This is a genomic window from Virgibacillus sp. MSJ-26 (assembly GCF_018918075.1).
Classification (GTDB): domain Bacteria; phylum Bacillota; class Bacilli; order Bacillales; family Amphibacillaceae; genus MSJ-26.
Genome location: NZ_JAHLPW010000013.1, coordinates 1 through 57,671 on the forward strand (window position 1 = coordinate 1; position 57,671 = coordinate 57,671).

General features: G+C 36.4%; 54 protein-coding genes. 4 read left to right on the plus strand and 50 right to left on the minus strand.

Features of this window, described 5'->3' with window-relative positions:
- Positions 1-271 precede the first annotated feature (271 nt).
- The 24 genes from codY to smc form a co-directional block, all read right to left on the minus strand.
- Positions 272-1,051, minus strand: coding sequence for a GTP-sensing pleiotropic transcriptional regulator CodY (gene codY, locus KQI49_RS12585; protein ID WP_216489466.1), 780 nt, complete (start codon positions 1,049-1,051; stop codon positions 272-274).
- A gap of 39 nt (positions 1,052-1,090) precedes the next feature.
- Positions 1,091-2,488, minus strand: coding sequence for an ATP-dependent protease ATPase subunit HslU (gene hslU, locus KQI49_RS12590; protein WP_216489467.1), 1,398 nt, complete (start codon positions 2,486-2,488; stop codon positions 1,091-1,093).
- Between the two features lie 18 nt (positions 2,489-2,506).
- Entirely contained in the window at positions 2,507-3,052 is a 546-nt protein-coding gene (gene hslV / locus KQI49_RS12595; protein ID WP_305852331.1) for an ATP-dependent protease subunit HslV, read from the minus strand.
- Between the two features lie 22 nt (positions 3,053-3,074).
- Positions 3,075-3,971 carry a tyrosine recombinase XerC gene (xerC, locus tag KQI49_RS12600; RefSeq protein ID WP_216489469.1) on the minus strand — a complete coding sequence of 299 codons (897 nt, stop codon included), beginning with the start codon at positions 3,969-3,971 and terminating at the stop codon, positions 3,075-3,077.
- Positions 3,972-4,390: 419 nt separating this feature from the next.
- The gene (locus KQI49_RS12605; RefSeq protein ID WP_216489470.1) at positions 4,391-4,702 is read right to left on the minus strand and encodes a hypothetical protein; all 312 of its coding nucleotides are present in this window, start codon (positions 4,700-4,702) and stop codon (positions 4,391-4,393) included.
- A 224-nt stretch (positions 4,703-4,926) separates the two neighbouring features.
- Entirely contained in the window at positions 4,927-7,005 is a 2,079-nt protein-coding gene (gene topA / locus KQI49_RS12610) for a type I DNA topoisomerase (RefSeq protein WP_216489471.1), read from the minus strand.
- A 105-nt stretch (positions 7,006-7,110) separates the two neighbouring features.
- Entirely contained in the window at positions 7,111-8,004 is an 894-nt protein-coding gene (dprA, locus tag KQI49_RS12615) for a DNA-processing protein DprA (RefSeq protein WP_216489472.1), read from the minus strand.
- Positions 8,005-8,080: 76 nt separating this feature from the next.
- On the minus strand, positions 8,081-8,983 hold the full coding sequence (gene sucD, locus KQI49_RS12620) for a succinate--CoA ligase subunit alpha (protein WP_216489473.1): 903 nt from the start codon (positions 8,981-8,983) through the stop codon (positions 8,081-8,083).
- Between the two features lie 51 nt (positions 8,984-9,034).
- The gene (sucC, locus tag KQI49_RS12625) at positions 9,035-10,195 is read right to left on the minus strand and encodes an ADP-forming succinate--CoA ligase subunit beta (RefSeq protein WP_216489476.1); all 1,161 of its coding nucleotides are present in this window, start codon (positions 10,193-10,195) and stop codon (positions 9,035-9,037) included.
- A gap of 96 nt (positions 10,196-10,291) precedes the next feature.
- Positions 10,292-10,567 (minus strand): EscU/YscU/HrcU family type III secretion system export apparatus switch protein, encoded by a 276-nt coding sequence (locus KQI49_RS12630; protein ID WP_216489477.1) that lies wholly within the window; start codon positions 10,565-10,567, stop codon positions 10,292-10,294.
- A complete protein-coding gene (locus tag KQI49_RS12635; RefSeq protein ID WP_216489479.1) occupies positions 10,564-12,384 on the minus strand; it encodes a hypothetical protein in 1,821 nt (606 codons plus the stop codon). Before KQI49_RS12635 ends, KQI49_RS12630 begins: the two co-directional genes overlap by 4 nt.
- A 2-nt stretch (positions 12,385-12,386) precedes the next feature.
- Positions 12,387-13,169 carry a ribonuclease HII gene (locus tag KQI49_RS12640; protein WP_216489481.1) on the minus strand — a complete coding sequence of 261 codons (783 nt, stop codon included), beginning with the start codon at positions 13,167-13,169 and terminating at the stop codon, positions 12,387-12,389.
- A gap of 770 nt (positions 13,170-13,939) precedes the next feature.
- Positions 13,940-14,788: a ribosome biogenesis GTPase YlqF gene (gene ylqF, locus KQI49_RS12645; protein WP_216489482.1), complete on the minus strand. Its 849-nt coding sequence runs from the start codon at positions 14,786-14,788 to the stop codon at positions 13,940-13,942.
- A 41-nt stretch (positions 14,789-14,829) separates the two neighbouring features.
- On the minus strand, positions 14,830-15,402 hold the full coding sequence (lepB, locus tag KQI49_RS12650; protein WP_216489484.1) for a signal peptidase I: 573 nt from the start codon (positions 15,400-15,402) through the stop codon (positions 14,830-14,832).
- Positions 15,403-15,503: 101 nt separating this feature from the next.
- Positions 15,504-15,848 (minus strand): 50S ribosomal protein L19, encoded by a 345-nt coding sequence (gene rplS, locus KQI49_RS12655; protein ID WP_216489486.1) that lies wholly within the window; start codon positions 15,846-15,848, stop codon positions 15,504-15,506.
- 156 nt (positions 15,849-16,004) lie between these two features.
- Positions 16,005-16,742: a tRNA (guanosine(37)-N1)-methyltransferase TrmD gene (trmD, locus tag KQI49_RS12660; protein WP_216489487.1), complete on the minus strand. Its 738-nt coding sequence runs from the start codon at positions 16,740-16,742 to the stop codon at positions 16,005-16,007.
- The gene (rimM, locus tag KQI49_RS12665; RefSeq protein ID WP_216489489.1) at positions 16,742-17,254 is read right to left on the minus strand and encodes a ribosome maturation factor RimM; all 513 of its coding nucleotides are present in this window, start codon (positions 17,252-17,254) and stop codon (positions 16,742-16,744) included. The genes trmD and rimM overlap by 1 nt, the downstream gene beginning before the upstream one ends.
- A gap of 15 nt (positions 17,255-17,269) precedes the next feature.
- A complete protein-coding gene (locus tag KQI49_RS12670) occupies positions 17,270-17,656 on the minus strand; it encodes a YlqD family protein (RefSeq protein WP_216489492.1) in 387 nt (128 codons plus the stop codon).
- A gap of 71 nt (positions 17,657-17,727) precedes the next feature.
- Positions 17,728-17,955 (minus strand): KH domain-containing protein, encoded by a 228-nt coding sequence (locus tag KQI49_RS12675; RefSeq protein WP_216489493.1) that lies wholly within the window; start codon positions 17,953-17,955, stop codon positions 17,728-17,730.
- 14 nt (positions 17,956-17,969) lie between these two features.
- On the minus strand, positions 17,970-18,242 hold the full coding sequence (gene rpsP, locus KQI49_RS12680; RefSeq protein ID WP_216489495.1) for a 30S ribosomal protein S16: 273 nt from the start codon (positions 18,240-18,242) through the stop codon (positions 17,970-17,972).
- A gap of 78 nt (positions 18,243-18,320) precedes the next feature.
- Entirely contained in the window at positions 18,321-19,664 is a 1,344-nt protein-coding gene (gene ffh, locus KQI49_RS12685) for a signal recognition particle protein (protein ID WP_216489497.1), read from the minus strand.
- Positions 19,665-19,677: 13 nt separating this feature from the next.
- Complete coding sequence (locus KQI49_RS12690) at positions 19,678-20,004, minus strand: putative DNA-binding protein (RefSeq protein ID WP_216489499.1); 327 nt, start codon at positions 20,002-20,004, stop codon at positions 19,678-19,680.
- Positions 20,005-20,087: 83 nt separating this feature from the next.
- Entirely contained in the window at positions 20,088-21,086 is a 999-nt protein-coding gene (gene ftsY, locus KQI49_RS12695) for a signal recognition particle-docking protein FtsY (RefSeq protein ID WP_216489500.1), read from the minus strand.
- A gap of 12 nt (positions 21,087-21,098) precedes the next feature.
- The gene (gene smc / locus KQI49_RS12700; protein WP_216489501.1) at positions 21,099-24,665 is read right to left on the minus strand and encodes a chromosome segregation protein SMC; all 3,567 of its coding nucleotides are present in this window, start codon (positions 24,663-24,665) and stop codon (positions 21,099-21,101) included.
- Positions 24,666-24,843: 178 nt separating this feature from the next.
- On the opposite strand from smc, the gene KQI49_RS12705 reads away from it, so the two are divergent.
- Positions 24,844-25,068 carry a DUF1128 domain-containing protein gene (locus tag KQI49_RS12705; protein WP_216489502.1) on the plus strand — a complete coding sequence of 75 codons (225 nt, stop codon included), beginning with the start codon at positions 24,844-24,846 and terminating at the stop codon, positions 25,066-25,068.
- Between the two features lie 71 nt (positions 25,069-25,139).
- Here KQI49_RS12705 and rnc read toward each other — a convergent pair whose 3' ends face one another.
- The 7 genes from rnc to recG all read right to left on the minus strand — a co-directional run bounded on the left by rnc (position 25,140) and on the right by recG (position 31,848).
- Positions 25,140-25,823 carry a ribonuclease III gene (rnc, locus tag KQI49_RS12710; RefSeq protein ID WP_216489504.1) on the minus strand — a complete coding sequence of 228 codons (684 nt, stop codon included), beginning with the start codon at positions 25,821-25,823 and terminating at the stop codon, positions 25,140-25,142.
- 339 nt (positions 25,824-26,162) lie between these two features.
- Positions 26,163-26,399, minus strand: a complete 237-nt coding sequence (locus KQI49_RS12715) for an acyl carrier protein (protein ID WP_216489505.1) — start codon at positions 26,397-26,399, stop codon at positions 26,163-26,165.
- Between the two features lie 30 nt (positions 26,400-26,429).
- Positions 26,430-27,170 carry a 3-oxoacyl-[acyl-carrier-protein] reductase gene (gene fabG / locus KQI49_RS12720; protein ID WP_216489507.1) on the minus strand — a complete coding sequence of 247 codons (741 nt, stop codon included), beginning with the start codon at positions 27,168-27,170 and terminating at the stop codon, positions 26,430-26,432.
- Positions 27,170-28,108: an ACP S-malonyltransferase gene (gene fabD / locus KQI49_RS12725; RefSeq protein WP_216489509.1), complete on the minus strand. Its 939-nt coding sequence runs from the start codon at positions 28,106-28,108 to the stop codon at positions 27,170-27,172. The genes fabG and fabD overlap by 1 nt, the downstream gene beginning before the upstream one ends.
- An 11-nt stretch (positions 28,109-28,119) precedes the next feature.
- Positions 28,120-29,115: a phosphate acyltransferase PlsX gene (gene plsX / locus KQI49_RS12730; protein WP_216489510.1), complete on the minus strand. Its 996-nt coding sequence runs from the start codon at positions 29,113-29,115 to the stop codon at positions 28,120-28,122.
- A gap of 39 nt (positions 29,116-29,154) precedes the next feature.
- Positions 29,155-29,736, minus strand: coding sequence for a transcription factor FapR (gene fapR / locus KQI49_RS12735; protein WP_371817570.1), 582 nt, complete (start codon positions 29,734-29,736; stop codon positions 29,155-29,157).
- Positions 29,737-29,817: 81 nt separating this feature from the next.
- Entirely contained in the window at positions 29,818-31,848 is a 2,031-nt protein-coding gene (recG, locus tag KQI49_RS12740; RefSeq protein WP_216489512.1) for an ATP-dependent DNA helicase RecG, read from the minus strand.
- 278 nt (positions 31,849-32,126) lie between these two features.
- On the opposite strand from recG, the gene KQI49_RS12745 reads away from it, so the two are divergent.
- Entirely contained in the window at positions 32,127-33,383 is a 1,257-nt protein-coding gene (locus tag KQI49_RS12745) for an NCS2 family permease (RefSeq protein WP_216489616.1), read from the plus strand.
- Positions 33,384-33,699: 316 nt separating this feature from the next.
- Here the strand turns inward: KQI49_RS12745 and KQI49_RS12750 are convergent, their stop codons facing one another.
- The gene (locus tag KQI49_RS12750) at positions 33,700-35,358 is read right to left on the minus strand and encodes a DAK2 domain-containing protein (RefSeq protein WP_216489513.1); all 1,659 of its coding nucleotides are present in this window, start codon (positions 35,356-35,358) and stop codon (positions 33,700-33,702) included.
- A 27-nt stretch (positions 35,359-35,385) separates the two neighbouring features.
- Entirely contained in the window at positions 35,386-35,748 is a 363-nt protein-coding gene (locus KQI49_RS12755; RefSeq protein ID WP_216489515.1) for an Asp23/Gls24 family envelope stress response protein, read from the minus strand.
- Between the two features lie 286 nt (positions 35,749-36,034).
- On the opposite strand from KQI49_RS12755, the gene rpmB reads away from it, so the two are divergent.
- On the plus strand, positions 36,035-36,223 hold the full coding sequence (rpmB, locus tag KQI49_RS12760) for a 50S ribosomal protein L28 (RefSeq protein ID WP_216489517.1): 189 nt from the start codon (positions 36,035-36,037) through the stop codon (positions 36,221-36,223).
- A gap of 933 nt (positions 36,224-37,156) precedes the next feature.
- Here rpmB and spoVM read toward each other — a convergent pair.
- From spoVM to KQI49_RS12835, 15 genes are all read right to left on the minus strand, one after another.
- Positions 37,157-37,240, minus strand: coding sequence for a stage V sporulation protein SpoVM (spoVM, locus tag KQI49_RS12765; RefSeq protein WP_216489617.1), 84 nt, complete (start codon positions 37,238-37,240; stop codon positions 37,157-37,159).
- Between the two features lie 34 nt (positions 37,241-37,274).
- The gene (locus KQI49_RS12770; protein WP_216489519.1) at positions 37,275-37,940 is read right to left on the minus strand and encodes a thiamine diphosphokinase; all 666 of its coding nucleotides are present in this window, start codon (positions 37,938-37,940) and stop codon (positions 37,275-37,277) included.
- Between the two features lie 5 nt (positions 37,941-37,945).
- Positions 37,946-38,608: a ribulose-phosphate 3-epimerase gene (gene rpe / locus KQI49_RS12775; protein WP_216489520.1), complete on the minus strand. Its 663-nt coding sequence runs from the start codon at positions 38,606-38,608 to the stop codon at positions 37,946-37,948.
- Between the two features lie 2 nt (positions 38,609-38,610).
- Positions 38,611-39,492, minus strand: coding sequence for a ribosome small subunit-dependent GTPase A (gene rsgA / locus KQI49_RS12780; protein ID WP_216489521.1), 882 nt, complete (start codon positions 39,490-39,492; stop codon positions 38,611-38,613).
- Complete coding sequence (pknB, locus tag KQI49_RS12785) at positions 39,493-41,493, minus strand: Stk1 family PASTA domain-containing Ser/Thr kinase (protein WP_216489522.1); 2,001 nt, start codon at positions 41,491-41,493, stop codon at positions 39,493-39,495. It abuts the gene before it with no gap.
- Positions 41,487-42,248 (minus strand): Stp1/IreP family PP2C-type Ser/Thr phosphatase, encoded by a 762-nt coding sequence (locus KQI49_RS12790; protein WP_216489523.1) that lies wholly within the window; start codon positions 42,246-42,248, stop codon positions 41,487-41,489. Before KQI49_RS12790 ends, pknB begins: the two co-directional genes overlap by 7 nt.
- Before the next feature lie 75 nt (positions 42,249-42,323).
- The gene (gene rsmB, locus KQI49_RS12795; RefSeq protein ID WP_216489618.1) at positions 42,324-43,673 is read right to left on the minus strand and encodes a 16S rRNA (cytosine(967)-C(5))-methyltransferase RsmB; all 1,350 of its coding nucleotides are present in this window, start codon (positions 43,671-43,673) and stop codon (positions 42,324-42,326) included.
- Between the two features lies 1 nt (position 43,674).
- Positions 43,675-44,622, minus strand: a complete 948-nt coding sequence (gene fmt / locus KQI49_RS12800) for a methionyl-tRNA formyltransferase (RefSeq protein ID WP_371817571.1) — start codon at positions 44,620-44,622, stop codon at positions 43,675-43,677.
- A 12-nt stretch (positions 44,623-44,634) separates the two neighbouring features.
- A complete protein-coding gene (gene priA, locus KQI49_RS12805) occupies positions 44,635-47,043 on the minus strand; it encodes a primosomal protein N' (RefSeq protein ID WP_216489526.1) in 2,409 nt (802 codons plus the stop codon).
- A 1-nt stretch (position 47,044) separates the two neighbouring features.
- Entirely contained in the window at positions 47,045-48,250 is a 1,206-nt protein-coding gene (gene coaBC, locus KQI49_RS12810; protein WP_216489528.1) for a bifunctional phosphopantothenoylcysteine decarboxylase/phosphopantothenate--cysteine ligase CoaBC, read from the minus strand.
- 597 nt (positions 48,251-48,847) lie between these two features.
- Entirely contained in the window at positions 48,848-49,042 is a 195-nt protein-coding gene (rpoZ, locus tag KQI49_RS12815; protein WP_216489530.1) for a DNA-directed RNA polymerase subunit omega, read from the minus strand.
- A gap of 2 nt (positions 49,043-49,044) precedes the next feature.
- Positions 49,045-49,662 carry a guanylate kinase gene (gene gmk, locus KQI49_RS12820; RefSeq protein ID WP_216489532.1) on the minus strand — a complete coding sequence of 206 codons (618 nt, stop codon included), beginning with the start codon at positions 49,660-49,662 and terminating at the stop codon, positions 49,045-49,047.
- A gap of 45 nt (positions 49,663-49,707) precedes the next feature.
- Positions 49,708-49,968 carry an extracellular matrix/biofilm regulator RemA gene (gene remA, locus KQI49_RS12825; RefSeq protein ID WP_216489533.1) on the minus strand — a complete coding sequence of 87 codons (261 nt, stop codon included), beginning with the start codon at positions 49,966-49,968 and terminating at the stop codon, positions 49,708-49,710.
- Between the two features lie 46 nt (positions 49,969-50,014).
- Positions 50,015-50,896, minus strand: coding sequence for a YicC/YloC family endoribonuclease (locus KQI49_RS12830; RefSeq protein ID WP_216489534.1), 882 nt, complete (start codon positions 50,894-50,896; stop codon positions 50,015-50,017).
- A gap of 102 nt (positions 50,897-50,998) precedes the next feature.
- On the minus strand, positions 50,999-53,659 hold the full coding sequence (locus tag KQI49_RS12835; protein WP_253286824.1) for a calcium-translocating P-type ATPase, SERCA-type: 2,661 nt from the start codon (positions 53,657-53,659) through the stop codon (positions 50,999-51,001).
- Positions 53,660-53,796: 137 nt separating this feature from the next.
- Between KQI49_RS12835 and KQI49_RS12840 the strand changes: the two genes are divergently transcribed.
- Positions 53,797-55,500, plus strand: a complete 1,704-nt coding sequence (locus KQI49_RS12840; protein WP_216489537.1) for an Rqc2 family fibronectin-binding protein — start codon at positions 53,797-53,799, stop codon at positions 55,498-55,500.
- 112 nt (positions 55,501-55,612) lie between these two features.
- Here KQI49_RS12840 and KQI49_RS12845 read toward each other — a convergent pair whose 3' ends face one another.
- Together KQI49_RS12845 and KQI49_RS12850 are read right to left on the minus strand one after the other, a co-directional pair.
- A complete protein-coding gene (locus KQI49_RS12845; protein ID WP_216489539.1) occupies positions 55,613-56,038 on the minus strand; it encodes an Ohr family peroxiredoxin in 426 nt (141 codons plus the stop codon).
- Positions 56,039-56,117: 79 nt separating this feature from the next.
- Positions 56,118-56,984: a LysR family transcriptional regulator gene (locus tag KQI49_RS12850; RefSeq protein WP_216489541.1), complete on the minus strand. Its 867-nt coding sequence runs from the start codon at positions 56,982-56,984 to the stop codon at positions 56,118-56,120.
- Between the last annotated feature and the right edge of the window lie 687 nt (positions 56,985-57,671).

Sequence of the window (57,671 nt, forward strand, 5' to 3'; positions counted from 1 at the left end):
TTACGAATCAAAGAACTAGAAATCAAATGGGAAAATGGTCGTATACCAAACTGGGCGATGGTTATGAACCAACTTTTAATCCATGATGATCTAAAAGATAGGGTGTTAAAATATCTTGAGTAAATTAGAACTTACACACTTTATTTGACAAGCCCGTTTCCTTTCGATATATGTATTGAGAAGATTGCAACAAAAAACCCTATAACTAAGAAGTTTCTATAATTTCTTAGCTATAGGGCACTTTTTAAATTGGATAATACATTTAAAGCGATTATCTAGAGCGTAACTTATCAAGTTCAACTAAGAACTTATCATTTAATACTTTAATGTACGTTCCTTTCATCCCTAATGAACGTGATTCAATCACACCTGCACTCTCCAACTTTCTTAGCGCGTTTACAATAACAGAGCGAGTAATACCAACTCTATCAGCTATCTTACTAGCTACAAGTAATCCTTCGTGACCATCTAATTCTTCAAAAATATGGTCAATGGCTTCAAGTTCACTATAAGACAAGGAGCTGATAGCCATCTGCACAACAGCCTTACTTCTTGCTTCAAGTTCAATTTCTTCAGTTTTCTCATGAAGGATTTCCATACCTACAACAGTTGCACCATATTCTGCAAGTAGTAAATCGTCGTCGTTAAAACTTTCGTCAATACGACCTAAGATAAGTGTTCCTAAACGCTCTCCACCACCGATAATCGGTACAATGGTCGTTAATCCATCTTTAAAAAGCTCACGGTTTTCTTCAGGAAAAACGGTGTAAGTGCTATTGATATCCAGATTAGCTGTTGTCTCATGTATATGGAATAACCCTTGAGTGTACTCTTCTGGAAATTGTCTCTCTTCTAACATGCCTTTCATACGGTCGTTGTCAATTTCCTGGTTGATAGCATAACCAAGAAGCTTACCTCTACGACTTAAAATGAAAATATTTCCTCTAATAACATCTCTTAATGAAGCTGACATATCATTAAAATTCACTGATTTCCCTGTAGCTTTTTGTAACATAGCGTTAATTTTTCTAGCACGATCTAAAAGTTCCATTTTCAAATTCCTCCATTTTTTTGAGTTTTAGTTTATTGTTTACAATATGAATTGGCTTAAGTCTTTGTCTTTAACGATATTACTTAACTTTTCATTGACGTAGTCAGGGGTAATATCAATTTTCTCCATATTAATTTCAGTTGCTTCAAATGATAAATCTTCAAGCAACTTCTCTAATATTGTGTGAAGTCGTCTTGCCCCAATATTATCCGTGTCCTGGTTAACTTGGTAGGCCACTTCAGCTATCCTTGTTACAGCTTCGTCAGTAAAAACAACATCTATACCTTCTGTTTTCAGTAAAGCTTGATATTGTTTTAATAAGGCATTAGATGGTTCTTTCAATATCCGTTCAAAATCTTCAACCGATAATTTCTCAAGTTCAACCCTAATTGGAAATCGACCTTGCAGTTCAGGTATCAAGTCTGATGGCTTAGCCATATGAAATGCACCGGCTGCAATAAAAAGCATATGATCCGTTTTAACGGGGCCATGTTTCGTTACAATTGTTGAACCTTCTACAATCGGGAGAACATCTCTTTGAACGCCCTCTCGAGATACATTAGGAGAGTTATCCTGCTTCCCTGTTACTTTATCGATTTCATCAATAAAAATAATCCCGGATTGTTCAGCACGTTTTATAGCATCTTGAGTAGCTTCTTCAATATCGATCATTTTTTGAGCGTGTTGTTGCGTTAAAACTTTTCTCGCTTCAGAAACGGCAAGTTTTCGTTTTTTCTTCTTTTTCGGCATCAACTGACTAAAAGCGTCTTGCATATTCATGCCCATTTGCTCCATTCCTGAACCTTGTAACATGTCAAACATAGATGGTGTGCCTTCCTCTATTTCAACAGTGACCATTTGATCTTCCAGTTCACCAAGAGCAAGCTGATGGGCTATGCGTTCTCGTTTTGACCTTATTTCATCATGATTTTTATCTTCATTGTCGTCTGGTTCTTCATCATTTCCTTGAGTAGGAAAAAGCATTTCGAAAGGATTTTTCATATTGTTTTGTTTTTTTGCCTGAGGAACGAGTAACTTCACAAGCTCCTTATTAGCTTCTTGTTCCGCTTTTTCTTTTACTTGATCCATCTTTTCTTCTTTAACCATTCGAACTGACATTTCTACTAAATCACGAACCATTGATTCAACATCACGGCCAACATAACCCACTTCTGTGAATTTTGTTGCTTCCACTTTAACAAACGGAGCTGATACGAGTTTTGCCAATCGGCGTGCAACTTCGGTTTTACCGACTCCAGTAGGACCAATCATTAAAATATTTTTAGGTACAATTTCATCTTTTATTTTATCGTCCAAATTCATTCGTCTGTATCGATTGCGCAAGGCGACTGCAACAGACTTTTTTGCTTGCTGTTGTCCGATAATATACTTATCTAACTGGTCAACAATTTGTTTCGGAGTATAATTCATACTCATGTCTTTAACAGGCCTCCCCTATTCAAGTACTTCTGTTGTAACTTGGTCATTTGTAAACACACAAATTTCTCCAGCAATCTCTAAAGCTGCTTGAGCAATTTCTTTAGCTGATAAATGATCAGTGTGTTTCAACAATGCTCTTCCAGCACTTAAGGCAAAGTTTCCGCCCGATCCAATAGCTAAAATGCCATCATCTGGTTCGATTACTTCACCTGTACCTGAAACAAGGAACATATTTTGTTTGTTCATAACGACAAGCATCGCTTCTAATTTACGCAACACCTTATCACTTCGCCATTCTTTAGCAAGTTCTACCGCTGCTCTAGTTAAGTTACCATCATATGTTTCAAGTTTTCCTTCAAATTTCTCGAAAAGAGTAAAGGCGTCTGCGACAGATCCTGCAAACCCCGCTAGTACTTTTCCATTAAACAATGTGCGCACTTTTTTAGCTTTATGTTTCATGACAACCGAGTTACCAAGTGTCACTTGCCCATCTCCACTCATCGCACATTGTCCATTATGCATGACTGCGAATATGGTTGTCGCATGCATCTCTTGACTCAATACTCTCACCTCTTTGATCATATTATCCTTTTGCTCTTGGGTGGCTATCCATATAAACACTTCTCAGACGATCTTTTGTTACATGGGTATATATTTGAGTAGACGACAAGTTATCATGCCCTAATAATTCTTGAACTGCTCGTAAATCAGCACCCTCATTTAACATATGAGTAGCAAAGGTATGCCTTAATTTATGCGGATGAATATTAACGGTTAGAGCCGCCTTTTCTAAAATTTTATTTAAAATCAAGCGAATTCCTCGATCAGATAGAGGGGTTCCTCTTGCATTTAGAAAAACAAAATCGGTGGGACTGTTAGTTTTGTTCAGTAATTTATCTCTGCCATCCTTTATGTATCTCTCTAATGCAATTTTAGCGAATTTTCCAAAAGGAACATAACGTTCTTTTCGTCCTTTTCCCGTAACAAACAAGGTGCCTATTGAAAAGTCGATATCTGTTAGACGTAATCCTTGGCATTCACTAACTCTAATACCTGTTGCGTAAAGCAGTTCTATAATCGCTTGATTTCTTTGACCCAAAGGATCGCTTAAGTCATTTACCTCTAATAATTTTCCCAATTCTTCCTTATAAAAAAAGGTTGGGATTGGTTGGCTAGTTTTCGGCAATGTTACATTAATAAACGGATTCTTCGAAACATAATTTTCTCGCTCTAAATATTTGTAAAAGCTTCTAAGGCTAGATATCGTTCTAGAAATTGACCTTCTACTTAATTTTTGATCATGAAGAAAGGTTAAGAACAAACGAACAACCTGATAATCAACCTGGTTTAACTCTAATTTGCCTTCTCTTTGTAAGAAAGAAAAAAATGTTTTCAGATCTTTCCGATAATGTATTACGGTGTTTGGTGAAGCATTTTTTTCAATTTGCATGTATTCAATAAAAGCTTGCATGTAATTCATTACAATCTCCACCCTATGAACAGCTAATAAATCATATCATATGTTATGAATTGAAGCAATGGACTTAACTAAATTGTAACAAAATTCAGAAACAGGCTCAAGTTTAAAGAAGATATGTTATATAATTTTATTTAAATAGTCACATAACTGACATATATTAAAATATTTCTTTGAGTTTTGCAATTGGGTGGCTAGATAAGCTCTTTTAGACTACAATAATTTTACATTGCATCTATATAGCAAAACCAATTTTATCTGCTTTATATTTCAACAAAATTTCATTAAACTTGAGCCTGTCAAGGACTTTAACTTACCAATGGATAATTATAACTTTCACATAAAAAATAGTCAACAATTACAATTCGAAGACTTTTAAAAAAATTGTGATGGTATCTTTTAAACCCATTATTTCCAATCTTCTATTCTTTTAACCCCATTCTTTCAATTTTCTGTTTTGTTTCGAGCGTACCTAACTGATAGAGCCGATTATAAATGGATGTGAGATAGTTATCATATGCATCTCTTTCATCGTCCGCTCCCCACTCGTTAAAAGGTTTAGCTAAGAACTCTACTGCTTTTTTCTCACGCTTATTTTTTTCTCTAAAAAGATTATTTAGTTCAGCAATGTCACTGTCTGTTGCTTTTATTTCAAATTCAGTTGTGTCAGGTATAGATACTTCAGTTATCTCTTCTTTTTCAATAGAAACAAAATAGCTTTTTCTCTCTTCCATCTTAATACCTCCTTATCAGAACTCTATTCCCTTATACTTTCTGTTAAAACATGACAAATATCTTATTTAAAACAGAAAAACTGCCCTTTAATGGCAGCTTTTCTATATTATTTTTACCCCCTCGTCCCTCGAGGTCTTAAGCGGTAAAACTACGTGGCAACAACCGCCACTGCGTTTTCCCGTTTAAGCTTTTCAGGGCTGAACAGGCGCTTGAACTTTTGATTTTAATTTTGGGTGCTTTCTTTATAGTCGCATTCTGTACATTTTACTTGTGTCTCTTTTTTGGTTTTCTTTTCTACTAACAATGAATTACATTTAGGGCATGGTCGTTCAATTGGTTTATCCCAAGAGACGAAATCACAGTCAGGATATCTATCACAACCATAGAATGTTCTTCTCTTTTTAGATTTTCTTTCAACGACATTTCCCTCTTTACATTTAGGACATGTCACACCAATCTTTTTTAAAATCGGTTTGGTATTACGGCATTCCGGGAAGTTAGAACAGGCTAAGAACTTACCATATCGACCCATTTTATAAACCATTTCATGTCCGCATTTTTCGCAATCAATTCCGGCTGGTTCGTCTTTTATTTCAATTTCAGCCATTTCCTTTTCCGCTTTTTCTAAACGAACTTCAAATTCTTTATAAAAGTCATCGATGATTTTAATCCATTCTACTTTACCATCTTCAATTGAATCGAGGTCATTTTCCATTTTTGCTGTAAAATCCACATCAATGACTTCTGGAAAAAATTCTACCATGACATCATTGACGATAGTACCTAATTCGGTTGGTAAAAAACGTTTATTATCCATGCTAACATAATTTCTACGTTGAATAGTGTCAATCGTTGGTGCATAAGTTGATGGACGTCCTATTCCTTGTTCTTCCATTGTTCTAACAAGTCTAGCTTCCGTATATCTCGGAGGTGGTTGTGTGAAATGTTGATTAGGTGTGATTTTTTCAGCATCAACCTTCATGCCTTCTTTTAAGTCAGGTAAAATCTTATCTTTTTCTTTTTTATTATCGTCAGTACTTTCAATGTAGACTTTCATAAATCCTTTAAATTTGATTTTTGAGCCAGTAGCACGGAATTCAACTTTATTATTAAGTAAATGTACTGTCATTGTATCCATAACAGCTGGCGCCATTTGACTTGCCATAAAGCGTTCCCAAATCAATTTGTATAAGCGATACTGGTCTTGTGATAAAACAGATTTCAATGATTGCGGATCCCTTATAGCAGAAGTAGGACGTATAGCTTCGTGTGCATCTTGAGCACCTTCATTTTTCTTCTGTTTTCGCTTCAAACCTAAGTAAGACTTACCAAATTTCTCTTCAATATAACCTTTAGCTTCTTCTTTAGCCGTATCAGAAATACGGGTAGAGTCCGTACGCATATAAGTAATTAATCCCGTAATGCCCCCGGCTTTTTTACCTAGATCAATTCCTTCATATAGTTGTTGGGCAACCATCATAGTTTTACGTGCTCTGAAATTAAGTTTACGAGCTGCCTCTTGTTGTAAAGAGGAAGTAATAAATGGCTGAGCAGGAAATCTCTTACGTTCCCTTTTGTTTACCTTATTCACTGAAAACTGTTTATCTACTAATTTACCTAAAACTACATCCACTTCTTCTCTATTATTGAGTTTTTGTTTTTTACCGTCTATACCATAGAATGATCCCTCAAAAGTGGCTTTATCTTTTTGAAAGTCAGCATCAATTGACCAATATTCTTCAGGCTTGAAATTTTTAATTTCATTTTCGCGATCTATAATCATTTTTAATGCAACAGACTGGACACGTCCAGCACTTAAACCTTTTTTAACCTTTTTCCAAAGTAAAGGACTAATATTATAACCGACTAAACGATCTAAAATCCTTCTTGCTTGTTGAGCATCGACTAAATCCACGTCAATAGATCTCGGATGTTTAAATGATTCTTTAATCGCATCTTTAGTAATCTCGTTAAACACAACACGGCAGTCAGAAGTGTCATCTATTTTCAATGCATGTGCCAAGTGCCATGCTATTGCTTCCCCTTCTCTGTCGGGGTCAGCTGCTAAATAAATCTTTTTTGCTTTTTTAGCAGATTTTCTTAATTCTTTTAAGATATCGCCTTTTCCGCGAATTGTTATATATTTCGGTTCAAAATTATTTTCAGCATCGACACCCATCTGGCTTTTGGGTAGATCACGCACATGACCCATAGATGCTTTTACAGTATATTTTTTTCCTAAATAGCGTTCAATCGTTTTCGCTTTTGCTGGCGATTCAACGATAACTAGATAATCGGACATATTTATTTCCTCCTATTAATCGAGGTGCAACTTCACACTATAAACTTCACTAATCGTAAATATATATTATGCTTTTGTCAAATAATCAGAAGTATTTCATCGGTCTTAAATAATCCAATTGTCTTTATATAATTCCCAATCTTCTTTAATATCATTTGCTTGAGTAACTAATTTTGCACCATCCTGAATCATTTTATGACATCCTTTCGTTTGTGGAACTAAAGGTGACCCCGGTGCAGCGTAAACTTCTCGCCCCTGGTCTAGCGCTTGGTCTACAGTTATAAGTGTACCACTTTTTTCTTTTGCTTCAATGACCAATGTCCCGAAGCTAAGTCCACTAATAATTCGATTTCGTTCTGGAAAGTGAAATGGTTTTGGAGAGGTACAAGGAGGATATTCTGATAAAACTAATCCCTGGGCTGATATTTTCTGGAATAATGCTATATTTTGTTTAGGATAAATGTGATGGAAACCGCCCCCTAAGACGGCAATCGTTTTTCCGTGGTACTCAAGAGAATTCTGATGGGCTAAACTATCAATTCCTTTTGCCATGCCACTAACAACAATCCATTTCTCTTTCACGAGAGGAGTAACTATTAAGTTAACTTTTGCCTTAGCTTCAGAAGTTGGATGTCTTGTTCCAATCACGCTAAGAGCAGGCAGTCTATTTAATAAGTTAAGGTCTCCAATTGCATATAGAACAAGTGGTGGGTCTTTAATAGTTTTTAACATAGGTGGATAACTTTCGTCAACTAAAGTGACAATTTGATAAGTTTTCATGTCTTCTTTTATTTGGTGATGAAATTCTGAATTATGAAGGTCGTGATAAAGTAATATAGCTTTTTGTGTGGGCATAGCTAGAAGCTGGGATATTTCCATTGAAGTTAATCTGTAGATTTTAGTTAGTGTAGAGTCTAAGGAGATAATTTTACGGATACGATTTCTAGTCATGTAGCGACAACGATGAAGATGAACTAACCGTTTTCGAATACGATTCATTTTTTACTCCTTTTAAAGGTTTTTAGTAAAATAATCCAGGAACCTAAAGTTTAAGCTCCTGGATTCAATTTTGAGTTTAATGTGTTTTACACTTTTCCTTTAAGCCATTTGCTTCCAATGCATGAATCATAGTTTCACCCATAACAGCTGGTGTTTCAGCAACAGAGATACCACATTCTTTCATTTTCTTATTCTTGGCATCTGCAGTTCCTTCACCACCGGAAATAATGGCACCCGCGTGTCCCATACGTTTTCCTGGAGGAGCAGTAGCACCACCAATGAAGCCAACAACAGGTTTAGTCATATTTGCTTTAACCCATTCAGCCGCTTCTTCTTCTGCTGTTCCACCGATTTCACCAATCATGATTACAGCATAAGTTTCCGGGTCTTCATTGAATGCACTTAGTACATCAATAAAATCCGTTCCATTAACAGGGTCGCCGCCGATTCCTACTGCTGTTGTTTGACCATAACCGGCTTCTGTTAATTGATGTACAGCTTCATATGTTAATGTACCTGAACGGGAGACAACGCCAATATGTCCTTTTTTGTGAATATACCCTGGCATAATACCAATCTTACACTCATCAGCCGTTATAACTCCAGGGCAGTTTGGGCCAACTAAGCGTGTCTTTTTACCTTCCATATAACGCTTAACTTTAACCATATCTAAAACTGGGATATGTTCGGTAATACAAATGGCAAGATCTAGCTCTGCATCTGTCGCTTCCATTATGGCGTCTGCCGCAAATGGAGCTGGAACATAAATAACTGATGCGTTAGCACCTGTTGCTTCAACAGCTTCATCTACCGTATTGAAAACTGGTACACCTTCTACTTCAGTTCCACCTTTTCCAGGTGTAACTCCTGCTACAATTTTCGTACCATATTCAAGCATTTGTTTTGTATGAAATCTGGCTGTCCCACCAGTGATTCCTTGGACAATTACTTTTGTATCTTTATTTACATATACACTCATTTTCGTCCGTCCTTTCTAAGCAATCTGTTACAAATCTTGTTTTGTCAGAAACTATTCAACTAACGATACAATCTTTTGAGCTCCATCTGCCATTGAGTCTGCAGACGTAATATTCAACCCAGAATCCTTTAGGATTTGTTTACCTTTATCTACGTTGGTTCCTTCTAGACGTACCACTAGTGGAATTTCAAGACCTACTTGTTTCGTTGCTTCAACAACACCTTCAGCAATGACATCACACTTCATAATACCTCCAAAGATATTTACGAAAATACCTTTAACATTAGCATCTGACAAGATAATTTTAAACGCTTCTGTTACCTTTTCAGCTGTGGCTCCACCACCAACATCTAAAAAGTTCGCAGGGTCACCGCCATAGTGTTTGATAATATCCATTGTTGACATAGCAAGACCTGCACCATTTACCATACAACCGATATTTCCATCTAAAGAAATATAGCTTAGATCATGCTTAGAAGCTTCAATTTCCTTTTCATCTTCTTCGTCAAGATCACGTAATTCAAATACATCCTTTTGACGATATAAAGCATTATCATCAAAGTTCAGTTTAGCGTCAAGTGCTAATACCTCACCGTCACCTGTCGTAACTAGTGGATTGATTTCTGCAATAGAGCAGTCTTTTTCTGTATATGCCCGGTATAGCCCCATCATAAATTTAACTGCTTTAGAGACTAGTTCGCTTGGAATATTTATATTAAATGCTAGTCTACGAGCTTGATAGGGTGCTAACCCAACTACCGGATCAATTTCTTCTTTAAAGATTTTTTCAGGAGTTTCTGCAGCAACCTCTTCGATTTCAGTCCCACCTTCTTCAGAACCCATCATAACAACGCGTGATGTGGCTCGGTCTAGGACAATACCTAAATAATATTCTTTTTGGATGTCACAACCTTCTTCAACTAGTAGGCGCTTAACTTCCTTACCTTCTGGTCCAGTTTGTGGAGTGACTAAAGTCTTACCTAAAATTTCATCCGCATATGTACGAACTTCGTCTAAGTTCTTAGCAACCTTCACTCCCCCTGCTTTTCCACGGCCTCCAGCATGAATTTGTGCTTTAACAACAGTGACATCTGTTCCTAATTTTTTTGCATTTTCTACAGCTTCATCGACTGTATATGCAACGTGCCCGTTAGGAACATTAACACCATAGTTACGTAAAATTTCTTTTCCTTGATACTCATGAATGTTCATCATGCATCCTCCCATCAAAATTCACTGCATGTCTATTGTAGTAAAAAACAAAACTTTTCACAACAATTAGCGAATGTTGTCGTAAAAAACGATAGATTAATTCATCTTTTTTGCTTTTTGATCAGCTCTATAAATAAAAGCAAACACTTCTGCAACGGCTTGATAGAGTTCTTCAGGTATTGTTTCGTTAATGTCAAGTTCAGCCAACAACTCCACTAATGAACTGTCTTCGAGCATAGGAATATTATTCTGCTTTGCTTTATTCATTATATTTTCAGCAGTTAGCCCTTCTCCTGTAGCTACAACTCTTGGCGCCAATTCCTTGTCTTGATCATAACGTAGGGCTGCGGCTTTCTTTCTGTTTTGTTTCATATTCGATAATCCATCCCTTGTGTATAAGTTTCATAAGTCGAATTCTTTAGTGTGTTTTTTTGATCAGTTTTTGCACTAAGCGGTTTAAATAAAACGGTTGAAAGACGATACTTTAATGATTCTAGGCTCTCTTTTAAAAGCCCGATAAAGGGAGTGGACATTGATTTCAATTCCTTTAAATCATTATAGACAGTCACTGTAACTGAACGATTCTGAACGTTCATATCGATGATTGTTTCTTTTAAATGATTAAGATCTAGAAAAAAATGAATACGGCAGTAGTCTGAATCTATATGCCCGTTTTTCTTTTTCCCTTCAAATTTTAAGTTGACTTCATTGGCAAGTCCTAATTTGTCACCTGGAAATTGGAGATAAGCGTAAATAATATTGTTAATTTCATTAACAGATTGCAGCTGTAATCCATTTATAATATTTAAAATTTTGGTTGAATGCTCGAGTATTGGAGCTTCACTTTGATTTTGATGGGTTAATTGTAGCAATAATCCTTTGAGCGTATGATCCAATTGACTATTCATATTCTCGGCTACTTGATTTTCATATGATAAACCTACCATATTAGCAAAATTTCTCATATACTGATAAACACGTTGTTCTTCTGATTGATTATTATAGTCATTGGATAATCCAATCTGGGCAAGGAAATGAGATATTCTTCTGTATATTTGATTATCTTGAAGAAGTTCCATAATTTTCATCAATTTAACAAAGGATTGAGGTTCATTTTTTAATGATTTAGCAAGTTGTTCTTGTTGTGATTCTGGAAGTAGAGGTAAAACCTCATGCGAAATAAATCGCTTCATTTGTTGATATTCAGAGGTAGAAAGAGGCGATTGTGATTGTACCGACTGAGCTATTCTACTGGTAAATAAGTGCTCCCATTGATTTCCGAGATCAAACAATGATTCTTGGTTTTTCTTTATTTGAGTAAAAGCAGAAATAACATCTTGTATATTCTTATTATTGAATAAAAAATAATCATGTTTCTCTATGATGCCTGTTGTAAATGAACTCGAGGCTGATGATTGACTAAGATTTGACTTCCAATTTGTTCCCCATTCACCATAATTGACTTCAGGTTCAATCATTCCACTTAATTTTAATGCGTTAAAAAATGTTGTTTTATTAGTCGTCATGTCGAAAAGCACCTCGTTTTCTACCACTTGTGTAGTGTTAGAAGGTAATCCAATAAGCTGTTTTATATAATTAGAAACATATTGTTCAAAAGGGGATAAGCTTACTTGTTGAGTTAGATTTTGTTGTAGTTGTTGCAATTGATTAGCAAGCTGGTTTTTCCCTTGAGACATCAATGCATCTAAAACAGATTTAGTTATCGGTAAATTTGCGACTAGCATGCGTTTAAGCGTTTGTTGTGCGTGTTCTTTATCATGCGATTGATCAAGCACCGTCAACGCTTTTTTAAGTTGTTCTCCATTAAAAGGAATATTATCACTGAGTAATGATTGTATAAAGGTAACATTATCTTTAGTCGTTTTTAAATTTAATTGTTTTAAAAGAGTTGAACTGTTTTTAGCTGATTGCTCTGTTAATTTCTCACCAAGCATTCTCAAATATATGATGTCATTTGCAACGTTAACTTGAAAATGATACTTATCCCCTAACGTAAGTGGTGTTTCGAGTTGTGCCACTAACTTTTTCAAACCGATTTGAATCATGGCTTTATGATTTGGATAAAGTTTTAATATTTGGCCTCGTATAATTTGACCATCCCTTAATCCACCGGTTGAATCAGATGATCTTATGATTGGTAAGCGCTGATTTATATGCTCAATTGACACATTTACCACCCCAATTGATAATTAATAACTTCTTTAACAGGAGCGAATGATTTTCTATGGTATGGTGTGATGCCACGTTCTTTTATTTGTTCAACATGATGTTTCGTTCCATATCCCATATTGGATTTAAAATCATAGCTTGGAAATTCCTTATGTATTTCTTTCATTAATAGATCACGTGTGACTTTAGCTATAATACTTGCTGCGGCAATGGATACACTTTTTTGGTCACCTTTAATAATAGGTGTTGTTGGGTGATTTAAACCGGTTAGCTTAACGGCATCAATCAGTGAATGATCAGGTTGAGGATCTAATGCTTTTAATGATTGAATCATAGCAAGTTTAGTTGCTTCAAATATATTCATTCTATCGATTGTCTGATTATCAATTATTGATACGTTATATGTGATTGCCTGTTCTTTAATAGTGTGATAAAAGTTTAAGCGCTGTTTTTCATTGAGTTGTTTGGAATCAGTTAAGCCATACAAGGTAAAATCTGAAGGTAAAATAACGGATGCAGCGACAACCGGTCCTGCTAAGGGGCCTCTTCCCGCTTCATCTACACCTGCGATAAGCCGAAATCCCCTTTTAGCAAGCGCATGCTCGTAAGCCTGCATATTAACAAATTGTTTTTTTAGTTGCTCTTCCTTTTGCTTCTTTTTTTCATAGCTATTAATAATAGCTTGTACTCCCTTTCGCTCATCCGACCTCAGTTGGTCGATTCTTTCTTCGGTTAACTCATCATTCCTGAACAATTCCCTCAATTCAGCTATTGACTTCTTCATCCAAACTCACCTGACTCTCTCTCTTTATATCGACTTTAATTCCAAATTGTTAATAAATAAATCAAACACTAAACTTCCTACACACTAACATTGCGGCATATAAGATATAAACTGTGCGGTAACTCTTTCTGGCACTCTCAAACCAAAATTGGTAAGTGTTAGTCTCACGCTACGGAAATACACTTCGCTTTCCAGGGGCGGATGGCTGGTGAGCCTCAGAATGCAAACGCATTTCGGGGTCTCACCGAAGTCTCTGGGACTGCACGTGAATGCTCGCCCCACCGAAGACCATAGCTCACCTAGGAGCCTCCGTGTATGTCCTCCGCTGGTTTCAGTGCACTATCAATGTGTAAAAAAATTTCATAATAGCATCAAATAACTTTAATAGTCTGGGTGAGCGCAGGGCGGTGACTCCTCGAAAATTTAAAACCATTTTCTTCGTGCGATGCAAAGCTACCGAAGTTTTTCTTGTCCTGCGGGAACAGCAAATGGTTTTCGACGGGGCGAACGATAGTACAGTCCCACGAATCTGAAGACCCCGCAGAGAGGGTAAAGCTAATGAAGGCCGACTAAAACCGTCCTTTGCGGACAACGCCGGCATACCCCTTGCCGGGGCAAGGAGGCTAAAGTCGTGCCCGCGGAAAGCATCCGCCCGGAGCGATCCCAGACGTTCGGGATTACGCTTGCTTTGAAAAAAGTAGCCCATTAGTTATTGCACATCATATGGATATTTCGACGTAGTGTATGGTCTTCGTCTATAGGTATGTGTCTTAGTCGTTAACTGATTCGAGTGTTACTCTGCCGAGTTTGCCTGTTCGTAAGTCACGGCTGACTATATCTGCTACTTTGTCAAAGTTCACATGCCCCCCGCTCTCAAGCGCTCCTCGTTTTTTTCCGATAGCTGTAAATATATCCCACATATCTACCATGTCTTCGTTGATACCGTAGCGATTATGGAGCATATCGGGATAATGCTTTTGAAGATAGTTGATTACATAGGCTACCACATCTTGCATGGAAACAAGGTCATCTTTAATAGTACCAATGGCTGCTAGGCGATAACCTACTGCCTGATCCTCAAATTTAGGCCATAAAATCCCGGGCGTATCTAGCAAATCAAAATCACCTTTAACTTTTATCCATGATTGATGTTTTGTCACTCCTGGCCTATCACCTGTTTTAGCAATTTTCTTGTTTGCTAAACGATTGATTAATGTGGATTTTCCTACGTTAGGAATTCCGATAATTACTGCTCTAGCTGGCCGTGGTTTAATACCTTTTTTAGCAAGCTGATTCATTTTCTTCTGTCCAAGTTGTTTACCACTTTGAACAACTTGAGAGATGTCCGCCTTATTATTTACATTGACGGATAAAGTTAGGTGCCCCTCTTCCTCAAAAGAATTTACCCACTTTTCCGTTTGTTTTGGGTCAGCTAAATCCTTTTTCATCAATAACATTAATTTAGGCTTATCTTTCAACATGTCTTGTAACATAGGATTTTGTGAAGATAAGGGGGAACGTGCATCAACCAGCTCAATAATAAAGTCAACTAGTTTTAATTTTTCCTCAAGTTCACGCCGGGCCTTTGCCATATGCCCTGGAAACCATTGTATCGTCATGATCTACATCCTCCGTTTAGAATTGTAATTATACCCGTCAACTATTCAAGAGACTTCATAGTTTGCCAGCGACTAATAGGCCAAAAAACGATATTAGTTTTACCGACAATTTGCGATTTTGAGATTAAACCAATAATTCGGCTATCGGTTGAGTTATTTCGATTGTCTCCTAAAACTAAATATTCATTCTCAGGAATTTTCGAGTAACCACCAGGCAGCTCTTCTAAAGTGAAATTTTCATAAAAAGTCGGTTCATCAATCATCCCATTTTCATTCTTATATTCAAGAAATGGTTCTGCTACTTCTTCGCCATCAATGTACAATGTATGATCCCTGACTTCCACATGCTCTCCTGGTAACCCAATAATTCGTTTAATGAAATCCTTTTGTTCGGAAGCATGAAAAACGATAATATCAAACCGTTCTGGCTCATTAAAATGGTAATCGATTTTATTCACTAACATTTTATCTTGGTCATGTAACGTTGGATACATCGAAAAACCATCAACAATTATTGGTGCAAATAAAAACATTCTTATAAAAGCTGTAATAGCTAATGCCACTAAAAATACTTTAAACCATTCTATCCATTCATTCTCGCGGTCATTTAACATTTCTAATCCCTGCCATTTTTCATCTATTTCTTGCCTAGTTATGATCTAACATAAAAAGAGCTTGCCAACATTGACAAGCTCCCTTCTGAACTGATTTCAATTTATCGACGTTCTCTAATACGTGCTGCTTTTCCACGTAGATTACGTAAATAATATAATTTTGCACGACGAACAGAACCGCGTCTTGCCACTTCGATTTCCGCAATTCGTGGTGAATGAACTGGGAATGTACGTTCCACACCTACTCCGTAAGAAATTTTTCTTACTGTAAATGTTTCACTGATTCCACCGCCTTGGCGTTTGATGACAACACCTTCGAATACCTGAATACGTTCACGACTTCCTTCAACTACTTTTACGTGAACTTTAACAGTATCACCAGCGCGGAAATCAGGATGATCTGTACGAAGTTGATCTTTAGTTACTTCTTCGATTATATTTTGCATCCTGCTTCACTCCTTCCAAACCAATGTTCTTAACCGTCTAAGGGCAGCGGAACATCGTTTATACGACTTAAGTATCTACTTAAGCACATGGTTAAATATATCATATCTATCCTGAGAATTCAACTGTCTTTATAAACAATTCCATGTATAATTTTACTATTTTTCATCATTCATTATTTCATTTAAAAAAGCTCTCTCACTTTCGGATAAATTGTAACCTTTCAGTAAATCTGGTCTTCGCTTGTACGTACGGCGAAGTGATTCTTTTATGCGCCATTCTTTAATTTTTTCATGATGCCCCGACAAAAGAACATCGGGCACTGTCATGCCACGATAGTCTGCTGGTCTTGTATAATGAGGGTGTTCTAATAACCCTGTTGAGAATGAGTCTTCTGTTGCTGATTCATCGTTACCTAGGACATTAGGTAAAAGTCTTACTAGGCTGTCAATAACAACCATCGCTCCGAGTTCGCCACCTGTAAGCACATAATCTCCGATAGATATTTCATCTGTGACTAGTTGCTCTCTTATTCGCTCGTCATACCCTTCATAATGGCCGCAAATAAATATAAGTTGTTTTTCCTGTGCTAATTCTTCAGCTTTTTTTTGAGTATATGGTTCACCTTGGGGGCACATAAGAATGATTCGTGGCTTACCATGAGAAACCTCTGTAAGTGTATCCACTGCATCAAAAACAGGCTGTGGTGTAAGAACCATCCCGGCTCCTCCACCATAAGGATAATCATCTACTTTATGATGTTTGTTTGTGGAATACTTACGAAAGTCTACTAAGTTATAAGTAAACTTTTCATTTTCTTGCGCTTTTTTTAAAATTGATGCATTTAAGACACTAGTAAACATTTCTGGAAACAAAGTTAAAATATCTATATGCATTAATCTAGCAATCCTTCCATTGGATCGATGACAATTTTTTTATCGTTCACATCAATTGACTTGACGACAGATTTAATATTAGGAATCAAATATTCTTTACCTTCCTTATTAATCACAACAAATACATCATTAGCTCCAGGAGATAAAATCTCTTTCACATCTCCTACGGGTTCTTCGATTGTTGTATATACTGCACAACCAATAATTTCATGGTAGTAATATTCGTCCTTTGGGAGCTCCGTCTGCTGCTCTTCAGATATTTGGAGATGGGCACCTTTTAAACCTTCTACATCGTTTAAATCGCTATATCCTTCAAATTTTAATAATATAAAACCTTTATGGAGACGCTGACTCCTGATAACTACTTTCTGGACTGGTTTGTTCTTTTGTACTAAGTATAAATCCTTTCCCACTTCGAAACGATCTTTGAAGTCACTAATTCGATAGACTTTTACTTCGCCACGAATACCATGTGTATTGACTATTTCACCTACGTTAAACATTTTATCCATTCATTTCACCTACTACTATTCTATACGTATAACAATATTGTCTTTTATAACTATAGCGTGTTCACTCATAACTTCATCCCAATGCTCACCTTCATTGACTTCAACAAGAGCTTCAACTTCTCGTTCAATAATTTCACTACCTATTTCAAGTATCTCCAATTGCTCTAATTTAAAGTCAATTGATTTGATGCGATGCTGTCTTTGGTTAATTTCACGTTGAAATCGACTTTTAATCTCCTGCTTCGATGTTCCAATTTTATTTTCTAGTTTTCTCTGTTCAAACAATAATTGTTGACACTCTTGTTCAAGCCGCATTTTTTGATGAATGAAATTATTTTTTAGTTTCTCTTTACTTTTTTCGGTGATGATTTGCTTCACTTGGATTTTCTTAATGATATTCACACGTTTTCCCCGCTCTCACATAAGGTAAGCCTTCTGAAATGTGGAAAAAGGGAAAGGTATCCCCTCTCCCTTTACATAATATCTAAATAAATCCTTTTATTTGCATCCGTTTTAGCTGCGTAGACAACTGTTCGAATGGCTTTAGCTACGCGACCATTCTTGCCAATAATCTTTCCAACATCATCTTCATTCACGGCAAGATGATAGACAATTTTCGTGTCTTCTTCTTTTTCTGTTACGACAATATCATCCGGATTATCGACAAGCGGGGTCACAATAGTTTTAATTAGGGCTTTCATGATATCACACTACTTTACTTTTGATTTTTCTGGTCGTGGAATTTTTTCATGATGCCTTGTTTTGAAAATAGATTACGTACTGTATCACTTGGTTGCGCGCCGTTCGTCATCCAGCTAAGTGCTTTTTCTTCATCAATTTTAATTTCAACCGGATTGGAAATTGGATTATATGTTCCAATTTGTTCGATTTGACGACCGTCTCTAGGAGAACGTGAGTCGGCAACTACAATACGATAAAATGGGTTTCTTTTAGATCCCATACGTTTCATACGAATTTTAACAGCCATGCTTGCACCTCCAACATAATTTGTATTAACAAGTTTAGATTCTATCAGAAACTTGGATGTCTGTAAAGGGTTTTTACATTACATGAACGGAAGATTGAATCCTTTACCCTTTTTGCCCTTTTGCATATTGGTCATTTGCTTCATCATTTTCTTCATTTCATTAAACTGTTTCAACAACCGATTTACTTGTGAGACATTGGTACCAGAACCTTTTGCAATTCTTTTTTTACGGCTGGCATTCATTACATTGGGGTTCTGTCTTTCGTGTTTGGTCATTGATTTAATGATTGCCTCTATCTGACCTATTTGATGCTCGTCTATTTGAGCATTTTTTAAGCCTTTCATTTTATTGGCACCAGGAATCATTGCCATTAATTCATCTAATGGGCCCATGTTTTTTACTTGATCCATTTGATCTAGGAAATCGTCAAATGTAAAGGACATGGTACGCATTTTCTCTTCCAATTCTTTCGCTTGTTTTTCATTGACATCTGTTTGGGCTTTTTCAATTAATGTCAACACATCTCCCATGCCAAGGATACGAGATGCCATTCGGTCTGGATGAAACGGCTCAAATTCATCTAATTTTTCACCCATCCCAGCAAATTTAATAGGTTTATCAGTCACTGCCTTAATGGATAATGCTGCTCCACCTCGTGTATCACCATCAAGTTTAGTTAAGACAACACCTGAGATATCCAGTTGTTCATTGAAACTCTCCGCTACATTGACTGCATCTTGACCTGTCATTGAATCGACAACGAGAAAAATTTCATCCGGGCTCGCCATCTTTTTAATATTGTCCAGCTCATCCATCAGGTCATTATCGATGTGTAGGCGGCCAGCCGTATCGATAATGACATAATCATTATGATCTTCTTTCGCCTTTTCAATTGCTTTTTCAGCAATTTCTACAGGATTTGTTTCTGTTCCCATAGAAAAAACAGGCATATTAAGTTGCTTACCAAGCGTTTCTAATTGGTTGATAGCTGCTGGTCGATAAACATCACAAGCTACTAGCATAGGGTTACGATTATGGTTTTTTCGTAAATGATTTGCTAATTTAACTGTCGTGGTAGTTTTACCAGCACCTTGTAATCCCACCATCATAATTACTGTTGGTGGACGATCACTTACAGCTATTTTACTCTGCTCTTTACCCATCAAATTAGTTAATTCATCTTTTACAACTTTAATAACCTGCTGTCCTGGAGTTAAGCTGTCCATTACTTCTTGACCCACAGCCCGCTCTTTTATTCGATTAATTAAGTCTTTAACCACTCGAAAGTTTACATCTGCCTCGAGCAAAGCCAAGCGTACTTCACGAGCCATCTCCTTAACATCTTGCTCGGAAACTTTACCCTTACCGGTAATTTTCTTTATTGTACTTTGCAAACGGTCGGCCAATCCTTCAAATGCCATAGAAGGTGTCCCCCTAATCTAATTCTTTTAATTGTTTTATAGTCGTCATTGCTTTTTCTAAATCTCTTTCATTTATACATTCTTCAAGATTCTGAATGAGTGACGTACGTTGTTCAAATTTCTGATAAAGATGAAGTGTTTCTTCATAGGACTCAAGCATTGTCTCTGTACGTTTAATATTATCATAAACAGCTTGTCTTGATACTCCTGCATTCTCAGCAATTTCACCTAAAGAATAGTCCTTTAAATAATATAAACTCATATATTCACGTTGTTTTGGAGTTAATAAAACCTGATAAAAGTCATATAAATAGTTGATACGGACAGTTTTTTCGAGCATGGTATTCTCCCTTGTTAAGTGAAATCACTTTACATTTTATCATAACGGATAAAATGTTTTCATGTCAAGCTTTTTTGAGTATTTTACTCATCAATTTCCTCATCAATTATATCAGCAAAAAGCCCATAGACAAATGCACTTGCGTCAAATTTTTGCAGATCTTCTATTTGTTCACCAAGCCCAACGAATTTAACAGGAATATTCAACTCATGACGAATTGCTAAAACAATTCCACCTTTAGCAGTTCCATCCAACTTGGTTAAAACTATCCCTGATACATTTGTACTTTCTGAAAATGTTTTTGCCTGACTTAATGCATTTTGACCTGTCGTAGCATCAAGCACAAGCAAAACTTCGTGCGGAGCTCCAGGCACTTCACGTTCAATTACTCGGTTGACTTTCGCCAATTCATTCATAAGATTAACCTTATTTTGCAAACGACCAGCAGTATCACAGATTAAGACATCAGCTTTTCTAGCCTTAGCTGCCTTTATCCCATCAAAAATAACCGCAGCCGGGTCGCTTCCTTCACTTTGCTTAATGACTTCGACACCAGTTCGCTCCCCCCATACTTCTAATTGCTCAATCGCACCAGCACGAAATGTATCGCCTGCTGCCAGCATGACTTGTTTACCTTCCTGCTTCAGTTGATGAGCTAACTTACCAATCGATGTTGTTTTACCAACACCATTAACACCGACAACTAATATAACAGATAGGCCATCATTTTCTAAATTGATGTCATCGACTTCTTCAGTATCACCATCATAATACATCTCAACTAACTTTTCCGAAATAACGTCTCGTACTTCTGTAGGATCTTTTACATTCTGTCGTTTCACTTCCATTTTTAATTCATCAATTAACTCCATAACTGTCATCACGCCAACATCTGCTGTGATTAAGACTTCCTCTAGCTCTTCAAAAAAATCCTCATCGATACTGCGGTATCTGGCAATTAAGTCGTTGATTTTTCCTGCAAATGATTGTCGGGTCTTTTCCATACCTTCTTTATATGTTTTTGAAACTTCTTGTTCTTCATTTTTAGTAAATTTATCTTTCAAACGTTGCATAAAACTCATTTCTTCAACCTCCTAAGCTCTAATTAACTCCTCTGTTTCTTCTAGTTTAACTGAAACCAATCGTGACACTCCTGATTCTTGCATTGTGACACCATAAAGCACGTCAGCTTCTTCCATCGTGCCTTTCCTGTGGGTAATGACAATGAATTGAGTGTTTTCACTATGACTTTGAACATACTTGGCAAAGCGGTATACATTAGCCTCATCAAGAGCCGCTTCAACTTCATCAAGAACACAAAAAGGAACGGGACGGACACGTAGTATTGCAAAAAGGAGAGCAATGGCAGTCAGCGCTCTTTCACCACCAGATAATAAACCAAGATGTTGTAATTTCTTTCCTGGTGGCTGTGCAATGATATCAACCCCTGTATTAAGCAAGTCTTTAGGATCTGTTAATTTTAATTCAGCATAGCCCCCGCCAAATAATTCCTTAAACACTATTGAGAACTCTTCTTTAATTTGACTGAACGTATCATCAAATAACCGTTTCATTTCTGTATCCATTTCAAGAATCGCTGAAAATAATGTTTGCTTCGCTGTCACTAAATCGTCCTTTTGCTCAGTCAAAAATGTGTAGCGCTCAGATAATCGCTTATATTCATCGATGGCACCTAGATTCACAGTACCTAGATTGTTTATTTTCTTTTTTAATTTGTCAACTATATCTTTTGTTTCTTCGATATTAGTGGATTTCTCATAATTCTGTTTAGCTCGCTCATATGTTATTTCATAATCATTCTGTAATTGAGTAAGACGATTTTCTAAATCAACATCCAACCGATTTGCTTTAACTTCTTTTTCTTGTACTTTCCCAATAAAATCTTGGTGGAGCCTATTTTCTTCTTTTAATTCTCTCTCAGCATCGCTCATTCTTTGGGTTCGTTCACTACGCTCGGCACGATGTTGTTGTATCTCCTTAAGCACTTGATCTTTCGCTGTCATATTTGTCTTTATTTTTTCTTCTACGACTTTTTCAGATTCTTCCGATTGTATCATCTCAATTAATTTTTCTAATTCATGAGAATAATCCTGGTGTTTCTTTTCGGCTTCTACGAGTTGTTGTTTTAACTCAACTGTTTTTTGTTGTTGATGTTTAACTCGCTCATCTTGTTCTGCCAAAGCCACTTGAAAATCATGTAAGGTATCTTGTAGTTTCTCTCTATTTTCTTTAAATGTCATCTCTTGCTCTGATAAAAAGTCAATTTTCCCCTGAATAGATTCGAGGTTTTTTTCAATTTCTTTTAATCCCGTTTCCAACCCGGTTAGTTTTTCTTTTAGATGTTTTTCATCTTGATTAAACTGACGTTGTTCTCTTTGATGCAATTCAATGCTTTCTTCCTGGGACTCCAACCGTAAGTTTATTTCTGTATTATATTCTCTTAGGTTTTGCAATTCCTTTTGTACTTGCTGTATGTCTTTTTCTAATTTATCAATTTCGCTTTCTTTACCTTCAATTTTTGTTTGTTGATTCTTAACATTATTAGCAAACGTAGTTGCCTTTAATTCGAAGTCTTTCAGTTTTTCAGTTACTTCTTTTAAGTCCTTTTCTCTTGTAAATATGGAAGAGTTTTTTTGCTGTTTTGCGCCTCCAGACATTGAACCACCTGGATTCACTACATCTCCCTCAAGTGTCACAATCCGATAACGCCGATCAGATAGTCTTGCCATTTCATTCGCATCTTTCAGTGTGGAAGCAATAACAACATGACCCATTAAATAATTGATTACATTTTCATATCGGGGCATCGTTTTTACTAATTGTGAAGCTATTCCTATAAAACCGTTATGTGACTTAATCCTTTTTTGAATACCATCAGGAATATATCGCGGTTTAATAATATCAAGGGGCAAAAACGTCGCTCTTCCTTTTTGAGTTTTCTTTAAAAAGTTAATAGCATCTCTTGCCGATTGTTCATCAGTTACGACAACATGTTGAGCTTGACCTCCTAAAACAGTTTCTATTGCGGTAATAAATTGTTTTGGAATATCAATCAACTCAAGGACAGCACCATGAATATTGCTTATTTTTTGACTTTGTCTCGCTTTCAAAACCGCTTTAACACCATAGAAAAATCCTTGGAAGTCTTCTTTCAACTCTTCTAGCATTTCTTTTCTTGATTTCATTTTCTCTATATGTTGATAACCTTGATAAAGTTTTGTCTGCGACTCTTGAAAAAGACTACGCTCTTTCTCTAAGTCTTTTTTTAAATTTATTAGATTTGTTCGCTCTTTTGTATACTTTTCTTCTAAACGTGCCGAATCTTTCTCTGCTACTTGATGTTCGTTTGATAACTGTTTTTTATCCTTGATTAAATCTTGTTGGCTATGGGCATGCTTCTCTTTTTTGGCTGTTAATTGAGTGAGTTGTTGGCTTATTGATTGTTTTTCATTACGCTTAGCTGCCTGTTTATTTAAATATTCAATGTAGATGGATTTCAACTCTTCAATTTGCTCTAGTATATTTTCTTCAGAAGTAGACAACTTTACTTCTAGATTTTCAGCTTTATCTCTAGTCTCTTGTCTATCTTTTTTAAGGCTTTTTAATGCTTCTAACTCAAAACCCAAGTCTGATTTAATTTTGGTGACACGTTCTTTTGCTTCCTTTTTTTGTTGTTGCAATTTTTCTTTATTTGCTTCGACATGTTTAAAACGTTCATTTCGGACTTGTTTTTTTCCTTGATATTTCTCTAACTGCTGAGTAACGTTAAGCAACTCTGCTTGTTGCTTTTCAATAATTTCATCTAGATGATTAATATTATGACGCTCTTTCTCAAGGTTTGCTTCTTTTTGTTGAATAGAGGTCTTCCACTCGATTTCCTTCATTTTATCATTTTCAAGTTGCTCAAGTGTTGTATTCCATTTTTGATTTAACTCTTCAATTTCAGTAATTAAAAAAGAAATCTCTTTTTCTTTGAGTTCTTCACTATATTGCAGATATGTTTCCGCTTTTCTTGATTGATGTTCAAGCGGATTAATTTGCTGTTCTATTTCATGAATAATATCATCCACACGATTTAAATTTTCTTGAGTCTCTTCCAACTTAAGTTCTGATTTTCGTTTTCGTTGCTTATACTTCAATACACCGGCAGCTTCTTCAAAAATAACACGACGCTCTTCAGCTTTGGAGCTTAGTATTTCTTCGACTTTTCCTTGACTTATAATTGAAAAAGCTTCACGACCAAGCCCTGAATCCATAAATAAATCAACAATATCTTTTAATCTACATGCTTGTTTATTAATATAAAATTCACTTTCTCCTGAACGGTAGACCCGTCTCGTAACGCTTACTTCTTTATAATCAAGTGGCAAAGTCTGTTCTCTGTTATCAAGGACTAATGTCACTTCTGCAACATTAAGAGCGTTTCGTGTATCACTTCCTTGAAAAATGATGTCTTCCATTTTAGATCCACGTAAAGATCTTGCTGATTGTTCACCAAGAACCCAGCGAATGGCATCGGTTATATTACTTTTACCACTCCCATTAGGTCCAACGACTGCTGTAACACCTGGCACAAAATCAACATCGATTCGCTCAGCAAATGATTTAAAACCCACAGTTTCTAACCGTTTTAAAAACATAAACATTCCCCTACCTATTCTTGATTAAAAAGTAAAACGATTCACTTAATAGCTACTTATTCCTATTTTCTGTGTTTCATTTGGCATATTAGCGCATTTATTTTATCATATATATAATTAAAGAAGAAATTTTTCATTTAACCTATGCAATTTAAAAACTATCATAAGAGGTGTTTATATGAACTTGGAGCAACCTTCCCAAGAAAACCTAGAGTACATACTTAACAAATTGGCAGAGAAACTCGATGTTGCCAATCGTATGATCATGGATCCAGAAGGATATAACCTGAATAAATATGATGATTTAAAATTTATGTACGACATGGTTATGAATAAAGATGGATTAAGTCCATCAGAAACCCAAGCCTTTGTTGACGAATTACGTTCTGTTAGAAAAGGATAGTCTCATTTATAGATAAACAAAAAAGTAAGGCTGTTAATTCTTATTATGAATGACAGCCTTTCGATTTATTGTTATTTGCTCAACTCGTCTATTGCATGTTTTGCTGCACGTTGTTCCGCTTCTTTTTTTGTCCTGCCAATTCCCGTTCCAGCTGTCCTATTCTCTATCAACACTTGAACCACAAACTCTTTCATATGAGAAGGTCCTTTTTCTTGAGCGATTTTGTATTCGATCCCTCTATTTTTATCCTGCTGAATAAGTTCTTGTAGTTGGCTCTTATAATCCATCGCATGCGAAAAAGCACCCATATCAATTTTTGGATATATGAATCGCTCAAAAAATGTCAATACGGCATTGAATCCTTGTTCTATATAAAGCGCCCCTAAAAAAGATTCAAACACATCAGCCAAAAGAGAGGCTCGATCTCGACCACCCGTGTGTTCTTCACCTTTTCCAAGCATTATAAATTCATTAAAGTTCAAATCTCGAGCAAAGTTTGCTAAAGACGGTTCACATACAATGGAAGCACGAAGCTTCGTCATTTCACCTTCTGCCATATCTACGTTATTCTTATAGAGATATTCAGAAATGCCTAATTCCAACACAGCATCCCCCAAAAACTCCAAACGTTCATTATCCAATATTTTTTCTTTCTGATGCTCATTCACATAAGATGAATGTGTAAAAGCTTGCTGAATTAATTCATGATTTTTAAAACGTATACCTAGTTGCTCTTCTAGTTTTGTTACATTCATATATTCACCTCCGATTATATTATAATATAATGAAAGTCTCGCTTAAAGCGAGACTTTCATTTTTATTATTAGGAAACTGTAATATTAAAACTTCTGTGGATAACTTTATACAAAAATAGCCACGTCCAGCGAGGTGCGCCCAGCAACTAGCGAGACTTCCTTCACCTCATGACACGATAAGTCAACATCGGCTCACTACTTTCACCGTGTTTCCTTTATCTCCTTCGGCTCAGTCCAGTCCGTACGTTGCTAAACGGGCGCGCCTCGCTTTTGTTCTTAGGAAACTGTAATATTATCCCTCTCTGGATAACTTTTATACTGAAGTCAGTCACATCTAGCTTATGACTTAGTACTGTTTATGTAATCAACAGCATCCCCAACAGTATTGATTTTTTCAGCTTCTTCATCAGCAATCTCCATATCAAACTCATCTTCAAGTTCCATAACAAGCTCAACGACATCTAATGAATCAGCTTCAAGGTCATCTCTAAATGAGGCTTCCATTGTTACTTTTGATTCTTCTACATCAAGATTATCAACAATAATTTCTTTTACTCGTTCAAAAACGTCTGCCATTTTATTTCACCTCCTTTCAAGTGTAATTATTTACATCACCATTCCACCATCTATATGAAGTGTTTGCCCGGTAATATAATTGGCATCTTCCGAAGCAAGAAAACGCACAACTCTTGCCACGTCTTCTGGTGACCCTAACTTAGCAAGTGGAATCATGTCTAGCATTTCTTTACGTTGTTCCTCAGTTAGTGCATCGGTCATGTCTGTTGAAATAAAACCTGGTGCAACAGCATTAACTAAAATATTACGCGAAGCCAATTCTTTCGCTGTTGTTTTTGTTAATCCTATGACACCGGCTTTTGCTGCAACATAATTTGCTTGACCAGGATTGCCACTCACCCCAACAATTGAAGCAACATTGACAATTCTTCCAGCTTTTTGTTTCATCATCTGCCTTGTCACTGCTTTAGTACATAGAAAGACACCTTTTAGATTGGTATTAATAACTTGGTCAAATTCGGACTCTTTCATTCTCATTAATAAATTGTCTTTATTGACACCTGCATTATTCACCAAGATATCAAGCCGTCCGAATTGACTGGTCACTTCTTTGATCATATTTTTTACACTGGATTCATCTGAGACATCTGCTTGTATTTTAAAAGCTTTTACACCAAGTTGCAATAATTCTTCAACGACTTCTTGGGCTTTATCTTCACTACCTGCATAATTAACTGCAACATTTGCACCTTGTTTAGCGAATTCAAGCGCAATTGCTCGCCCAATACCTCGAGAAGCTCCTGTTACTAATGCGGCTTTTTCTTGTAACATTATTTATCCCCCTTATACCAAGTGACAAACTCATCTAAAGACTTCACATCTTGCACAGCGAACGTTTTTACACTACGATCTATCTTTTTGACTAATCCAGATAAAACTTTGCCAGTACCTACTTCAACGAACGCGTCTATATTCTCTTGAAGCATGTTTCCGATAGATTCTTCAAATCGTACAGGAGAATAAAGCTGCTTCACTAAAGATTCTTTAATATTATCTTTATCTGTTTCTGGTGCGGCAGTTACATTCGCATAAACAGGAATAGAGGCATTGTTTATCTTCACATTATCGAGATGAGCAGCGAATTCTTCGTTTGCAGATTTCATGAGTCTTGAATGGAAAGGCCCACTGACATTTAAGGGAAGAACACGTCTAGCTCCTTTCGCTTTTAATTTTTCAGTAGCCAAATCAATCCCTTTAACAGATCCTGATATGACAATTTGGCCTGGGCAATTAATATTAGCTAAATCAACAATTTCTTCTGAAATACTATTTAAAACCTCTTGTATTTCACTTTGAGATAAACCTAACACAGCCGCCATTGTGCCTTGGCCTTTTGGAAAGGCTTCTTCCATCAACTGGCCTCGCGTATGAACGAGTGGTAGAGCGTCATCTAGTGCAAGGGCCCCTGCTGAAACTAAGGCGCTATACTCCCCTAAACTATGTCCCACTGTCATCACTGGCTGAATTTCTTCTTCAATAAGTAAACTATGTATGGCTACACTTGATAATAATAAAGCCGGTTGAGCATTTTCAGTTTCAGTTAATTTCTCTTTCGGACCTTCAAACATGAGAGATGTTAAATCTTTATCAAGTACATTATTAGCGTTTTCGTAAAGTGTTTTCACTGATGAAAAGTTATTATAAATTTCTTCTCCCATTCCCACTACTTGAGAACCTTGTCCTGGAAACATAAAAGCAACGCGCTTCATATACTCTCCTCCTATTCCTCCGATTGGATTGATTCGACTGTCTCTTTAATTGTATTAATAACCTGGTAATCAACCATATAACAAGCTTGGACAATAGCATTGTAAATGGCCCGACTATTTGATGAACCATGTGCTTTAATTACGGGAGCAGCAAGACCAAATAATCCAGCTCCACCATATTCAGAGTAATCTAGATTAGCTTGCAGATCTTTTAAATCAGACTTGATGAGTCCTGCGCCTAATTTTGTTTTTAAGGAAGATGTTAGTGTTTTTTTAAGCATTGAAAACATAAGCTCTGCTGTACCTTCAATTGTTTTGAGAGCAACATTTCCACTGAAACCATCTGTTACTACAACGTCTGCTGCACCATGTAATATATCTCTTGCTTCAACATTTCCAATAAAGTTCAAAGGGGCTTCTTGCATTAGAGCAAAGGCTTTCTGAGCTAACTTATTTCCTTTACCGTCTTCTGTACCAACATTTAATAAACCAATTCTAGGTTTTTTTACTTGTCGAACCTTTTCACTGTAGATAGATCCCATGACGGCATATTGTAAGAGGTGTTCAGCCTTTGCATCGACGTTTGCTCCAACATCAAGCAATAAGACTCCTTTACCATCTTTTGTTGGTAACGTCGGGCTTAGGGCTGGTCTATCAATCCCTTGCATTCTTCCAACAACAAATAGTCCTGCACTCATTAACGCTCCTGTGTTACCAGCGGAGATACACGCATCGGCTCGTCCTTCTTTCACTTCTTTTGCCATAAGTACCATGGATGCATTTTTCTTTCTACGAACAGCTCGAACTGGTTCATCCTCGCTTGTAATTGTCTCATTTGTATGAATAATATCGATATTCGTTGGATCAGATAAATGCTCTTTTATCTTTACTTCATCACCAATTAATGTAATCGATAAATTTTTTATTTTGGATACGGCATCCATTGCACCTAAAACGTTAGCCTTTGGTGCATGATCCCCTCCCATAGCGTCTATTGCTAGTTTCATATGAAAACTCCTTTAATATAGAGATGCATATCATTCAGGTTAATTGTTTTCTAAAGTCGATCGATACATATGAAATATACCACTGAATACTTTTTCATTTCCCACGTAACTGTTTACTCTTACTATTGTCAATCCTTTTTCCGTTTTGCCTTTAATAACCGCTTTAGCAACAACGCGTTCACCTTGTTTAACCTGTCTCATAAATTTTAATTCGGAATTTGCTGTTAAAGCCAGTTCGTCATTGATAACCGCTACAGCTAGAGAATTTGCTTGGGCAAATAAGTGATGCCCTCGCGCAATATTATTTCTGGTGAACACATGTTCTTTATTAATATCTAAAATGGATATAGCCTTCTCATCAAGTTCCAGATCAATAACTTCTCCAATGACATCTTCTAGTGGAAGGGCTTTAACCGTCTCATTCCATTGGTCTGTAGCAACTGACTTAATACGTTTACGCAATTCAGGAATTGAGAGTTCCATTCTATCTAAGCGGATTGTTTGGATACTGACATTAAATTTTTTCGCAAGCTCTTCATCTGTTATAAAAGGTGAGGTTTCTATTGTTTCTTTCAATAAGTGCTGTCTCTTTTGCTTTGGTTTCCTCAATACATCCACCATCCACAATTTCTCGTAAAGTCAATTAAGACTAGGTACTAATAGTAATATATAATACCACTTCTATTTTTGCAAGATTTGTTTTCAGTCTAACTTAGAATCGAAATGTCCTTGTGTTTGCAAGAAATACTTCAATTGTTGAAATGAAGGGTCATTTAGAAGATTATTTTCCACAATTTCTTCTGCATCTTTTCTTGCGGTCTCAAGTGCTCTATAATCGTGAACCATATCAGCAACCTTAAAGTCTGGTAAGCCACTCTGTTTTTTTCCGAAAAAGTCGCCCGGACCACGTAATTTCAAATCCTGTTCTGCCAGTTCAAATCCATCGCTAGTTTCAGTCATTATTTTCATACGTTCTTTTCCTATATCGCCCTTTGGTTCAGCAATTAAAATACAATAGCTCTGCTTTTCGCCTCTGCCTACTCGTCCTCTAAGTTGGTGTAATTGTGATAATCCAAAACGTTCCGCATCATAGATTACCATTGTGGTTGCATTCGGGACATTGACTCCAACTTCTATTACCGTAGTAGACACTAAAACTTGTATTTCATTTTGTACAAATGCTTTCATAATTTTATCTTTTTCGCTCGTTTCTAAACGGCCATGCAAAAGCCCAATTTGTATATCTGATGGGTAATATTCTTGGAGTTGGTGAAATAGATCCACTGCATTTTGAATATCCAACTTGTCAGATTCTTCTATTAAAGGACAAATGACATATGCTTGTTCTCCGTCAGTTATACGTTTTCCAATGAAAGACAAAATACGCTCAAACATATTTTCTTTAGCCCAATAGGTTTCTACCTTTTTTCGTCCTGAAGGCAGTTCATCTATTATCGAAACGTCCATATCTCCAAACGTTGTAATGGCTAACGTACGTGGTATTGGTGTTGCTGTCATAAATAAAACATCCGGATGAAGCCCCTTATCTCTTAATATACGCCTTTGTTCTACGCCAAAACGATGCTGCTCATCTATAATCGCAAACCCCAAATCATGAAAAAAAACATCTTTTTGAATTAAAGCATGAGTTCCAATTACTATATCAATTTGATGTTCTTCAATTTCTTTGAGAATTTCATTTCGTTTTTTTCCCTTTACGGATCCAGTTAACAAGACAACATTTGCTCTGTCTTTAAATAATTCACTTAAAGACTGATAATGCTGTTCAGCTAAAATTTCGGTAGGAACCATTAGAGCTCCTTGTTTCCCAGCTGTCAATGAAGCGTATAGAGCTATAGCTGCAACTGCTGTTTTTCCTGATCCTACATCACCCTGCAATAATCGATTCATTCTGTAAGGTGATTTCATGTCAGCAAGTATTTGATTTAAAGACTTAGTTTGTGCCGCCGTCAACGTAAATGGAAAACTATTTATAAATAACTTAAGACTTTCCGGATCATAATGTTGCGCATTTCCTTCCGTGGCCTCCCGATGCCATTTTTTAAGTAGTTGCATTCTCAGCTGAAAAATTAAGAACTCTTCATAAACAAATCGACGCCGAGCATGTTTTAGAGTTTGTCTATTCTCAGGATAATGTAATGTTTTAACAGCGTCCATTCGTCCCGGTAACTTATATAATATTAAATATGTTTCGGGAAGCAGCTCTGTCACTTGTAAATCATATTCTTTTATCGCGTTATAAATTACTTTTTTTAATCTTCCCATCTTAATTTCTCCCTTGATTGAATAGATGGGCTGGATTTCAGCTTGTTGATCTGCAGATCCTTTTTTGTAATGATTGACTGTAATTTGCAAACGATGGGCGTCCCATTTCCCGGTTAATGTAATCAAGTCTCCCATTTTAATATGCTTTTTAGCAAATGATCGATTGAACATAACAGCTTGTACGACAACATGATCGACTTCCACATTAAAAACAAGTCTGGAACGATTCCGACCATAAAATGATAAGCGCGGTTCATTTAATACTTTTCCTTCAATCGTGACTTTATCTTCGTGAATAAGTTCGTTAAGAGGTTTGATTTCAAATACGTCATAACGGCTCGGAAAGTGGAATAGCAAATCCTCAACCGTATAAATATCCATACTTTCTAAATCTGTAGCTAATTTTTCTCCTACACCTTTAACATTGGTCACTGGTTCATTTAACATATTATTCACACTTTCATATCAAAGACTTCATTTCAAATTAAATAAAGTTATTACGTTTTTATTTATTACATATTATAAAGAATCGTTACGTTAACTACTATATCTATAACATTCTACATTGTAAATTATAGCAAAAACCCTTATAATTATCATTTGTGGGTTATATTATTTCATCTACTAGTTAACAATAGTATATCTAATTTTCAATATAACCGGGTGGGAGAGGGATATAGTGGACATGAGGAAGACAATTGACATTTAATAAGAACAATCAACAGATGAATCATCAAGTTTCATGGAAAAGCGAATTAATAGCCGGTGTTGTCGGTTATCTAACAACGTTTTATATTGTTGTTGTGAATGGGTCAATCCTTAGTCAAACAGGTATTTCTTTAGAGAGTGGAATGATAGCAACAATTTTGGCTAGCTTTGTAGGCACATTGTTTATGGGCCTATTTGCCAAATTACCGCTTATTTTAATCCCAGGAATGGGAATAAATGCATTATTTGCTTATTCCATTGTCGAGGGAACTGGATTAAGCTTTGAAGAAGGTTTGGGCGTTGTACTTATTGCCGCAATCATTTTTTTGATAACAGCTTTCAGTCGACTTGGGGTTATGTTAAAAGAAGCAATTCCTAATTCATTAAAATATGCAATCACGGTGGGGCTAGGATTTTTTTTGATTTTGATTGGTTTAGAAAAAAGTGGTCTCGTCGTTCGTGGTAAACATACAATTATTGCTATTGGCGATTTTACCTCACCTGAGTTTATCGTTGGTATACTGACATTGTTTTTAGCATTATTTTTATTCATTAAAGATATTCCAGCCAATTTTCTTCTTACTATGATTAGTGGAACGGTGTTAGCATATATTTTCGGAATACTGGATGGTACCGGTAATTCAATCTCTTTGAGTGGAAATGACTTTATTTATATGCCATCATTCAGTGCTGCAGGACAGCTTTCGTTCTGGTTAGCTATCTTTCCGTTAGCCATGATTCTAATTTTTGAAAATATGGGATTAATTAATGGCCAACTTCAAATGCTCAATCGAAATGAAAGTTATGAAAAGGCCTATAAAGTGACAGCTTTTTCTACACTCACATGTGCGTTTTTTGGAACCTCGCCTACAGTTTCTTCAGCTGAAAATGCTGCAGTTATTGCCTCTAAAGGAAAGACAGGAAGAGTGGCACTTGTAGCAAGTTTTTTATTTTTGGCAACTATCTTTATCATTCCTTGGATTTCAGTAATACCAGGAACGGCCATTAGTCCAATCTTAATCATTGTAGGTATGTTAATGGCTCAAGATATTAGACATATTTCACTAGAGGAACTTTCAGAAGCATTACCGGCATTTTTAATTATCGTAATGATTCCTTTTACGTATAGTATAGCTGATGGCATGGCATTTGGTTTTATTGCTTACCCAATTGTGAAATTGGCCGTAGGTAAACGAGAAGACATATCAAAGCCTCTAATGGTTATTTCACTCTTATTTCTATTCGATTTTGTCGTGAAAATAACAGGAATATAGAACAAAAGCGAAAGCGCCTGGTCAGCTCCGACAAGATTAAGCAAGAAATCGAAGTGGCATGACCTTAGCCACGTAGAGTTATTGCTTAAGACCTCGAGGAGCTAGGCGCTTGAGCTGGATGAACAAAAGCGAAAGCGCCTGGTCAGCCCCGAAAAGCTTAAGCAAGAAATCGAAGTGGCATGGCCTTAGCCAAGTAGAGTTATTGCTTAAGACCTCGAGGAGCTAGGCGCTTGAGCTGGGCGTGACTGCGCTGTCACAATGGCTCAAAATTTCCTAGAAAAAAGTCGCCTTGTATTAAAACAACAAGGCGACTTTTTTATTCTACGGAAAGTATATATGAATAAATGGGCTGTTCTCCATTATGAGTTTCAATTTCTATATCTTCATAGGTTTCTTCAATGAAGGCCTCAAGATCTTTCACTTCACTATCTTCAGCTTCTTCCCCCTGTAAAATCGTTAATATTTCATCATCCTCTGTAATTAATTCATCCAGAAGTAATTTAACTGCTTCAAGTCGATTTTTATGAGTTGATTTTATTTTCCCATCTGCAATCCCCATAAAATTACCTTTTTTAATGGTAATCCCATCGATTTGAGTATCTCGAACCGCATATGTAACTTGACCTGTTTTGACATGAGTAGAAGCTTCTTCCATACTCTTCTTATTATCTTCTAACTCTGATTCTGGATGAAATGCTAATAAGGCACTGATGCCTTGTGGAATTGATCTTGTTGGCACAACACCAACTTCTTTATCCGCCATTTCCGCCGCTTGTTCTGCAGCCATAGTAATATTTTTATTATTTGGTAAGATGATAATCTGCTCAGCGTTCGCTTCATTGATTGCATCTGTAAGATCTTGGGTGCTAGGATTCATCGTTTGACCACCCTCAATAACAACGGATGCACCTAAGCTTTCAAACAAAGATTTAATGCCCGCCCCCATAGCGACTGTGACAATACCATACTTTGATGTTTTCTTTGGTGTGTCTTGAGGCTTGTCTCCAACAATAGCTGTATGCTGCTCGCGCATGTTTTCAATTTTCATATTAATTAAACTTCCATACTCCTGCCCCATAGTTAATACTGTACCAGGATATTCGACATGGACATGCACTTTAACAACATCCTCATCAGCAACAACTAACAATGAATCACCATGCTGACTGAGACCTTCCCGGAATTGTTCTTCATGGAAAGGGTGTTCTTTAAGCTTGTCCGAATCAAATTTCACCATAAATTCAGTACAGTATCCATATTCAATGTCCGATGTATCCATGAAATCTTGAGCAATTTTATGATGTTCGGCATTTACCATATCTTCCATGTCGACGGTATCGATTTCTTCTGGCAGTTCTTCGCCTTTCAAGGTAGCTAAAAATCCTTCATAGATTGTCACAAGACCTTGACCACCTGAATCAACCACTCCTACTTCTTTTAAGACGGGAAGTAAATCGGGAGTTCGCGCAAGAGATTCTTTAGCCTCCGTTAAAACTTTTTCCATAAAGGATATTATGTCCGTTTCTGTTTTAGCCACGGTTACCGCTTCTGCGGCTGCATCTTTAGCCACGGTAAGTATAGTACCCTCAACAGGCTTCATAACTGCCTTATAAGCGGTTTGAACACCGCTATCAAAAGCTTCTGCTAAATCTTCCGTCGTCAACTCAGCTTTAGTCTCCATACCATTTGCAAAGCCTCGGAAAATCTGGGATAAAATAACACCAGAGTTACCGCGAGCCCCCATGAGGAGACCTTTTGAAAAAGCTTTAGCAACGGTGGATATATTTTCACTATTTGCTTTCTTAACTTCATTTGCTCCTGAAGTCATTGATAAATTCATATTTGTTCCTGTATCACCATCTGGTACAGGAAACACATTTAAAGCATCAATCTTTTTGGCATTATTAGTCAGATGATGTGCTCCAGAGAGCACCATCTGGGTAAAAGTTATGCCATCTAACTTTTCTAAAGTCACTATATTTCCTCCTCTAATTAGCGATGATCATTCTTTCGCTACACGTACTCCTTGGATGTAAATATTCACGGAATCAATAGCCAAGCCTAATGATTGACTCAAAGTATATTTTACTTGAGACTGCACATTATGAGCAACCTCGGAAATCTTTGTCCCATAACTAACTATAATATACATATCAACATGAAGACTATTATCCTCCTGTCTTACTATTACACCACGAGAAAAGTTTTCTTTTCTTAAAATTTCTGCGATACCGTCTTTGATTTGGCTTTTGGATGCCATTCCTACAATACCATAACATTCAATTGCTGCTCCTCCTGCTATAGTAGCAATGACATCATTAGTTATTGTTACATGACCATCATTTGTATTCAGCTCAATTGACATGAATATCCTCCTTTAATACTAACATCATAAGGTTATTCTACTACAAGCACAGAACTTTGAAAAGAAGAATTACCAAGTAGGATCAGCCATTCATTGATATATCTTTTATGCTCAGATTAATTTTTACTCCTTATACAATGACCGATTTATTCACTAATGTCAAGCGATTTTTCTTTATAGATGATTGCAATCTTTCAAGACTTATGATAAATTTATATAGGTAAAAGAGATGGTTCAAGTTTTTGGGCCTACCCATATGATACTTGTTAGAGTAGGAGGGATTACTATGGCAAAGAAATGTGTTATCACTGGACGCCAAACCGGCACAGGAAATAAACGTTCCCACGCACTTAATGCTAGTAAACGTAAATGGAAAGCCAACGTACAGCGAGTTCGTATCATGGTTGACGGAAAACCTCAACGTGTTTATGTCTCCGCACGTGCACTTAAATCCGGAAAAGTTAAACGGGTCTAAATAATCAAAGTGAAAAGCACCCACAATCAAACAGGGTGCTTTTTTTGATTGGGAACCAAACTATGAGTCGCCAAGCAAGCCACCTGCTGAAAGTGATTATCCTTCAATACAAAATTACCTACAATGGTTTTAACGCCCTAACCAACAAAAATTTTACAAATTCCGTCACTGTACACTACCAAATTTTATTTCTTACAAACTATCCTTCCCAAAAAGATATTCCTACATCACATCAAAATTTGACCTGCAACAATTTACACAAACTGCACAGTAACTAATGGGCTGCTTTCAAAGCAAGCGTAATCGCGACCGTCTGGGATCGCTCCGGTCGGACGCGCTTTCCGCGGTGCCAGGAAGAATTGGAGTTCATTCTTCCCTCTTCAGCCTCCTCGTGAAAACCGTATGTGCGCCTGTGTCTTCTAGTAACGCTACGCAGCAGGCTTCCCCGGCGCAAGGAAGCAAAGAAGATTATTCAAGTAGTATCCTCTCTGTGGGGTCTTCAGACTCGTGGGACTGCACTATCGTTCGCCCCATCGAAGACCATTTGCTTTTCCCGGTTGAGTCTTCGTATTCTGCCTACGTTATTATAGACTCTACGATTTACAATTAAGCATATTTCGGTAGATTGATTATTACAGTTCTTCATATCACGAAAGAAAGTTACTATAAGCGGAGGAAAAAATGCGGAGACTCCTGTGGGAGCTGAGGCCTAGATGAGACCCCAGAGAGCGTAGCTCGAGGAGGCTCATCAGCCGCCCACGGAAAGCGTAGCGTTTTTTCCGTAGCGTTCGTCTTATCGCTTACTTTAACAGGACGGGAAGAGAGTCTTCGTTGAAGTTATGTCGCAGTTTTTATCAACTGAGTGTTAAAAATCTATATGAACGGTTTAAAGAAAAAAGCTTTCGTCAAATAAATGACAAAAGCAAAAATGTTTTACTTATCCTTTTTAAATACACTGATGACCACACGGACAAATCCACCAATAAATCTTGGGAGTTTAATAGTATAAAATTTCAATGAGTTCCCCCTCCTCTATTTCCATGCAAACTTACTATGGAATCGGATTGACAGTTGAATCACGACTCTTTACAAGTATTAATATGCCCTCTTCATATAAAAAAGTACCTTTTTTTGAAAGAAGCTTGTTAGAAATACAAAGAGTTGACCCTATGGAGAGGTTTTCATCGATTAAAGGGTAATAAAACCCACTTAATGTTATCCCTTTGACAACAGGGGTCAATGGGATAAACGAGATATTGGGATACTTTTCTTCATATAAGACATCGTGTTCTCCAGGCTCTGTTATCTCCAGTTTATTAAGACGATCAATAATGATTGCCTGAATATTTCGCTGCTTTATAGTGAAAAGCGTTTGGATATTAATGAGTGTATGATCAAGTCGCCCACCTGTTACCCCAAATAAATAAATCTTTTCGGTGTTTAAATCAAATGCTTTATTAAGAGCAATTTCTAGGTCTGTCTCATCTTTTTCACTTGGATACTGATAAAAGTGATTTGCAGATTTTTTTATCATATTTTTTTCTTGTGAAGTGATGGAATCAAAGTCTCCAACTGCATAATCAACATTTATATTATTTTTCATTAACGTTAACGCTCCACCATCAGCTCCAATCCAGATATCGATCTCATTTTTTAAATCACTTAAATCCGGTAATAATTCTTCAGGTCCATTTGCCATAACTCCAATGGTTTTCATTTAGTTCATTCCTTGTGTTTCGTTGCTGATAGGATTGCTTGAATAGCATCTTTTCGGTTATCCTTATTAAAAATTGCACTTCCCGCCACTAATACATCTGCTCCAGCATCTGTACATAGTTTCGCTGTATCAACACTGACGCCTCCGTCAACCTCAATTTCAAAAGATAAGTTCAACTGCTCACGATAATTCTTTACTTGTTCAATCTTTTGAACGGCATGTTGAATAAATGACTGCCCACCAAAGCCTGGATTAACAGACATAATTAAAACCAAGTCAACTTCTGGTAAAATGTCTTTTATCATTTCCACTGGAGTAGCTGGATTAATAACCACGCCTGCTTTAACTCCAGCATTCTTAATAAGCTGAAGCGTTCGATGTAAATGAACACACGTTTCTTGATGGACTGTAATAATTGAAGCCCCTGCATCTGCAAACGCTTGAATATAATTATCAGGATTCTCAATCATTAAATGAACATCTAAAGGAAGAGTGGTTGTTGGTTTAATAGCTTCCACGATTAATGGTCCGATTGTTATATTTGGGACAAAATGGCCGTCCATGACATCTACGTGAATATAATCCGCTCCTCCTTTTTCCACATCTTTAATTTCGTCACCTAATTTGGAGAAATCTGCTGATAAAATTGATGGTGCGATTTTTGTCATTATCAATACCTCGGCTTTCTCGATCGTATTTCAGTTAGGAATTCTAAATAATGTTCATAACGATACGTTGTAATATTTTCTTGTTCAACAGCTTGTTTCACCGCACATTTTGGCTCTTTGTCATGCATACATCCTCTAAATTTACATTGATTTTTTATTTCCTTCATTTCTGGAAAGAAATCAGTAAGTTCTTCTTGTTCAATTTTATCAAAGTTTAAAGAACTAAAACCAGGGGTATCTGCAACAAGTCCACCGTTAATATTCAGTAATTCCACATGTCTTGTAGTATGCTTGCCTCTACCAAGACTGCTTGATACATCAGATGTTTTTAAATTCAATGATGGTAAAACTGCATTTAAGAGAGAAGACTTTCCAACTCCCGATTGTCCTGCTATAACAGTAATTTGATTAGGTAAGTAGTCTCGTATTAATTTGGCATCTTCTACGTTGTTCTTGGACACTAATTGAATTTCATAGCCTATGTTTCGATAATCTTTCTTAAATTTCTCTAATTTATAGAGTTCTTCCTCGTTTGCTAAATCAGTTTTTGAAATTAAAATTATAGGTTGAATACCAATAGATTCAATTAGTACTAGGAATCGATCCAATAATTTAGTACTAAAATCAGGCTCTTTAGCAGAACTGACTGTGATTGCCTGATTAACATTCGCTATTGGTGGACGTACTAGTTCATTCTTTCTTGATTCAATTTCTTTGATATAGCCTTCTTCGTTTTCATCTAATTCAAATTGGACGATATCTCCGACTAAGGGTGTAACTTTTCTTTTGCGAAACACGCCTCTGCCTTTGCATTCATACGTACCATTTTGATTGCTAACGGTATAAAAACCGCTTAATGATTTTATAATCCTTCCTTCCTGCATTTAGTCACCTTCCTCATAAGGCACAGATTTATCAATAATAATATCATCATCGCGCACCACTTTATAATCAGCAACTTTGCCGGGTTCAATTGTTAATGTAATGGTGTACTCAGAATCCTCATTAATATCTTCTTCCTTGTAAACCTCTGATATAGAGTGATTCATATCATCGATGTAAATTTTCACTGTTTGAGGCTCTAATTCATCTTCCTCCTCATCCTCCTCTCGATCAAGAGTATAAGGTACAGTAAACGTAACAGAGTGGGAGGCAGGTGGTTTTTCTTCAGGCCCAATTGATATATATACATCGACCGTTGCCCCTTTTTCTAACGCTGTGTTTGATTCAGGGCTTTGCCGTATAACTTCACCTTTTGGTGTAGATTCGGAATGTTCTTCTTCTTTATTCATAGAAAGACCTACTTTTTCTAAATACTCTTTCGCTTCACCTTCTGTCATTCCTTTTAAATTATTAAGACTAATCTTTTCTGGTCCGTTACTAACTTCAAAGATCACTCTTGTATCACCAGGTACTACCTCTGTATCTGGAACAGGCTGTATCTGAGAAATGATTTCTCCCTCAGGTTTATCAGAGTATTTTTCATAGGCAATCACTTCATAACCTTGATCTTCAAGGACACGTTTAACTTGCGTAAAATCTTTACCTACGTAATCTTCAAACGCTACCTTTTCTTTTCCATCACTAACATAAACGGTCACAGTGGAATTTTCTTTCACAGTTTTTCCTGCTTTCGGACTAGTCTTCACCACTAAATCTTCTTCAATCTCATCTGAAAAGATTTGTTCTTCTTTTGCCTGGAGATTAATTTCTTCTAGTGCTTCTACAGCTTCATCATATTCCATTTCGGTCAAATCAGGGACTTGGACTTCTTTCGGTGTTAATAAAGTGAAAAATGCAATTGCACTGCCTGCAAGTAATAAAAACAACAAAATAATAATTATTACCCACTTTTTCTTACGTTTCTTTTTCGGTTTGGATTTCTTTGGCTTTTTAGCTGGTTTTACTTTATTTTCCTCCACCTTTTTCGTGTCTTCTGATGGTTGATGAACGAGTGTATCTTGGTGTTCATCAAATTCCTGTTGTTGGTCTGTAATAATAGGAATGGCTTTTGTCTCATCCCCATCTTCTTCTGGTGGTACATACTTTTCTTCATTGAGGCGGTCTGAATCAAGAGCATGGTTTAAACTTTCTTCCATAGCATAGACATCTTCATAACGATGAAAAGGATCTTTTGCCATTGCTTTCAATACAACATTCTCTACGCTTTGAGGAATACTAGGATTAATTTGCCGTACTGATGGTGTTTCACTTTGTAAGTGTTTTAAAGCGATAGATACAGCAGATTGACCTGAAAAAGGGAGTCTCCCGGTTAATAGTTCATAGAAAACAATACCTAACGAATATATATCTGATTTTCTAGTGGCCATCCCTCCCCTAGCCTGTTCAGGGGATAAATAATGAACCGAGCCTAGAATCGAATTTGTTTGCGTTAAAGCTGTATTACTCAACGCCATCGCTATTCCAAAATCAGTTACTTTTATATTTCCATATGTATCTATCATAATATTTTGCGGTTTAATATCACGATGGATGATGTTATTTTCGTGAGCATGAGCAATCGCCGATGTGATTTGTTTCATAATCCGAATTGCTTCTGAAACATCAATCGGTCCGTGTTGTTGGACATATTCTTTAAGCGTCATTCCATCAACATATTCCATTACCATATATAAAATATGATCTTCTTCACCTACGTCATATATATTAACAATATTTGGATGAGATAAGCTTGTCGCTGATTGTGCTTCACGATCAAATCTTGCAATAAATTCCTCATCATTAGAAAATTCTAGGCGAAGTACTTTAATTGCAACGTCACGATTTAGAATAAGGTCTTTGGCTAAATAAACATTAGCCATACCTCCCCCACCTATTGTTCTAATAATTTGATATCTCTCGTTTAGCAAGCGACCATCTAACATGGATCATCACCAACTTGCTCAGACAATTTATGTTCGATGATAGCTAAAGAGACATTATCTTCTCCTCCACGCTCATTTGCTAAATGAACGAGATCTTGTGCTATATCTTGGATATATTTATTCTGATTAACATAATCAGCAAGTTCATCATTTAGAACCTTGTTGGCTAGACCATCAGAGCATAAAAGTAATTTATCATTTTTTTCCCAACCAAGACTTTTGATATCTGCTTGTACATTTTCTTCAGTACCTAATGCTTTTAATAAAACATTTTTTCTAGGGTGGTGTTCTGCATCAGATTCTGATATTTGGCCTGTACGTAAAAGTTCATTAACTAATGAATGATCTTCAGTCACTTGCTTGAAGCCTTCTGCACTTAACATATAACAGCGACTATCTCCAATGTGAGCGATGGTTATAAATTCATCTGTGCAAACAGAAATGACTACCGTGGTACCCATACCTTGGCATTCTTTATTCTTTTGTGCTTTTTTAAGTATCGATTGATTTGCTTTTTTTAATACTTTACCAAGCCATTTTTCAACTGCTTCAGGTGAGGCAAAGTGAGTTGTTACTTCCCATTTTTCACCAATAAAATCTGTAGCCATTTGACTCGCCACATCGCCTGCAAGGTGACCACCCATACCATCAGCTATAACGGCCATAAGTTGATCGCCATTATTATAATAAAGACCACCAGAATCTTCGTTATGCGCACGGACGCGTCCTCGGTCAGTTATAAACTTACCTATCATTTTTCCACCCCTTTTCACTTGCCTTCAAAATATTGTTAATGAAGCAAAGTAATTAGACTAATATGTTACTTTCAATTAAAACGTTTTTCTCAATCGAGTCAAGAAAAAACCATCTGTTTGAAATGTTTGAGGAAATAATTGTAAGCCATTTTCAGTTTCCCCAAGTGAGTTTTTTAAGCTGTCAGGTAATGTATCAAAAAAAGCTCTATCCACTTCATAATTAGGGTGATGCTTTAAAAATGATTGAATGACAGACTCATTTTCCTTGCGATTAACTGTACATGTACTATAAATGAGTAATCCACCTTTTTTTAGTAATGGGGAAACACTTTCGAGAATATCGATCTGAATTTGTGCCAATTGATAGATATCATCAACTTGTTTAGTAAACTTAATATCAGGCTTTCCTTTTAAAACACCTAAACCTGAGCATGGAGCATCAATTAAAATTCGATCAAAACTTTCTTGCTCATAAACAGTATTTAAGTCCCTAGCATCAGCCTGGCTGGCATCAATAATTGACAGAGAAAGCTGGGAAGACTTCTCGTTGACTAAATTGATTTTTTTCTTGTGAAGATCATGAGCCTTCACAACACCCTTATTTTCCATCTTTTCTGCTAGATGTGTAGTTTTGCCCCCTGGAGCACTACAAGCATCAAGAACTGACATACCTGGTCGAGCGTCAAGCATCTCGCCAACTAACATCGAGCTCTGGTCTTGGATGGTAAGATAACCCTCTTGAAAAAGGTGGGATTGGACGATGTTTCCCTTTTTAATAATAAGACCCTGTTTCGATATTAATGATGGTTCAACGACAAATCCTTCATCATTTAATTGTTTAATAGCAGCTTTCCGAGAGATTTTTAAAGGTTGAATGCGAACGGATACTTGTTTATGCTCCATATTTTCGCGACACATATCTTCAGTCGTTTTAAGACCATAATCATTTATCCACTGCATAATCATCCATTCTGGGTGACTAGTTTCAATTGAAAGGCGTTTGATTGGATCTTTAATTGAAGACGTCTCTGGAACACCTTGCCTTTGTACGTTCCTTAACACACCATTTACAAAGGATGCCACCCCTTTATGCCCTCTCTGTTTGGCGATTTCAACGGCTTCATGAATAACAGCATGAGCGGGTACTTTATCTAAAAAGACCATTTGATAGATTGACATTCTAAGAAGCATCTGTACCCAAGGTTTTTGTTTTTTATTCGTTTTAATAAAATTACTTAAATAATAATCTAATGTTAATTTGCGTTGAATTGTACCATACACAACTTCTGTTAATAAGCCTATATCTTTTTCTGATAGCTGTTTCTTTTTTATTTCATGGTCAATCAATAAATGGCTATAGCCACTGCCTTGTTCGATTCGTAGTAAAAGATCCAACATTGCATTTCTTAAAACATATTTTGCCACGTCATTCACCCATTTTTCCACCTATTTTTATTCGTTCCTCTGATCCTAATAAGTATTCCCTAACTGTCAAACGTTTATTGCCTGCAGGTTGAATTTCTGTTATTAGAACACCCTTATTATTTCCGCATAAGACCACGAAACCTTTTTCAATAATTTTTTTAATAATTTCTCCAGGCTTCCCTTTATATTCATTATTGTCCAATTCCGCTTTCCAAATCTTCATATTCTTATTTTCATAAGTGGTATAAGCCACTGGCCAAGGGTTTAGACCACGAATCTGATTGTAAACATCGATATTAGACTTAGACCAATCTATTTTTTCTTGTTCTCTCCGAATATTTGCTGCAAACGTTGCTTGGCTTTCATCTTGTTTAATCGGTGTTAATTCTCCTTTAAATAGAGCTGGTAGTGTTTCTAATAAGAGGGTTGAACCAATTTCCGATAACTTATCATGTAACGTGCCAACATTATCCTTATGTTCAATAGGGGTTGATCGCTGTGTCAAAATATCACCAGCATCCAATTTTTCAACCATATACATAATAGTTATCCCTGTTTCACTTTTGCCTTCTAAAATCGCATAATGAATTGGCGCTCCTCCTCTTAATTCTGGCAGCATAGAAGCATGGACGTTAATACATCCATATTGTGGTGTTTCAAGTATTTCTTTTGGTAATAGTTGTCCGTAGGCTGCTGTAACAATGAGATCTGGTTCATAATCCAGAATAGCTTGATAATCACTACTTAATTTTTTAGGTTGAAAGACGGGAATATTATGTTTTTCCGCTTCCACTTTAACAGGAGGAGGCGTAATGACCTTTTTTCTTCCTTTTGGTCGATCGGGTTGAGTTACCACAAGGGCAATGTCATATTCAGAATTTACGAGAGCAGTTAGTATAGGAACTGAAAAATCAGGCGTTCCCATAAAAATAATTTTTTTCTTCTTCACACTCATCTTCCTTTACATTAATTGATAGGGTTGCATATCTACTGTGATCATTAAATCATCTTTACGCATGTCACTCCTGTATCGTTTAAGTATCTTCCTAATGCAAGTTCTTAAACCAGGTTCTTTTTTATATTTTACAATACATTGGTAACGATATCGATCTTTCATTCTGGCAATCGGAGAAGGTGATGGTCCAAGAACGGTCGAATCATCACTTAAATCTTGTCGAAGCATTTGTACAATTTCTTGAGTAACTTGAATAACTTTAACTTTATTTTTGTGTGACACAGTTAGAAGAACTAAAAAGACGTATGGTGGATAACGAAACGTTTTACGGATGCTCATTTCTGATTGAAAAAATTGATTATAATCGTAATGACTAGCTAATTCAATACTATAATGATCTGGTGTATATGTTTGAACAATCACTTCTCCAGGTAGTTCATGCCTACCTGCTCGTCCACTCACTTGAGTTAATAGCTGAAAGGTTTTCTCAGACGATCTAAAATCTGGTAAATGGAGCATTGAATCGGCGGTTAAGACTCCTACGAGAGTGACATTTTCAAAATCAAGTCCCTTCGCTATCATTTGGGTGCCTAACAATATATCGGCCTCCCCACTTGAAAAATTGTTAAGCAACTTCTCATGTGCACCTTTTCTTCGCGTCGTATCTACATCCATTCTGATAACTCGGGCTTCGGGAATTAATTTGGTTAATGCTTCTTCAATTCGTTGCGTACCCGTGCCAAAATAACGGATTAAATCGCTCTGGCACTCAGGGCACACGACTGGCATTGGTTCCTCATAGGAACAGTAATGACATTTTAGTCGATGACTATTTTTATGATATGTTAACGCAATATCACAATGAGGACATTCTTTAACATGACCGCAATCTCGACACATTACAAATGTAGAGTACCCTCTCCGATTCAACAATAAAACGATTTGTTCTTTCTGCTTAAGTTTATTTTCAATTTTTTCTTTTAACACTCTCGAAAACATTGACCTGTTACCCGCATGTAATTCTTTACGCATATCAACAATTTCAACAGCAGGCATGTCTTTATTATTGGTTCGTTTATCTAAGACAGCAAGTTGATACACCCCTTTTTTTGCGCGAGCAAATGATTCTAGTGCTGGGGTTGCACTCCCTAAAATAACTGGGCAATTGTAATACTTACCTCGTTTAATTGCAACATCTCTTGCATGATACCTTGGCTGATCTTCTTGTTTATAAGAATTTTCATGTTCTTCATCAATAATGATGATTCCAATATTTTCAAAAGGGGCAAAAACAGCTGATCTAGCTCCGACAACTACTTTTACTTCTTTACGTTGAACTTTAAGCCACTCATCATATTTTTCCCCACTTGACAAAGCGCTATGTAGTACAGCTACATTTGAGCCGAATCTCCCTTTAAATCGATTAACCATTTGTGGAGTCAGTGAAATTTCAGGTACTAATACGATAGCCTCTTGTCCTTTTTTTATAACGTCTTGAATAGCTTGCAAGTATATTTCTGTTTTTCCACTGCCTGTAATACCGTGCAGCAAAAAGACATCATGTTCATTTGTCATGATTTTTTCCTTAATTGGGGAAATAGCCATCTCTTGTTGCTCTGTTAAGGTAAGAGGCAATGTTTTTTTAAATGCTTTATCGTCATAAGGATTTCGATAAACCGCGACTCGATCAGTCTTAAGTAGATTCTTATCACTCAGTGCTTTAATAGTTGATTGGGTCGTGTCTATACGTTTTAGTAATTCGTTTTGTTCGATTTCTTTAGGATTATCAAGAAAGTACTCAAGGACAAGACGCTGTTTCCTAGCATTTTTAGGTAAATCTACTAGAGCTTCTTCTATTAAATGTGCTGTTTTCTTTGGACTGACCATCGTTACACGCTTTTTTGTAATCCTTGATTTAACAAGGTATTTTACAGTAATGTCTCCTGCTTGGATTGCTTTTTGAAGTTGTCGATAAGAGATAAGGGATGCAGTAAATTCCTCATAACTTATAAAATCACGTCCTGCAAAAAGCTGTTCTAACTCAGGGGTAAGTTCTGCTTCTGTTAATCGCTCCAATTCTTTTTGATACTCTGCCTTTAATACTTGAGGTAGCATAGCTTGATATGCTGTAATATAAAAACTCACTGTATCTTCAGCCAACCATTTCCCTAAATCAATTAACTCCTCAGTCAGTACAGGAATTATATCTAGTACATTACTTATATTTTTTAAATTATCAAAGGTAGAGTGATCACTTATCCCGACAACGAAACCCATTATTTTTCTAGGACCAAATGGAACGGTGACTCGCATGCCTACCGATAGAATTTCTTGATATTTTTCAGGGATTGAATAGTCAAAGGTTTGATTTACTTGACTCGTAGGTACATCCACAATGACTTGGGCAATTCTCATACTACTCACCCTTCATATCTCTCATGATTAACTTTAATACGTTTTCAGCAACCTTTCTTTTTGAAGAAAGACCTATCTCATCTTGTTCCAAATGCTTGTTTAAATAGGTTGCTATGTTCGTATCTCCTTCAAAGCCTGCACCTTCTGTAGATACGTTATTGACTACGATTGCATCTAAGTTTTTTTCTGTTAGTTTCTTCTCGCCATACTCTAATGGGGACGTTGTTTCGGCTGCAAACCCAACTAAAAATTGATGAGCTTTATTCTCTCCAAGTGAGGCTAGTATATCTTTTGTCCGTTCCATTTCTATTTCTACTTGACCGTTATCTTTCTTTTTCATTTTTTCATCATAAACTATTTTCGGCCGATAATCAGCCACTGCCGCTGATTTTACGACTATATCATTATGTGGAAATTCTTTATGCATTGCTTGAAACATCTCCTCAGCTGAAATAACGTCAATTCTTTTGATTCGTTTATTTGACGTTTGAAGATGAACAGGACCTGTCACTAATGTTACATCTGCTCCATAGTTTGCAGCGGCTTCAGCAAGCGCAAAGCCCATTTTTCCTGACGACCTATTGGTGAAATAACGCACTGGATCTAGAACTTCACGAGTAGGACCAGCCGATATTAATATTCTTTTCCCAGCTAAAAGGTTAGAGTTTTTTTGATGATTGTTAATCACTTCAATAATGCTCTCAGGTTCTTCCATTCTACCTTTTCCGATCCAACCGCATGCAAGATATCCGGCACCTGGCTCGATAAAATGGTAACCCCATTGTTCTAACTGCTTCATGTTATGTATCACAGCAGGATGCTTGTACATATTTACATTCATGGCAGGAGCGATATAAACAGGAGCTGTTGTAGCTAGAAGAACAGTTGAAAGCATATCATCAGCTATACCATTAACTAGTCTGCCAAGAATATGGGCTGTCGCAGGTGCAATAATAACAATATCAGCCCAATCAGCAACATCAATATGAGCTATTTTTTGCGGATCTTTTTCATCAAAAGTATCTGTATAAACAGGATTTCGTGATAAAGCTTGAAAAGTTAACGGTGACACGAACTTTGTTGCACTAGAGGTCATAACAACTTTCACATTAGCACCAGATTGAGTTAATTTACTAGTTAAAGCATAAGCCTTATATGCTGCAATACCACCTGTTACACCCAGTAAAATATTTTTCTGTTTTAACATTCTATAACCCCTTTGCCATTTTCATTTATTATATCTTATACACCAAATTATACTATGTTTCACTACCTAAGAAAAAGTTCAGCACCCCCACTTGAGAAAATATTGAACATCAATAGGAATAGTAGATACAAACTGCGACATAGTTTCAAACTCTCTTCCCGTCCTGTTAAAGTAAGCGGTAATCCAAACGCTGCGGAATATCCTTGTACAAAAAAACTATAACATTAAAACTTCTGTGGATAACTTTATACTGAAATTGGCCACATCTAGCTAGGGGCCGCCCCGCGCTTTTGTTCTCCTGCGGGAAAAGCAAATGGTTTTCGATGGGGCAAACGATAGTGCAATCCCACGAGTCCGAAGACCCTGCAAGAAGTGTTCTATGCTTCTGAGGAGGCTGAGGTGGGAAGAATGAACTTCAATTCTTCCTGGCACCACGGAAAGCATCCGCCCGGCGCGATCCCAGACGGTCGTGATTACGCTTGCTTTGGAGGCAGTCCATTAGATGCTGCACATTATATGAATTACATGTTTCTAATCAACGTATAACTATTATAAATTAGAAAAAATCCCCGCTTTTGGCGTGGGATCTCATTTTTTCTATTCTTCTTGAAGTGTCAGTTTTCCTTGTTGAATCTCTTCTAGCGCTAAGCTTACAAAAGTCTTTCCTTTTTGATGGTCTGATGTGCCGCTTTGATGTTCACGAAGCTGACGTGCACGCTTAGCTGATAAAGTGACTAATGAGTATTTGGATCTAATTTTCTCTTGCAACGAATCAATTGATGGTTCTAACAAAGTTACTCATCCTCCAATATTTTTTTATACTGTTTAGCAATTCTTTCTCGCCTACAATGTTCACTTTGAATAATGGATTGAATTTTTTCAACTGCATGATCTACATTATCGTTAACCACGACATAATCATATTCCTCCATTAGATCAATTTCTTTTTTCGCTTCCCTTAAACGGTTCGTCACTAAATCATTTGATTCCGTACCTCTACTAACAATCCGGTTTTTCAGTTCTTCTAGACTCGGCGGAAACAAGAAAATAAAGACTCCGTTAGGAAAGTTTTTCTTGACTTGTAGGGCTCCTTGTACTTCAATCTCTAAAAATACATCATACCCTTTATCTAGAGTATTAACAACATATTCCCTTGGTGTGCCATAATAATTATTGACATACTGAGCATATTCTAATAATTGATTTCCATTAATAAGCTGTTCAAATTCATCTTTTGATTTATAAAAATAGTCAACGCCATCAACTTCACCAGGACGTTTGTCTCTCGTTGTCATGGAAATGGAATATTTCAAATCTGTTTGCTGCTCAAATAATCTTTTTCTAACTGTTCCTTTTCCAACACCAGATGGGCCGGATAATATAAATAAAATGCCTTTATCATCTATAAGCAAGGTGTTTCCTCCTAATATAGCAAATAAGTAAAAAGTAAAATAAGGTTATTCATCTCCGTATTCATCATGAGTCAACACTCTTTGTCCGACAGTCTCTGGTTGGACAGCGGAGAGCACAACATGATCACTGTCTGTTATGATAACTGCCCGTGTTCTTCTTCCGTAGGTTGCGTCAACTAGTTTATTACTATCTCTAGCTACTGTAATAATCCTTTTAATTGGCGCCGATTCTGGTGCAACTATTGAAATCACTCTATTTGCTGAAACAACGTTACCAAAGCCTATATTAATTAATTGTAACCCCATTATGGTCCCCCTAGTTATGTAAAATATATTTTTTAATCTGTTACGATTATTCGATATTCTGTATTTGTTCTTTGACTTTTTCAATTTCACTTTTAATTTCAATCGCACGCCGACTAATCTCATTATCTGTGGATTTTGAACCAATTGTATTAATTTCTCTGTGCATTTCCTGAATAATAAAATCTAATTTTCTCCCAACAGGTTTATCTGAGTCTATCGTTTCATTAAAATGTGATATATGACTCTCAAGTCGTGTCAATTCTTCACTTATATCTCCTTTTTCAGCTAAAAGAGAAATCTCTTGATGAAGTTGTTGATCATCGAGTTTAATTGCATAAGACGTATATTCTTTTATTCGATCATAAATTCTCGCTTGGTAATCCTTAATTACTTGTGGTCGACTCTCTTTAATTAATAATAACATATTATGTACAGAATTTACCCTGTTTTTAATGTCTTTTTTTAAATATTCACCTTCTATACTCCGACTATCCTGAACTTGTTGACAAACACGTTCTGTCGTTTCAAGAATATAATCAAACAATTCGGAAGGTTGGTTCTCAACTTCTTGAATTTTAAACAACTCTGGTATAGACGATAGCGATGAAACTGATAAATCACCTGTAAGTCCGTAACGCTCCTTTGCTAGTTTGTATTGATTTACGTATTGATCCATCAAGTTCCAATCAGTCATTAATGTTTTCTTAATAAAATAATCGTTATCTATAATAACATAAACCTCTATTCTACCTCTATAAAAGTAATTCTTAATAATCTTTTTTATCTTTTCTTCAAGGAAGCTCCAAGGATGAGGGAGATTGACTTTAATATCAAGAAAGCGATGATTTACACTTTTCATCTCAATTGTTATGTGTGCCTCTTCGATATCTCTCGCCTCAACACCGTAGCCTGTCATGCTCTCTGCCATATGTACCACATCCCATAATTAAATATACTTTATTATAACAGTGAATAATGAAAGTGCAAAAAACCTTCGCAAGTATCTCATAAACGAAGGCTTTTTGTTAAATTACTTTTGTTTCTTAAAACCGAATAGGACAGTTGGAAGCGCACCCAATCCGACAATTAACATCCAATCACGTATTCCAAGTGCAGTGGTATGAAAAATCGGCTGTAATGGTTCCCAGTATATTACAACGAGTAAAAGCAAAAGTGATGAAATGACAGCAAAGACTAAATAAATATTTTCAAATGGATTCCTATCAAAAATAGAATGGGCATTGCGGCAATCAAACACATGAATTAACTGGGCTAAAACTAACGTTGTAAAAGCGATTGTTCGAGCGTATGTTAAATCATTAGGATTACTTTGATAAGCTATGATAAATGCAATCAATGTGAAAATTCCTATCAAAAACCCGCGACTAATTATTTTATACCCCAGTCCCCTAGAAAATATCCCTTCTTGTGGAGCTCTAGGTTTTCGTTTCATGACATCTTCTTCACTTTTATCCAGTCCTAATGCCATAGCTGGAAGGCCATCGGTTACTAAATTCACCCAAAGTATTTGTACCGGAACTAAAGGTAGAGGCATCCCTAATAGCATAGCGAAAAGCATAACAAGTATTTCCCCAACATTTGAAGCAAGCAAATATCTTATAAATTTCCTTATATTTTCATAAATGTTCCGTCCTTCATTAATAGCAGATTTAATGGTTGCAAAGTTGTCATCCATCAGTACGAGACTAGAAGCTTCCTTAGTAACGTCAGTTCCACCTAGCCCCATACTAATACCAATATCACTTGCTTTAATTGCTGGTGCATCGTTCACACCATCACCTGTCATAGCGACAATATGGCCTTTGTCTTGTAAAGCTTGGACTATTTTTAATTTGTGTTCAGGCGTCACCCTAGCAAAAACATAAACATCTTCAATAATATTTTCCAATTCCTCAAGCGACATTTGGTTCATTTGACGGCCTTCTAAAACTAATCCACCTGGAGGTAGCATCTCTAAATCTTTCGCTATCGCCTCAGCAGTCTTAACATGATCTCCAGTAATCATCACGGTTTTGATTCCAGCTTGCTTACATTCTTTAATTGCTGCTTTAACTTCTTTTCTAGGAGGATCGATCATTCCATACAAACCAATGAAGGTTAAATTTTTCTCTAAAAACTCAGCATTTAGAGATGTGTCTTTTTTTAATGGTTTAACGCTTATGGCAATCGTTCTTAAAGCTTTATTAGCCATTCGGTCAATCGCCCCATTAACATTTTGCTCATCCTGAGGTTTTAAAACAGACGTACCTCTTTGATTGATAATATGAGAACATCTAGGAAGAACGACATCTGGAGCACCTTTTGTTACTAAATAACGCATTTGATGTTCGTCTTCAATAACAACACTCATCATCTTACGTGTAGAGTCAAAGGGAATTTCTTTCACAATCTGGTAGTTTTCCCCCATCATTGCGGATAACCCCATTTTTCTAGCAGTAACAATTAGAGAGCCATCGGTTGGATCTCCTTCTACATAGTATTTTCCCTTTTTCACATATAATGAGGCATTGTTACAGAGCATTCCATACAATAGCATAGATTTAAGATTTGGGTGTGATTGATCTATCTTCTTATTATTTAATAAAAAATTTCCGCGGATATCATAACCGTCACCTGTTACGTTTATATAATTTCCATTAAGGTAAATTTCCTTCACTGTCATTTGGTTCTCAGTCATTGTTCCTGTTTTATCTGAACAAATAACAGAGGCACAACCTAACGTTTCAACAGCTGACAATTCTCTTACAATAGCATTCTTTCTTATCATACGCTGCACACCTAAAGCTAATCCAATTGTGACGATGGCTGGTAATCCTTCAGGGATAGCAGCCACAGCGAGCGATACACCTGCGAGAAACATATTATAAACCGCATGTCCTTGATAAATACCTATTGCAACTACAAGAACTGTTAAAAAGATGGCGACGGCAATTAATATCTTGCCAAGTTCAGCTAGTTTCCGTTCTAAAGGCGTAATAACTTTTTCCGTGCTTGCCATTAGAGATGCTATTTGCCCCATGGCTGTATTCATTCCTGTTCCAACTACTATTCCTATTCCAGAGCCTCTGGTCACAAGCGTCCCTTTGAAACCCATATTCACCTGGTCTTGTGAGTCTAAATGATCCTGGTGTATCGCAGATGCGTGTTTGACAACAGGAAGTGATTCACCTGTTAAGGCTGATTCTTCAGTTTCTAATCCAGAAGATTTGACTATCCTAATATCAGCCGGAACTCGGTCACCGCTCTGTATTTTTACAATATCGCCGACGACTAATTTTCCAGAGTACACCTTTTCCCATTTACGTTCACGAAACACTTTTGCAAGAGGTGCAGATAGTTCCCTTAATTTATCCAAGGAGTTTTCTGCTTTTTGTTCTTGAAAATATCCCAAAAATCCATTTAATAACACAATCGTCATGATAGCAATAGCGTCAATATATTCTCCTAACAAACCAGCAATTAATGTTGCTGCTAGGAGAACGAGTACCATAAAATCTTGAAATTGTTTGATAAATATAAGCCATCTAGAAGACTTTTTATGTTCCTCTAGAGTATTCTCCCCAAACTTTTCCCTTCGTTCAGTCACTTGTTTTGAAGAAAGTCCTCTTTTTGTGCTAACATGAAGCTTCTGTTCAATTCGTTCCACATCTAACTGATACCATTTCTCCAAATCGCATTCCCCCATGTATTTTCCTACGTAATATATTGATTCATTGGACAAATGTACTGCTTTTTAATTTCTTATATTCGATATCTATGCAGCCTTGTCCTAAATAATGCTATAATTACGAGACGAGGTGATGTTGTATGCCATTCGATGGGATAGTAACTAAGGCAATTACAGAAGAATTACAAGAACAACTTATTAAGGGTAAATTAAATAAAATACACCAACCTACAAATACTGAATTGGTGTTAACTATTCGCAATAACCGAGAAAACCATGTTTTACTGTTATCCATTCATCCAATGTATGCACGTATACATTTAACAGAAGATACTTATCAAAACCCTAAAGAACCACCCATGTTCTGCATGGTACTACGTAAGCACTTATCTGGTGCCATCCTTGAAAGCATTGAACAAATAAGTATGGAAAGAATTATTTTATTTAAATTTAGAGCTAGAAATGAAATTGGTGATATTTCTTATAAGACACTAGTTGTAGAAATTATGGGACGCCATAGTCACACCATGTTAATTGATCCCGAGACAAATAATATTATTGACACCATGAAACATATTCCAATGTCACAAAACCGCTACCGAACCATCATGCCAGGTTCTAAATATAAATTACCGCCACAGCAAGATAAATTAAATCCTCTTGAGATAGATGATGAATCATTTATTAAAAGACTTGATTTTAATGGGGGAAAAATGGAGCGTCAAATAGTCGGACAGCTCACAGGTGTCTCACCATTTATAGCTAAAGAATTAGTATTCCAAGCAGGGCTTGGCTCTTCGGACAATTTTCGAAACGTATTTCAAACATTTCAAGAAAAGATAACGAAACAAAAATATGAACCAGCCATTTATCAGACTCCGAAAGAAGATTTTCACGTATTGCCTATAACGGCCTTTAATCAATGTAAAACTGATTTTTCATCAATAAGTAACATGCTCGATTCATTTTATTCGGGAAAAGCAGAACGTGATCGTGTTAATCAACAAGCAAGAGACCTGTCAAGATTTATTAAAAATGAACTTGATAAAAATGAACGTAAAATGAAAAAACATAACCAAACACTGCAGAAAGCCAAGAATGCTACTAAATACCAAAAATACGGTGAGTTATTAACAGCTCATATGCATCTCGCTTCTAAAGGTGATAAAACTATTACAGTCGTTGATTATTACGATCCCGAACAAAAGGAATTAACCATTCCCCTTGATCCGAATAAAACGCCCAATGAAAACGCTCAGAACTTTTTTAAACGTTACCGGAAATTAAGCACATCAAAAAAAGTAATAGAAAAAGAGATGATTAAAACAAAAGCAGAGATAGCTTATTTTGAGCAACTATTACAACAAATTGATAGTGCCAGGGTGGAAGACGTCGAGGAAATCCGTGATGAATTGCGTGATGAAGGTTACTTAAAAAGACGTCGTAAACAAAATAAAAAGAAGACTATTAAACCTAAACCAGAGATGTACCAATCAGCTGGTGGAGAAATTATTTTGGTTGGGAAAAATAATCGTCAAAATGAATATCTTACAATGAAAATAGCTCATCGTGACGACATCTGGCTTCATACAAAAGACATACCTGGCTCACATGTGGTCATTCGATCTAAGAACCCAAGTGAGAAAACATTAATCGATGCGGCGAAACTGGCAGCTTATTTTAGCAAGGCGAAAGATTCTTCATCAGTACCAGTGGATTACACAAATATCCGACATGTACGAAAACCGAATGGGGCGAAACCTGGCTTTGTCACTTATGATAATCAAAAAACATTATTTGTCACTCCTAGTGAATCTATAGTTAAACAATTAAAAACAAAATAAAAAACTAATAAATAATCCGAACAAATTTGGAACCTCCATTTGGACGACTCAAAGTATTGTTCGGATTTTATGCTTTGTTCATGATTCAATTACGACAATCAAGCTCTTGTCTTTAAGTGTCTATCGCTTCCGGATGAAGTTCAACTTCTATATTTCCACGCGTAGCTTTAGAATAAGGACATACTTGATGAGCACTTTCAGCCAATTCCTCAGCTTCTTCGGGGCTAACACCTTGAACTTTAATATACATATCAACAGCCAATTTATTACCGCCATCATCATTATCTTTACAAAAATTCACTTTAGCAGTCGTTTCTGATTCAATCTGCTTACCTTTTTTTGATGCCATCAGATTAAAAGCTGCATCAAAGCAAGCTGAGTAGGCAGCAGCAAATAGCTGTTCAGGATTTGAACCCTTATCTTTCTTATTTGTAGCGGGATTAACTAAATTGAGGTCAATTAATCCATCTTTTGATTTGACATGTCCTTCGCGTCCATTTTTTGCTGTAGCAGTCGATGTGAAAATGACGTCGCTCATACATAACCCTCCTCAAAAAACTATTCCTTAAAAGAGAACCCTTTAAACATATTTTTAATTTCAATTCATAATTTTATGTTTAGGGTAAAAATGATTCTGACGTTAACATGTTCACAAATTCATGGACCTGAGGTAATTTCAAAATCCCTTTTTGATAGCACACCCATGTATCACGGGTCAACGGCTTCCCATTTAATTTAAGCGGTCTATAAGCATATTCTCTTTTCATGGAATCTGAAACACTTTCTGGTAAGACAGCCATGCCAATTCCTTGCATCATAAACTGTTTACACGTTTCTATTTGATCCACCCTAATTGTTTTTAATGGTTTAATTTCATCATTATGATGATATAACCAATCATCAACTAGCGCATGCATGCTATCATCACTTTTAAACGAAATGAGTGGGCGTTTTTTCAATTCACCACTACTACTAAAACGTTCTGTGTCAAATATATATAAAGGATCGGAAAATAATTTAACACAAGTATTTTCCTTTAGTTTATCGCCTCGAATAATACTTACATGGTAATCCAAGTAATTTCTTTTTATATCTTCACTAATACCCGTCACCAAATCAATTGTTACCTTAGGAAATCGAGCTGTATATTTACCGAGTATTGATGGAAGAAATCTTTGACTAATCAACGAGGAACAAGCGATCGATAACGTCCCCCGTACTTGTTGGCTTGTCTCAGAAAGCATATTCTTAAAGGCTTCTTCCTGGTCCACCATCTTTCTAGCGTGGTTCAGTATCTTTTCCCCACTAGGTGTTAAGACAAGTCGTTTTGGGGTCCTTATAAATATTTCTTCGTTATAATAAGCTTCAATATATTTAAGACGTTGTGTCACGGCTGGCTGTGATATTAAAATTGCTTTAGCTGTTCCTCTGATTGTTCCAATATCATATAATTTTAATAAAAGTTCATAATCCGCTATCTTCATAAAATTATTATCGCCCCTGTCTAAACTAAAACATAATACACTCATTATATACTAGGCGTTTTTATATTACATGACTCAACTTTTACATCAATAAAATAAGCTTAAAAATCGGATTAAGCTTATAGTTCGTCTATTCATCTTCTTGACAATTTATTTAAATGAAGCCGTTTCTAAAATATTGAACTATGGTTACCCGTTAACCCATTATAAATTAGCTGCTTATACACAAAATATATTACTGCGCAGTTTATATCAAATGCGCAGTAAGAAAAGTTCTGTATACTTGATAATCCAGTTTTCTTAGTGTAAGTTTGTCAAAAAAATCAAGGTGCAATGTATCTTACCTTACCGCATGAACTCGAAGGTAATTTGTTAATTTTGATTCTGCGAAAGTTGAATGAATTACATGAATTTTAGGTTTAAAAAGAGGTTGGGACATAAGTATTTTAGTTAATGTAAAAGCGAACGTATTAAAGTATATTTTTTTAATATACACTTTTAAAATCAGCGTAGGAAAAATACGTAGACTCCTTGAAAAAACCGCGATGAATCGCTGTCGAAGTATTCCTTGTCCAGCAGGATGAAAAGCTTAGATGAGACCCCGCAGAGCGTAGCTCGAGGAGGCTCATCAGCGCCTGCGGAAATCGAAGTATTTTTCCGAAGCGAATAACGCTCGCTTAAAATTGT

Bases quoted from the DNA above. Each gene is read 5' to 3' on its own strand.
- recG (WP_216489512.1), bottom strand. From the start codon at position 31,848: ATGTTAAATGAACCAGTGACCAATGTTAAAGGTGTAGGAGAAAAATTA.
- ftsY (WP_216489500.1), bottom strand. From the start codon at position 21,086: ATGAGTTTTATGCAACGTTTGAAAGATAAATTTACTAAAAATGAAGAA.
- KQI49_RS12830 (WP_216489534.1), bottom strand. From the start codon at position 50,896: ATGGCAGAGAGCATGACAGGCTACGGTGTTGAGGCGAGAGATATCGAA.
- xerC (WP_216489469.1), bottom strand. From the start codon at position 3,971: ATGAATTACATGCAAGCTTTTATTGAATACATGCAAATTGAAAAAAAT.
- KQI49_RS12755 (WP_216489515.1), bottom strand. From the start codon at position 35,748: ATGTCAATTGAGCTGAATACAAATGATGGTCATGTAACAATAACTAAT.
- KQI49_RS12630 (WP_216489477.1), bottom strand. From the start codon at position 10,567: ATGAAACAAAACAGAAAGAAAGCCGCAGCCCTACGTTATGATCAAGAC.
- trmD (WP_216489487.1), bottom strand. From the start codon at position 16,742: ATGCATATAGATATTTTAACTTTGTTTCCAGAAATGTTTACTAGTGTC.
- rpmB (WP_216489517.1), top strand. From the start codon at position 36,035: ATGGCAAAGAAATGTGTTATCACTGGACGCCAAACCGGCACAGGAAAT.
- KQI49_RS12745 (WP_216489616.1), top strand. From the start codon at position 32,127: ATGAATCATCAAGTTTCATGGAAAAGCGAATTAATAGCCGGTGTTGTC.
- KQI49_RS12840 (WP_216489537.1), top strand. From the start codon at position 53,797: ATGCCATTCGATGGGATAGTAACTAAGGCAATTACAGAAGAATTACAA.
- KQI49_RS12850 (WP_216489541.1), bottom strand. From the start codon at position 56,984: ATGAAGATAGCGGATTATGAACTTTTATTAAAATTATATGATATTGGA.
- remA (WP_216489533.1), bottom strand. From the start codon at position 49,968: ATGGGGTTACAATTAATTAATATAGGCTTTGGTAACGTTGTTTCAGCA.
- rnc (WP_216489504.1), bottom strand. From the start codon at position 25,823: ATGAATGTAACAAAACTAGAAGAGCAACTAGGTATACGTTTTAAAAAT.
- sucD (WP_216489473.1), bottom strand. From the start codon at position 8,983: ATGAGTGTATATGTAAATAAAGATACAAAAGTAATTGTCCAAGGAATC.
- KQI49_RS12705 (WP_216489502.1), top strand. From the start codon at position 24,844: ATGAACTTGGAGCAACCTTCCCAAGAAAACCTAGAGTACATACTTAAC.
- fabG (WP_216489507.1), bottom strand. From the start codon at position 27,170: ATGTTACAAGAAAAAGCCGCATTAGTAACAGGAGCTTCTCGAGGTATT.
- KQI49_RS12690 (WP_216489499.1), bottom strand. From the start codon at position 20,004: ATGCTCGAAAAAACTGTCCGTATCAACTATTTATATGACTTTTATCAG.
- lepB (WP_216489484.1), bottom strand. From the start codon at position 15,402: ATGTTAAATGACCGCGAGAATGAATGGATAGAATGGTTTAAAGTATTT.
- smc (WP_216489501.1), bottom strand. From the start codon at position 24,665: ATGTTTTTAAAACGGTTAGAAACTGTGGGTTTTAAATCATTTGCTGAG.
- KQI49_RS12845 (WP_216489539.1), bottom strand. From the start codon at position 56,038: ATGAGCGACGTCATTTTCACATCGACTGCTACAGCAAAAAATGGACGC.
- KQI49_RS12640 (WP_216489481.1), bottom strand. From the start codon at position 13,169: ATGAAGAAGTCAATAGCTGAATTGAGGGAATTGTTCAGGAATGATGAG.
- rsgA (WP_216489521.1), bottom strand. From the start codon at position 39,492: ATGCAGGAAGGAAGGATTATAAAATCATTAAGCGGTTTTTATACCGTT.
- rpsP (WP_216489495.1), bottom strand. From the start codon at position 18,242: ATGGCTGTTAAAATTCGTATGAAACGTATGGGATCTAAAAGAAACCCA.
- sucC (WP_216489476.1), bottom strand. From the start codon at position 10,195: ATGAACATTCATGAGTATCAAGGAAAAGAAATTTTACGTAACTATGGT.
- rplS (WP_216489486.1), bottom strand. From the start codon at position 15,848: ATGCAAAATATAATCGAAGAAGTAACTAAAGATCAACTTCGTACAGAT.
- KQI49_RS12790 (WP_216489523.1), bottom strand. From the start codon at position 42,248: ATGATAGGTAAGTTTATAACTGACCGAGGACGCGTCCGTGCGCATAAC.
- priA (WP_216489526.1), bottom strand. From the start codon at position 47,043: ATGAGAATTGCCCAAGTCATTGTGGATGTACCTACGAGTCAAGTAAAT.
- pknB (WP_216489522.1), bottom strand. From the start codon at position 41,493: ATGTTAGATGGTCGCTTGCTAAACGAGAGATATCAAATTATTAGAACA.
- KQI49_RS12675 (WP_216489493.1), bottom strand. From the start codon at position 17,955: ATGAAAGCCCTAATTAAAACTATTGTGACCCCGCTTGTCGATAATCCG.
- KQI49_RS12770 (WP_216489519.1), bottom strand. From the start codon at position 37,940: ATGAAAACCATTGGAGTTATGGCAAATGGACCTGAAGAATTATTACCG.
- hslU (WP_216489467.1), bottom strand. From the start codon at position 2,488: ATGAGTATGAATTATACTCCGAAACAAATTGTTGACCAGTTAGATAAG.
- plsX (WP_216489510.1), bottom strand. From the start codon at position 29,115: ATGAAACTAGCAATAGACGCTATGGGAGGGGATCATGCACCAAAGGCT.
- dprA (WP_216489472.1), bottom strand. From the start codon at position 8,004: ATGAATCGTATTCGAAAACGGTTAGTTCATCTTCATCGTTGTCGCTAC.
- KQI49_RS12605 (WP_216489470.1), bottom strand. From the start codon at position 4,702: ATGGAAGAGAGAAAAAGCTATTTTGTTTCTATTGAAAAAGAAGAGATA.
- codY (WP_216489466.1), bottom strand. From the start codon at position 1,051: ATGGAACTTTTAGATCGTGCTAGAAAAATTAACGCTATGTTACAAAAA.
- fabD (WP_216489509.1), bottom strand. From the start codon at position 28,108: ATGAAGCGCGTTGCTTTTATGTTTCCAGGACAAGGTTCTCAAGTAGTG.
- topA (WP_216489471.1), bottom strand. From the start codon at position 7,005: ATGTCCGATTATCTAGTTATCGTTGAATCGCCAGCAAAAGCGAAAACG.
- coaBC (WP_216489528.1), bottom strand. From the start codon at position 48,250: ATGTTAAAACAGAAAAATATTTTACTGGGTGTAACAGGTGGTATTGCA.
- ylqF (WP_216489482.1), bottom strand. From the start codon at position 14,788: ATGACGATACAATGGTTTCCAGGGCATATGGCAAAGGCCCGGCGTGAA.
- rimM (WP_216489489.1), bottom strand. From the start codon at position 17,254: ATGGATAAAATGTTTAACGTAGGTGAAATAGTCAATACACATGGTATT.
- fapR (WP_371817570.1), bottom strand. From the start codon at position 29,736: ATGGTGGATGTATTGAGGAAACCAAAGCAAAAGAGACAGCACTTATTG.
- ffh (WP_216489497.1), bottom strand. From the start codon at position 19,664: ATGGCATTTGAAGGATTGGCCGACCGTTTGCAAAGTACAATAAAGAAA.
- KQI49_RS12715 (WP_216489505.1), bottom strand. From the start codon at position 26,399: ATGGCAGACGTTTTTGAACGAGTAAAAGAAATTATTGTTGATAATCTT.
- rpe (WP_216489520.1), bottom strand. From the start codon at position 38,608: ATGACAAAAATCGCACCATCAATTTTATCAGCAGATTTCTCCAAATTA.